The following is a 54829-nucleotide window of genomic DNA, read 5'->3' on the forward strand; positions in this document are numbered from 1 at the left end:
CGCCTTCTCCATCTTCTCCTCGGCTTCGAGGAGGGTCTCGTCGATCACTGCGACTCCCGTGTCATCTGGTCGGCCCTTGCTCTGCTGTCCGGTCGGCGGTCAGCCTTCCGCGGGGCTGACCAGCGTGCCGATCTTCTCACCCCGGACGGCCCGGACGATGTTGCCCTGCCCCAGGAGGTCGAAGACCACGATGGGAAGAGCGTTGTCCATGCAGAGGCTGATGGCCGTGGCGTCCATGACCTTCAGTCCCCGCTGTAGAACTTCACCGTAATCCAAACGGTCGAACTTGACCGCGTCAGGATTCTTGCGGGGATCGGCGTCGTAGACGCCGTCCACCTGAGTCGCCTTCAGGACCGCCTCCGCACCGATCTCCAGCGCGCGCTGGGCGGCGGTCGTGTCGGTGGAGAAGAACGGCTGGCCGAGGCCCGCGCCGAAGATGACGACGCGGCCCTTCTCCAGGTGCCGGATGGCGCGCCGCGGAATGTACGGCTCGGCCACCTGGCTCATGGTGATGGCCGTCTGCACGCGGGTGTCCATACCGAGCTTCTCCAGGAAGTCCTGGAGGGCGAGGCAGTTGATGACGGTGCCGATCATGCCCATGTAGTCGCCGCGGCCGCGGTCCATGCCGCGCTCGGCCAGCGCGGCCCCGCGGAACATGTTGCCGCCGCCGCAGACGACGGCCACCTGGACGCCGTCCCGGACGGTCTCGGCGATGGCCTCCGCCACGTGCTGCACGATCTCCGGATCGATGCCCAGCGGGTCGCGTCCGGCGAAGGCCTCGCCGGACAGCTTCAGCAGCACCCGCTTCCAGCCGGCACGCGGCGCGTGCTGGCCGGGCGCCGGCCCGCTGGACGACGAGGCCGCCGTCGCGCTAGTGGTCGTCTTCTCCGGCACGTCGGCGGCCTCCTCGTTGTCGCGATCTCTGCGGGTCCTCCGGTCGGAGGGTCCTACGCCTGCCCGACCTTGAACCGGGCGAAGCGGACGACCTTGACGCCGGCCTCGTCGAGGACCTTCGTGATCGTCTTCTTGCCGTCCTTGACGAACGCCTGCTCCAGCAGCACGAAGTCGCGGAAGTACGCGTTCACGCGGCCCTCGACGATCTTCGGGATCGCCTGCTCGGGCTTGCCCTCCTCGCGGGTGATCTGCTCGGCGAGCGCCCGCTCCTTCTCGATCGCCTCGGCGGGGATCTCGTCGCGGGTGAGGTACTTCGGCGCCATCGCGGCGATCTGCTGCGCGATGTCCTTGGCGACCTCGGCGTTCTCCTTGTCCAGCTCGACCAGGACGCCGGTGGTCGGCGGCAGGGACGGGTCGGACTTGTGCAGGTAGCTCGCCACGTAGGCCCCCGTGAAGTGGGCGAAGCGGCGCAGCTCCAGCTTCTCGCCGATCTTGGCGCTGTTCTCCTCGATCAGGGCCTGGACGGTCGTGCCCGCCTCGATCTCGGACCCGAGCAGGGCGGCCGCGTCGGTGGCGCCGCTCTCGGCGGCGAACTTGACGAGGCGGTCCGCGAGCTCGATGAAGGAGGCGTTCTTGGCGACGAAGTCGGTCTCGCAGTTGAGCTCCAGGAGCGCGCCGTCACCGGTGCCCTGGAAGTACTCGGCGACGAGGCCGTTCGCGGCGGTGCGCTCGGCGCGCTTGCCGACGTCCTTGGCGCCCTGCAGGCGCAGCAGCTCCGTGGCCTTCTCGAAGTCGCCCTCCGCCTCCGTGAGGGCGTTCTTGCACGCCATCATGCCGGAGCCGGTCAGCTCGCGAAGCCGCTTGACGTCAGCGGCGGTGAAGTCAGCCATCGCTCTCTTCGCTTCTCTCGTCGTTGGTCGGTGGGACCCGCGACGGTCCCGGCGGCGCCCTTTCGGGGCCGCCGGGACCGCGGGATCAGGCCTGCTCGGACTCGCCGTCGGCCGGAGCGGCCTCGGCGGCGGGCTCGGTGGCGGCCTCGGCGGACTGCTCGGTGGCCTCGGCGGGCTGCTCGGCGGCGGCCTCGGCCGGCTGCTCGGCGGGCTCGGCGGGCTGCTCGGCCGGGGCGGCGTCGGCGGCGTCGGCGGGCTTGCCCTCGAGCAGGTCGCGCTCCCACTCGGCCAGCGGCTCGGCGGCACCGGCGGCGCCCTCGGCCGGCTTCTCGTCGCCGCCGCCGGCCGCACCGGCGCGGGCGATGAGGCCGTCGGCCACGGAGTCGGCGACCACGCGGGTCAGCAGGCTGACGCTGCGGATCGCGTCGTCGTTGCCCGGGATCGGGTAGTCGACCTCGTCCGGGTCGCAGTTGGTGTCGAGGATGGCGACGACCGGGATGCCGAGCTTCTTGGCCTCGTTGACCGCGATGTGCTCCTTCTTGGTGTCCACGATCCAGATGGCGGAGGGGACCTTCGCCATGTCGCGGATACCGCCGAGGGTGCGCTCCAGCTTGTCCTTCTCGCGGCGCAGGCCGAGGAGCTCCTTCTTGGTCATCCCGGAGCCGGCCACGTCGTCGTAGTCGATCTCCTCCAGCTCCTTGAGCCGGGTGAGGCGCTTGTGGACGGTGGAGAAGTTGGTGAGCATGCCGCCCAGCCACCGCTGGTTGACGAAGGGCATCCCGACCCGGGTGGCCTGCTCGGCGATGGCCTCCTGGGCCTGCTTCTTGGTGCCGACGAACAGGATCGTGCCGCCGTGCGCGACCGTGGCCTTGACGAACTCGAAGGCGCGGTCGATGTAGGACAGCGACTGCTGCAGGTCGATGATGTAGATGCCGTTGCGGTCCGTGAGGATGAACCGCTTCATCTTCGGGTTCCACCGGCGGGTCTGGTGGCCGAAGTGGACGCCGCTCTCGAGGAGCTGCCGCATGGTGACGACGGGTGCCATAGCCCGTGTTCTCCTTCTCTGGCCCGGTACCGGGCCGCATTTGGTTGTCTGCCTGCGCCCGGGCGCCGCCCCACCGTCACCGGAGGTGACGGACCGAGGGACAGCGCCCCACCATGTCGTTCGGTGGCATGCGGACGCGTGAAATCAGCCGCCGGGGTCCCAGGCGGCTGTGACTCTCCCGCTCGTGGAGCGGCTTCTCACCTCTCCGCGGGCGGATCGGCGACGGCCAGGCCCTGGCCGATGTCCAGACGGACACGGCAACAGATTATCAGGGCGCGGAGGGCGTCCGGGCATCGACGGCCCGGCGGCCGCGAGGGGTTATCCACAGTTGCGGAAGGAGCGGCGCGCCGGCCACCGTCAACGGCAGGCTCACCGGCATGACCCTGCTCACCGTGCTCGTCACCTGCATGATCGCGGCCGGTGCGCCCGGCGCGGACGCCCGGCGCTGGCCCCTCGGCCCACCCGTCCCCCAGGTCGTCCGGGCCTTCTCCCCGCCCGCCGTCCCCTGGGGCCCCGGCCACCGCGGCGTGGACCTCGCCGCGCGGCCGGGCCAGCCCGTCCACGCCGCCGCGCCCGGCCGCGTCGCGTACGCCGGCCGCATCGCGGGCCGGGGCGTCGTCACGATCGCGCACGGTGCCCTCCGCACCACGTACCTGCCCGTCCGCCCCAGCGTCCGCCCCGGGGGCCGGGTCGGAGCGGGCACCCGAATCGGCGCCCTGGAGGGCGGCACTCCGCACTGCCCGACACCCTGCCTGCACTGGGGCCTGCTCCGCGGCGGCACGTACCTGGACCCGCTGCTCCTGGTGCGTCCCCAGGTCCGTCTCCTCCCCCAGTGGCAGCCCATGCCCAAGACCGAATCGCCCCCGAGGCGGGCACCGCGCTCGTCCCATGAGATGGGCCTGCGCGACGCGACCACGGCGACCGGAGGGGCCGTCACCGGCCTGGCCTTGGCGTACACGATGAGCTTCCTGACCCGCCGCTTCCGCTTCCGCTCCCGAAATCGCCCGGACGGGGTCGTGGACCTGGCCCGAGAACGCCAGGTCCGCCGAGTCCGCCGCACCCTCTGAGCCGGGCTCTATGCCACCCGGGCCACGAACCGACCGGGACGCGTCGGCCGCCAGGGCGCGCCGGCCGACGAGCGAGGCCCCACTCGCCGCGCCGGACCGATTGATGGGCGAGGCGGAAGGGTCCCCCTGGCCCGTGTCTCCTATCCGCCCCCTCAGTCGTCGCGGACGCCTCGGGGATGGGCTCGGCGGTGCACATGTCTGAGGCGGTCCACGGACACCTGGGTGTAGAGCTGCGTCGTCTGGAGGGAGGCGTGGCCGAGGATCTCCTGGACACTGCGCAGATCGGCGCCCCCCTCCAGGAGATGGGTGGCGGCGGTGTGGCGCAGCCCGTGCGGGCCGAGGTCCGGCATCCCGCCCGCCTCGGATATCCGCGTGTGGACGATCCGGCGGGCACTGGTGGGGTGAAGCCGTCTCCCGCGCGCGCCCAGGAACATCGCGGGGCCGCTGTCCTCGGTCAGCAGGGCGGGACGTCCTGAGCGCAGCCAGTCCTGCAGGGCGCGCACGGCCGGCTCGCCGACGGGAACGGTCCGTTCACGACCGCCCTTGCCCATGACCCGGATCGTCCGGCGGCCGGTATCGAGGTCGTCCACGTCGAGGCCGCAGAGCTCCCCCACGCGCACGCCCGTTCCGTAGAGGACCTCCAAGACCGCGGCGTCGCGCAGTCCCAGGTGTCCCTCCGCGTCCAGCCCGTCGAGCAGGCGGCTCGCGTCGCCCTGGCTCAGCACGGTGGGGAGCTCCCGCTGCCGCTTCGGCGTGCCCAGCAGCAGCCCGGGATCCTCGGGCAGCAGGCCCCCGCGGTGGAGGTGCCGCGTGAACGCGCGCACGGCGGCCGTCCGGCGGGCGAGCGTGGCGCGGGCCCGGCCGGACGCGTGCTGCCGCGCCAGCCAGGCCCGCAGGAGCGCCACATCCAGGTCGGCGGGCGACGTCACTCCCACCTGAGCGGCGTACGCGCACAGGTCTCCCAGGTCTCCCAAGTAGGCGCGCAGGGTGTGCGGTGACACGTCGCGCTCGGCACGGAGGTGGCGCCCGAAGTCGTCGATGGCCTCTTCCAGAGGGATGCTCACAGCCGCCACGCTGCGCCAACGGCGCCTCCGAGGCAAGCACCGACGCCGGTATCACCCGAATCACCGGAATCGGTCTCCACGGTTATCCACAGTTCACCGTCCCCCTTCCCGCCGGTCACCGAGTGCAGCACGGTGATGACCGGAGGTGAGACCCATGACCACGCACATCGATCTCGGACGGCGCGGCGAGGACGCGGCCGCGGCATATCTGGGCGCACTCGGCTGGAAGATCATCGACCGCAACTGGCGGTGCCCCGAGGGCGAGCTCGACATCGTCGCGCACGACGGCCGCGGGCACGTCGCCTGCGAGGTGAAGACGCGCACCTCGGTCCGGTTCGGGGATCCGCTGGAAGCGATCACCCCCGCGAAGGCGCGGCGGCTGCGGCTGCTCGCCTGGCGGTGGGCTGCCGTGCACGGCGTCGGCGCGACGGGGATGCGGGTGGACGTCCTCGGCCTCCTCACCGAGGGCGGCGGCTTCTCCATCCGGCATCACCGGGAGGTGTGCTAGATGACGCTCGCGAAGACGCGCTCGGTGTCCCTGGTGGGGGTGGACGGCTTCGTCGTCGACGTGGAGGCCGCGATCACCAGCGGGATGCCCGGCCTGCACCTGGTCGGGCTGCCCGACGCGGCGCTGAACGAGGCCCGCGACCGCGTTCGCGCCGCGATCTTCAACTCCGGCGAGGACTGGCCCAACCGGCACGTCACGGTGTCGCTGTTCCCCGCCAGCCTGCCGAAACGCGGATCGACGTTCGATGTCGCCATAGCCATCGCGCTGCTCGCCGCGGCGGAGGCGGTGCCGCCCCGGGCGTGCGAGGGCCTGGTCCTGATCGGCGAACTCGGCCTGGACGGCCGCATCCGCCCCATCCCGGGGGTCCTGCCGGCCGTCCTGGCGGCGGCGAACGCGGGCTGCCGCACGGTCGTCGTCCCCCGCGCGAACGCCGCCGAGGCCGAACTCGTCCCCGGCGTGCAAGTGATCTGCGCGGCCACCCTGCGGGGCCTGCTGTGCCTGCTCCGAGACGAGCCGCCGCCACCGGAAGAGGAGCCGGACGAGACCGCCACCGGCCCCATGGACGGCCTGGCGCTCGGCAACCGGCAGGACACCTCCGGCCTCGACCTCGCCGACGTCCGCGGGCAGGCGGAGGCTCGCCGCGCCCTGGAGATCAGCGCCGCCGGAGGCCATCACCTGTTCTTCGCCGGGCCGCCCGGGTGCGGCAAGACGATGCTGGCGGAGCGGCTGCAGACCCTGCTGCCGCCGCTGGAGGCCGACTCGGCGCTCGAGGTCACCGCGATCCACTCCGTCGCGGGGACGCTCCCGCCGGGACGGCCGCTGATCGTCCAGCCGCCGTTCTACGCACCGCACCACACCGCGACCCGCGCCGCCATGGTGGGCGGCGGCTCGGGCCGCCTCCTGAAACCGGGCGCGGTCTCACTGGCCCACCGAGGGATCCTGTTCCTGGACGAGGCGCCCGAGTTCACCGGCGGAACCCTCGACGCGCTCCGCCAGCCCCTCGAAGAGGGCGAGGTGCGGATCTCCCGCGCCGAGGGCACCGCCCGCTTCCCGGCGCGGTTCACCCTCGTCCTCGCGGCGAACCCGTGCCCCTGCGCGGCGGCCAAGCAGGTCGACTGCTCCTGCGCCCCCGGCATACGCCGCAGATACCTGTCCCGCATCTCCGGCCCGCTCCTCGACCGGATCGACCTCAAGCTCGAACTGAGTCCCGCCAGCCGCGCCGAGCTCCGCTACGACCTGGAGTTCGCCGAGACCAGCGATGTAGTCGCCGAACGGGTCCTGCTCGCCCGGGAACGTACGCTGAAGCGGCTGGTCGACACGCCATGGCGCTCCAACTCCGAGATCCCCGGCCCGGAGCTGCGCCGCCGCTTCACTCCCGGCGCCGAGGCGATGAAGGCGGCCGACGACGCGCTCCAGCGGGGCACGCTCAGCGCCCGGGGCCTCGACCGGGTCCTGCGGGTCGCGTGGACGATCGCGGACCTGGCCGGGCACGAGGAGCCCCACCCGGACGACATCGGCGGCGCCCTCATGCTCTGGAGCGGGAGGCGGCCGTGAACGACGAGCGCATCGCCCGCGCCACCCTCACCGCCGTCGCCGAACCCGGCGACGTCCTCCTCAACCGGATCATCGCGCACGCCGGGGCCGAGGGCGCACTGGACATCATCCGGACGGCGCGTATCCCACATGGACTGCCCGTCACCGGGAAGGAGGCCGAGCGCCTCGACCACTGGCGGATCCGCCTGGCCGGCGCGGAACCCGACCTCGATCGCGAGGTCTGCGACCGGTTCGGCGGACGCCTCGTCTGCCCGGGAGACCCGGAATGGCCGACCACGCTCGATGACCTCGGCGACCGCCGCCCCTACGCCCTATGGCTGCGCGGGCCCGGCGACCTGCGCAACGGCGGCCTGCGGTCGGTCGCCGTCGTCGGGTCCCGCGCCGCCTCGCCCTACGGTTCGCGCGTCGCGTCCGACTTCGCCTGTGACCTCGCCGACAAGGGCTGGACGGTGATCTCCGGCGGCGCCCTCGGCATCGACGCCGCCGCGCACCGCGGCGCTCTGGCCGCCGACGGCCCGACCATCGCCGTCCTCGCCAACGGCGTCGACGTGCCCTACCCGGCGTCCAACGAGGGGTTGTTCGCCGAAATGGCTCGCCGTTGCCTGCTGGTCAGCGAATCCCCGCCGGGGACGCACCCGCACCGGCTCCGCTTCCTCGTGCGCAACCGCGTGATCGCGGCGCTCTCGCGGGGGACCGTCCTCGTGGAGGCGGAGGCTCGCAGCGGCGCGCTCAACACCGCCTCGTGGGCGCGCAAGCTGGGCCGCGTCGTGATGGCCGTCCCGGGCCCGATCACGTCCCGCACATCGGTCGGCTGCCATGCGCTCTTCCGCGAGCAGGCCGCGATCGTGGTCACCCGCTCCGAGGAGATCGTCGAGGCGGTGGGCCGCATCGGCGCCGACCTGGCCCCGCCGCCGCACACCCCGGTGCTCCCCCGCGACCGGCTGGATCCCGGCACCCGCGCGGTCCTGGAGGCGTTCCCGGCCCGGGGCGCGACCGGCCCCGCCCAGCTCGCGGTGAAGGCGGGCGCCGATCTCGTCACCGTCAACGCGAAACTGGGTCTTCTGGCCGCCGGCGGCTTCGTCGAACGCGCGCCGACCGGGTGGCGGCTCACCGAGGCGGCCAAGTCCACCTGACACCACGGCCCCGCGCCCGGCGCCCGATACCGGAGGCGTCTCCTCACACCCAGCGTCCCCCAGCCACACGACAGAAGATCGTGCAGGGCGATCGATAAGGAGCGGGCGCTCACCGCGCCGATCCGCGTGTCAACGCTCGGAAGGGAGTTCGAAGTCGCTCTTGGCGAGTTCCTCGATATTGACGTCCTTGAACGTGACGACACGGACGTTCTTCACAAAACGAGCAGGTCTGTACATATCCCAGACCCAGGCGTCCTGCATGGTGACCTCGAAGAAGGTCTCGCCGTTGTCGGTGCCGCGGACCTGCATGTCGACCGAGTTCGTCAGGTAGAACCTGCGATCGGTCTCGACGACGTAGGTGAACAGCCCGACGACGTCGCGGTACTCCCGATAGAGCTGCAGCTCCATCTCGGTCTCGTACTTCTCGAGATCCTCGGCGCTCACGCTCGTGCCCCCTCCGTACGGCCTTCGCCCGGGACCTCCCCGCCGGTCTCCTGCCCCAAGGCCACCCCTCCATTGTCGCGCAACGCCCTCCCCACATTGACGTAGGAGAACCGATGTTCCGCACACGGCCCGTACGTGTCGAGCGCCGCCCCGTGAGTCTTCGTCACATACCCCTTATGCACGTCGAATCCGTACTCCGGGTACCGCTCGTGCAATTCCGTCATGATCCGGTCTCGGGTGACCTTGGCGACGATGGAGGCGGCCGCGACACACGCCGCGACCTGATCCCCCTTGATCATCGCCAGCCCGGGCACCTCCAACCCCGGTACGGGGAACCCGTCGCTCAGCACGTACGCCGGCCGCTCCGCCAGGGCCGCGAGCGCCCGTCGCATTCCGGTGATGTTGCACCGGTGCAGCCCGATCCGGTCGATGTCGTGGCACGGGACCACGACGACGCTCCACGCCCGCGCCCGCTCGGTGATCTCCGCGTACAGCGCTTCGCGCCGCGCCGGGGTGAGCAGCTTCGAGTCGGTGAGTCCCTCGATCCGCCCGCGTCCACCATGGAGGATCACCGCCCCGATCACCAGCGGCCCCGCGCACGCCCCGCGCCCCGCCTCGTCCACGCCCGCGACGGGCCCGAAACCGGCGTGTTCCAGTGCGCGCTCGTACGCGTAGAGCCCGGCGTCGCGGCGCGGCGTGAACCGGAGTGGACGACCCTTCATGCCCCGCAGCGTACGTCGCGCGACCGCCCCCCGCCTCCCGAACGCCCCCGGTCGCGAAATGTCCCCGATCACCGCCATGGCCACCCCGGCAGCGCCATCCGGCGTCCTTTCACGCGACCGCCCGCCGCCCGCCCCTCGACGGCCTCACCACGCAGTCCCAACCCGATGACGCCGAGGGCAGGCCCCCGACCACCGCACCACCACCGATCACAACCCACCGCAGAGTCCGAAGGAGACACCCCGGCCGTCGGCGCCGGTTCGGCTCTGCGTCGTGGACGTCGCGGCCACATCGGTGCTGCCGTCCACCTCGGTCTCGCGTACGGGACGTTTGTGGTGGCGCTGGGGACGAAAGGCCGCGGGCAGCCGAGCCGGGCTCGGCTGACCCTGGATGCGGCAGGGAACCGAGAAGACCGCTATGGAGGGGAGCCGGGCATGGACTGGCCGACCGCAGTGGTGATCGTGTCCATCGTCTTCGCGCTGACCGCCGTCATCACCACCTACCTCAGCCGGAAGTGACCTTCGGGTGGCAAGGCCGACCGCAGCCGCCAGCGGACCTGGCACCTCGGGGCGCTCACCGCCCCGAGGTGCCAGGGTTCGCGTCAGGGGGCTTGGCTCTGCTGGCCGCGGTTCCTGCGGCGCAGGAGGTAGGCGAGCGGCAGGGTGACGGCGACGCCCAGGGCCGCCGGGGCGGCGGGGGTCGTGGCGGCGGCCGCCTTGAGGGCCGGCTGCTCGAACGTCCCCGGGATCGAGAGCCAGTCGAGGCGGTTCAGCGGCCAGACGATCACGAAGGCGCGGCCGATCACCCGGTCGACGGGGATGGTGCCGCCGCCCGGGTCGCCGCGGTGCGAGCGCGAGTCGTAGGAGAGCTCCCGGTGATCGCCCATCACCCAGAGCTGGCCCGCCTTCACCTTGACGTCGAAGTGGTCGTTGGACGGCTTGTTCTGCTCGTTCGTGACCGGGTCGGTGTAGAGGTACGCGGTCTCGTCGAGCGGGACGCCGTTGACGGTGACCCGGCTCTTGGCGTCGCAGCACTTCACATGGTCGCCGGGGATTCCGATGACGCGCTTGATGTAGTCCTTCTCGTTGGGCGCCACACCGAAGGCTGTGCCGATGGCGCGCATCGCCTTCGCGAGGGGGTTGCCCGGCTCGGACACCTGGGTCTCCGGGTCCCACGAGTCCAGGCCGTTGAAGACGACGATGTCGCCTCGGGCGATGTCGCGGGTGTGGTAGACGAGCTTGTTCACCAGGACCCGGTCGCCCACCTGAAGGGTGTTCTGCATCGACCCGGAGGGGATGTAGAACGCCTGCACCGCGAACGCCTTGATGACGAGGGCCAGCACGACGGCGACGATGATGAGGATGGGCAGTTCCTTCCAGAACGACCCCTGCTTCTTCTTCGCTTCGCCCGCCTCGCCCGTTTCGGCCGGCGAATCGTCGCCCGTGTCCGGATCGGACGTCACGGCCTGGTCGTCTGCGGGCACCGCGCCCTCGGCCTCGGGTCGCACGTCTCTCCGATCGTCCTCGTCATTCATCAGAGCGAAAGCCTAGCGGCGCCCGGGCCCGAGAGCCCCGTCCACACGCGTGTCGGCGACGGCCGTTGCAGCAGGGCCGGTACGAAACGGGCAACGCCCCGGTGACCGCGTACGGTTCCCGGGGCGTTGCGGAGCTCTGGGCTCAGAAGTCGCGCTTCTCCTTGATGCGGGCGGCCTTGCCCCGCAGGTTGCGCAGGTAGTAGAGCTTGGCGCGGCGGACGTCACCGCGGGTGACGACCTCGATCTTCTCGATCGACGGGCTGTTCAGCGGGAAGGTCCGCTCGACGCCGACGCTGTAGCTCACCTTGCGGACGGTGAAGGTCTCGCGGGCGCCGCCGCCCTGCCGCCGGATCACCACGCCCTGGAAGACCTGGATACGGCTCCGGTTGCCTTCCGTGACGCGGACGTGCACCTTGAGCGTGTCACCCGGACGGAAGTCCGGCACGTCGGCGCGCATCGCGGCCTTCTCGATCTCCTGGATCAGGGTGTGCATCGCAGCGGTTCCTCATGGTCGGACGCGTGCGTCGAGAGGCCCCGGAAAAAGCGTGTGGGGGCGTCGCGCCGCGGAAAGTGTGGTCTTCTCTGAGCGCCGCGCGTCCGAGCGCACGGCGACGCTCTAGTCTGCCATACCTTCGCCGTCAACCGGACAACCGGCCTCCCGCAGCACTTCGCGATCATGCTTGTCGAGGGCCTCCGGGTCGAGCCGGCCGAGCAGCTCGGGCCGGTGCCGCGCGGTCCGCAGCAGCGCCTGGTCGCGCCGCCACCGCGCGATCGCGCCGTGGTGCCCCGAGAGCAGGACGTCCGGGACGGCCCGTTCCCGCCACACCGGCGGCTTCGTGTAGACGGGGCCTTCCAGCAGCGATTCCATCGCCCCGGGGGCGAAGGAGTCGTCGGCGACGGAGTCGGCGTTGCCGAGGACGCCCGGCAGGAGCCGTCCGATGGCTTCGACCATGACGAGCACGGCGACCTCGCCGCCGGCGAGCACGAAGTCGCCGAGACTCACCTCGTCGACCGGCATCCGGGTTCGGGCCTCCTCGGCGACCCGCGAGTCGATGCCCTCGTACCGCCCGCAGGCGAACAGCAGCCACGGCTCGGCGGCGTACGCGGCGGCGAGCGCCTGCGTGAACGGCCGCCCGCTCGGGGTCGGCACGATCATGCGGGGCGCGGCCCCGGGCGGGGCGACCGCGTCGAGGGCCTCCCCCCACGGCTCCGGCTTCATCACCATGCCCGGCCCGCCGCCGTACGGGGTGTCGTCGACGGTGCGGTGCCGGTCGTGCGTCCAGTCCCGCAGGTCGTGGACGCGCACGTCCAGCAGCCCGGCCTTGCGCGCCTTGCCGAGCAGCGACACGTCCAGCGGGGCGAAGTACTCAGGGAAGATCGTGATGATGTCGAGTCTCATGGGCCGTCGAGGAGTCCGGGGGGCGGGTCGATCACGAGACGGCCGCCGGTGACGTCGACCTCGGGGACGAGCGCCGCCACGAACGGGACGAGCCGGTCGCCGCCGGGGCCGCGCACGACGAGGAGGTCCTGGCCGTGGTGGAGGATGTCGGCGATCTCACCGACCGCGGTGCCGTCGGTGGTGACCACCGCGAGCCCGATGAGCTCCTGGTCGTGGAAGTCGTCCGGATCAGCGGAGGGGGTGATGTCCGCCGCGTCGACGACGAGCCAGGTGCCCCGCAGCCGCTCCGCCGCCGTGCGGTCGTCGATTCCGGCGAACCGGGCGAGGAGGCGGCCGGAATGCCAGCGGACGCGCTCGATGGTGAGGGGCCCGGCGGTCGCGGGGTCGGTGGCGATGACCGTCCCGGCGGCGAACCGCGCGTCCGGCTCGTCGGTGCGGACGTCGATCGCGATCTCACCCCGGATCCCGTGCGGGCGGCCGACGCGCCCGACCACGAGCTGATCGGTCATCGCGCGGCTCCGGGACCCGCCGCGGGGGCGGAGGCGTGGAGGTGTGAGGGGGTGGAGCTGAGGCCCGCATGACCGGGGGCGGCAGCGGCCGGCCGGCCGGTCATGCGGGTGCGGCCGAGTGGGCCCCGGCATGCGGGATGCCGGAGTCCCACTCAGCGAACCTCGTTGACGTCGAGCAGGTCCACCCGCACGTAGCGGCCCCCGGAGAGGGCGCTGATCACGGTGCGGAGGGCCTTGGCGGTACGACCGCTGCGGCCGATGACCTTGCCGAGGTCCTCGGGGTGCACGCGCACCTCCAGGACCCGGCCGCCCCTGATCCGGCGGGCGCGCACCCGGACGTCGTCCGGGTACTCGACGATCCCGCGGACCAGGTGCTCGAGCGCTTCTTCGAGCACGTCAGTCCTCGCTCTTGGCTTCGGTCTCGGTGGCCTTCGCCTCGGACTTCTTCGGCTCGGCCTTCTTCTTGGCCTTGGTCGCGGCGACGTCGGCCTCGGCGTCGCCCAGCGACTCCTTGACGGCGGCCTCGAAGGCGGCCTTCTTGTCGGCCTTCGGCTCGGCGACCCTGAGGGTGCCCTCGGCACCCGGCTCGCCCTTGAACTTCTGCCAGTCGCCGGTGATCTTCAGCAGGTTGAGGACGGGCTCGGTCGGCTGCGCGCCGACGCCGAGCCAGTACTGCGCGCGCTCGGAGTCGATCTGGATGAGCGACGGCTCCTGCTTGGGCTGGTAGAGCCCGATCTCCTCGATGGCGCGCCCGTCACGCTTGGTGCGGGCGTCCGCGACGACGACCCGGTACTGCGGGTTCCGGATCTTCCCCAGACGCTTGAGCTTGATCTTGACTGCCACGGGTGTGGTGTTCTCCAGACTTCATTACAGGGTGGACGAGCCTGCGCCAGGTGGGGAACACCGGCTCACGGCCGTCCGAGGACTCCGGCCGCACGGGACGTGAGAGGGCGCCTGTGCGGTTCCGGGGTTTCCAGCACGTCATTCTGCCAGACGATCGCGGGAAAAGCGCAATCGCGCGATGACACGCGGCGACTTGCCCGCGTGTCGCCCCGCGATCACTTCTTCTTGCGGTCCTGGAGCTTTCCGAGGTCGGGCATCTGGAAGCCGGGCGGGAGCTGGCCACCGAGCCCGGGGGGCAGGCCGGCGCCGCCGCCGAGGCCGGGCGGGAGGCCCTGCGGGAGCTGCGGCGCGGCGTCCGCGGCCGGCTGCCTGCCCCGCTTGCGGGGGTCGCCGCTGCGCTGCTTGCCCTTCTTGTTCTTGGCTCCCTTGGCCGCCTTCGCGGCCTTGCGGCGGCCGCCGGGCATGCCGGGCAGGCCCATGCCGCCGGCCATCTGCCGCATCATCTTCTGCGCGTCGAAGAACCGGGTGACGAGGCTGTTGACGTCGCCGACGGTGACACCGGAGCCCTTGGCGATGCGGGCCCGCCGCGAGCCGTTGATGATCTTCGGCTGGAGGCGCTCCTGCGGCGTCATCGAGCGGATGATCGCGGCGATGCGGTCGAGGTCCTTGTCGTCGATCTGGCTGATCTGGTCCCTGACCTGGCCCATGCCCGGCATCATGCCGAGCAGGTTGCCGATCGGCCCGAGCTTGCGGATCATCATCATCTGCTCGAGGAAGTCCTCGAGGGTGAAGTCCTCGCCGGAGGCGAACTTCCCGGCCATCTTCTCGGCCTGCTCGGCGTCGAAGGTGGCCTCGGCCTGCTCGATCAGGGTGAGGATGTCGCCCATGTCGAGGATCCGGCCCGCCATGCGGTCGGGGTGGAAGACGCTGAAGTCCTCGAGCTTCTCGCCGGTCGACGCGAACATGATCGGACGGCCGGTGATGTGCCGGACGGACAGGGCCGCGCCGCCGCGAGCGTCGCCGTCCAGCTTGGTGAGGACCACGCCGTCGAAGCCGACGCCGTCCATGAACGCCTGAGCGGTGTTGACGGCGTCCTGGCCGACCATGGCGTCGACGACGAACAGGACGTCGTCGGGCTTGACCGCGTCCCGGATGTCGATGGCCTGCTGCATCATCTCGGCGTCGATGCCGAGGCGCCCGGCGGTGTCGATGAGGACGACGTCGTGCTGGGCGTGCCGGGCCTGCTCGATGGACCGGCGCGCCACGTCGACGGGGTCGCCGACGCCGCTGCCCGGCTCGGGCGCGAACACCGGCACCCCGGCGCGCTCGCCGACGACCTGGAGCTGCTGGACGGCGTTCGGGCGCTGGAGGTCGGCGGCGACCAGCAGCGGCGCGTGCCCCTCGGACTTCAGCCAGCGGGCGAGCTTGCCGGCGAGGGTCGTCTTGCCGGCGCCCTGCAGGCCCGCCAGCATGATCACCGTCGGGGGGGTCTTGGCGAGCCGCAGCCGGCGGGTCTCGCCGCCGAGGATCTCGATGAGCTCCTCGTTGACGATCTTGACGACCTGCTGGGCGGGGTTCAGCGCCTGCGAGACCTCCTCGCCGCGGGCCCGCTCCTTGATCTTCGCGATGAAGTCCTTGACGACGGGCAGCGCGACGTCGGCCTCGAGCAGCGCGACGCGGATCTCCCGGGCCGTCGCGTTGATGTCGGCCTCGGAGAGCCGTCCCTTGCTGCGCAGCGACGAGAAGACCGTCGTCAACCGGTCGGAGAGCGTCTCGAACACGTGTCTTGACCGTCCTTGGAAGGCTTCTGGATCGCCTATCAGGGTATCGGGTCGGCGGCCGCGCCCCGCCCCCGTCGGGAAAGCGGTCCGCTCCGCGGGGACGTCCGCGGCGGGGAGGTCACGCGGCCGGGGTCAGGAAGAGGCGTCCAGGGCCTCTTGGAGGTGCTTGCGAATGCCGGTCAGGGCCTCCGCCTCAGCGACCGGCTCGCCCCTCTCGTCCACGACGTAGAAGACGTCCACGGCCTCGGCGCCCAGGGTGTCCACCCGCGCCGCCCTGATCTGGAGGGCGCGGGAGTCCAGGGCCTGGCCGATGCGGCAGAGGAGACCCGGGCCGTCGTGGGCGCGGACCTCGATGACGGTCGCGGTGGTGGAGGCGTCCGCGACGATCGTGACCCTCGGCGGGGGAACGGGGATCCCCGGGCGGACGCGCCGCGAGCGGCTCCGGCGGTCCAGGCGCGCGGCCACGTCCAGGCGCCCGGCGAGCATCAGGCGGAGGTCGGCCTCGAGGGTGGCGGGGTCGGGCGGGGTGCCGTACTCGGGGACGGCGGTGAAGTCCAGGACGGCGGTGCCGACGTCGGCGGAGAGGGTGCGGGCGCTGCGGACGGCGAGGCGGTGGAGGGCCAGGACGCCCGCCGCCCGCCAGAGCAGCCCGGGGGTGTCCGGCGCGGCGATCGTGATGTGGGACCCGGTGACGCGGACGGCGGCGCCGTCGTGCCGGGCCAGCGACAGATGGCCCGCGCTGGGGACGGGCAGCGGCGGGGGCGTCCCGCCGGTGAGGGCCGCGATGGTGCGGCGGGCCAGTTCGGCGACCAGCTTCGCCTTCCAGGCGCCCCAGGCGGCGGGGCCGGTGGCCAGGCCGTCGGCGACCGCCAGGGCGGCGAGCAGCTCCACCGTCTCCCGTTCGCGGCCCGGGACGGCGGAGACGGCGGCGGTCACGGCCTCGACGGTGACGGGGTCGTGGATGTCGCGGCGGGTCGCGGTGTCCGGAAGGAGGAGGTGGTGCCGGACGACGGTCTCCAGGACGGCGCCGTCCTGGTCGGAGAAGCCGAGGTCGGCGGCGATGGAGCGGGCGAGTCCCGCGCCGGCCGTCGAGTGGTCGCCGGGCAGGCCCTTGCCGATGTCGTGCAGGAGCGCGCCGATGAGCAGCAGGTCGGGGCGGGCGACCTCGCGGGTGAGGGCGGCGGCGTGGGCGGCGGCCTCGACGAGATGGCGGTCCACGGTGAAGCGGTGCACGGGGTTGTGCTGGGGCCGGTTGCGGACGCGCTCCCAGGCGGGCAGGAGCCGGACGATCAGCCCGGCCTGGTCCAGGTCCTCCCAGACGGCGATCGCGGCGGGCCCCGCGCCGAGGAGCGAGACCAGGGCGTCGCGGGCCCGGGCGGGCCAGGGCGCGGACGGGAGGGCGGCGCGGGACGCCAGGTGCGCCACGGTGGCGGGGGCGAGCGGCAGGCCTGCCTGTGCGGCGGCGGCGGCGACCCGGGGGACGATCGCGGGATCGTCGAGGTCGGCGCCGCGGGCGAGGACCACCTCGCCGTCCTGCTCGACGGCGCCGTCTCCCACCGGCCGGCGCGCGGCGGGCCCGGCCGGGGAGCGGCGCAGGACGGCCCGCCAGAGGGTGCCGGACGCGTGGGTGATCGTGCGGGCGGCCTCGGCGAGGGCGCGGAGCAGGGCGTCGGCGTCGGGCAGGCCGAGTGCGCGGGCGACCGCCTCCTGCTCCTGGAGGACGAGGCGGTCGGAGGGGCGTCCGGTCGCCTCGTGGAGGGCGTGCCGGACGTCGAGGAGCACGTCGTGGGCGGCCATGACGGAGGAGTCCGGGGCGGGGACGGCCCAGGACGCCGCGGCCGCCCGCATGACGTGGACGTCGCGTAGCCCGCCGTGGGCCTCCTTGAGGTCGGGTTCGAGGAGGAACGCGGCCTCGCCGTGGGCCTGCCAGCGTTCCCGGCACATCCGCGCCAGGTCCGGCAGGCGGGTGCGGGCGTCGGCGCGCCAGTCGGCCTGGACGGCTGTCCGCAGGGAGGACACGAGGGTCTCGTCGCCCGCGACGCAGCGGGCGGACAGCAGGCCCAGGGCCGCCTTCAGGTCGGTGCGGGCGACCGCGCGGGCCTCGTCGGCGGTGCGGACGGAGTGGTCGAGCCGCAGCCCGGAGTCCCAGACGGGGTACCAGATGCCGTCCGCGACGGCGGAGATGTCGGCCCGGCCGCGGTGCAGGAGCACGAGGTCCAGGTCGCCGCCCGGCGTCAGCTCCCGCCTCGCGTGGCTCCCGACGGCCGCGAGGGCGACCCCGTCCGGCGGGCCGTCCCCCTCCGGCGCGGCGGCGCCGAGGAGGTCGGCGAGCCAGGTGTCGAGTTCCGACGCGCGGGAGGCCCGCGCCGCCGTGAGGGCGGCGCGGGCCTGCGCGACCTGCCGGTCCGCGAGGGGCACTACAGGGCGTCCGGGCCGGTCTCGCCGGTGCGGACGCGGACGACGGCGTCGACGGGGACGGCCCAGACCTTGCCGTCACCGATCTTGTCGGTGCGGGCGGCCTTGACGATGACGTCGATGATGTCGTCGGCGTCCTCGGACTCGACGAGGACCTCGATCCGCAGCTTGGGCACGAGGTCGACCTTGTACTCGGCGCCGCGGTAGACCTCGGTGTGGCCCTTCTGGCGGCCGAAGCCGGACGCCTCGCTGACCGTGAGGCCCTTGACGCCGAAGGTCTCCAGCGCCGCCTTCACCTCGTCCAGCTTGAACGGCTTGATGACCGCCGTGATCAGCTTCATGGGTTAAGCCTCCACCTTCGTCGTGGTCGGTTCCGGAGCGGGGGCCGGGGCGGGGCCGCCGACCCCGGTGCGGACGGCGCCGAAGTCGTAGGCGGTCTCGGCGTGCGCGGTGCTGTCGATGCCGGCCTGCTCGTCCTCCTCGCTGATCCGGAAGCCCATCACGAGATCGATGAGCTTGGCCAGGACCAGCGTGACGATGAACGAGTAGGCGAGGGTGGCGCCGACGGCGACCGCCTGCTTGCCGAGGAGGCCGAAGCCGCCGCCCGCGAGGATCCCGTCGGCCCCGGCGTCGTTCACCGAGGTCGTGGCGAGCACGCCGATCAGGAGGGCGCCGACGATGCCGCCGACCATGTGGACGCCGACCACGTCGAGGGAGTCGTCGTAGCCGAGCTTGTACTTGAGGCCGACGGCGAAGGCGCAGACGGCGCCGGCGACGACGCCGAGCGCGAGGGCGCCGAGCGGGGTCACGTACGCGCAGGCCGGGGTGATGGCGACGAGGCCGGCGACGACGCCGGAGGCGATGCCGAGCGTGGTGGACGAGCCGTCCCGCAGCTTCTCGACGACGATCCAGGCGAACGCGGCGGCGCAGGTCGCGGCGAGGGTGTTGATGAACGCGACGGCGGCGGTGGAGCCGGCCGACAGCGCGGACCCGGCGTTGAAGCCGAACCAGCCGAACCACAGCAGACCGGCGCCGAGCAGGACGAACGGCAGGTTGTGCGGCCGCATCGGGTCGCGCGGCCAACCCTTGCGCTTGCCGAGCACGAGCGCCAGGGCGAGCGCGGCGACACCGGCGTTGATGTGGACGACCGTACCGCCGGCGAAGTCGAGCGCGCCGAGGTCGAACAGCCAGCCCGCCTTGCCGTTCTCCTCGCCGTCGGACCACCAGACCCAGTGCGCGACGGGCAGGTAGACGACCGTCACCCAGAGGGCGCTGAACACGACCCACGCGCCGAACTTGGCACGGTCCGCGACGGCGCCGCTGATGAGCGCCACGGTGATGATGGCGAACGTCGCCTGGAACGCGACGAACACGAGCTGCGGGATCCCCGTGCCGTCGTCGGCGGTCGCGAGCTTCTCCAGGCCCACGAGGCCGGCGTCGCCGAATCCGCCGATGAACGAGCTGAGCCCGCCGCCCTCGCTGAAGGCCAGCGAGTAGCCGTAGCCGACCCAGATCATCCCGGCGACGGCGATGCTCACGAAGCTCATCATCATCATGTTGAGCACGCTCTTGGCCCGGCTCATGCCACCGTAGAAGAACGCCAGGCCCGGTGTCATCAGCAGGACGAGCGCGGTACTCGTCAGCATCCAGGCGGTATTACCGCTATCGATCTTCATTTCGGAGAGCGCCCCTCCTCGGCAGGAACTTCTGAACTGCACAGAAGATTCGAGGGCGGCGGTTTCACCTGGACGGCTCTCGTGTTTCGGCGGTGTGAAACCCAGCCTCGCGATGTTGCGCACGTGTTTCGGAGTCCTCACCGCCTGTCCTCGCGGTGAGCACGGACTCCCTTGCTCGCCGGTCATGCCGCGGTCAGCGGGAATCGCCTGGTGAAATGGCGGACGCCCCGCGCCGAATGGGGCGCGGGGCGTCCGGGAACGGTCTCAGTCGCCGAGGATCGCGTCGACGAACGCCTCCGGCTCGAACGGGGCGAGGTCGTCGGGCCCCTCGCCGAGCCCCACGAGCTTGACGGGAACGCCGAGCTCGCGCTGCACCTGGACGACGATGCCGCCCTTCGCGGTGCCGTCCAGCTTGGTCAGGACGACGCCGGTGACGTTGACGACCTCGGCGAACACACGGGCCTGCTGCATGCCGTTCTGGCCCGTCGTGGCGTCCAGGACGAGGAGGACCTCGTCGACGGCGGCCTGCTTCTCTACGACCCGCTTGACCTTGCCGAGCTCGTCCATGAGGCCGGTCTTGGTGTGCAGCCGGCCGGCGGTGTCGACGATCACGGCGTCGACCTTGGTGTCGATGCCCTGCTTGACGGCGTCGAACGCGACGCTGGCGGGGTCGGCGCCCTCGTCCTTGCGGACGACCTGGGCGCCGACGCGGGTGCCCCACGTCTCCAGCTGGTCGGCGGCGGCGGCGCGGAAGGTGTCGGCGGCGCCGAGCAGGACGGTGCGGCCGTCGCCGACGAGGACGCGGGCGAGCTTGCCGCAGGTGGTGGTCTTGCCGGTTCCGTTGACCCCCACCACCATGAGCACGGCCGGCTTGTTGCCGTGCGGCTCGGTGCGCAGCGTCCGGTCGAGGTCGGCGCCGATCTGCTTGACCAGCTCCTCCTTGAGCAGGGCGCGGACCTCGGCGGCGCCGCGGGTGCCGAGGACCTGCACGCGGGTCCGCAGCGCCTCGGTGATCTGCTGGGCGACGGCGGTGCCGATGTCGGCGGAGATGAGGGTGTCCTCGATCTCCTCCCACGCGTCGTCGTCGAGCGTGTCGCGCGACAGCAGGCCGAGGAGCGTCTTGCCGAAGGTGTTCTGGGAACGGGCGAGGCGGGCCCGGAGCCGGACGAGGCGGCCCGCGCCGGGCGGGGGCTGCTCGATCTCGACGGACGGCGGCGGCGGGACGGCCTCGGTGGGCGGCGGCCGCTCGATCGTGGGGGCCTCGGCGACCGCGGCGGTGGCGCCGCCCCGCAGGTCGGCGGGCCGCTCCCCGGTCGGGACGGGCGGTCGGGGCCGGCGCCGTCCCGGCCGCAGCAGCATCACGCCGCCGAGGACGAGGGCGACGGCGGCGAGCACGGCGATGACGATCAGATATTCCATAGCGCCCCCAGTTTTCCAGACCCGCGCGGTGGCACCGAACACCGTACGCGGATCACGTGCCGGTCATGCCCATGCCCGGCCCGCCCGGGGACATGCGGGCCGTGCGGGCCCGTCAGCCGTCGGCGTCGCGGAGGCGCTGGCTGACGACCTGGGTGACGCCGTCGCCGCGCATGCTGACGCCGTAGAGGGCGTCGGCGCCCTCCATCGTCCGCTTCTGGTGGGTGATGATGATCAGCTGGGACGATTCGCGCAGTTCCTCGAACACGCCGATGAGCCGCTGCGTGTTGGTGTCGTCGAGGGCGGCCTCGACCTCGTCCAGGACGTAGAAGGGCGACGGGCGCGCCTTGAACACGGCGACGAGGAACGCGATCGCGACGAGCGACCGCTCGCCGCCCGACAGCAGCGACAGCCGCTTGACCTTCTTGCCCGGCGGGCGGGCGGCGACCTCGACGCCGGTGCCGAGCATGTCGTCGGGGTCGGTGAGCGAGAGGTTGCCCTCGCCGCCGGGGAACAGCCGCGCGAAGATCCGCTCGAATTCGCGGGCGGTGTCGTCGTAGGCGGCGGCGAACACCTGCTGGACCCGCTCGTCCACCTCCTTGACGAGGCCGAGCAGCTCCCGCTGGGTCTTCTTGAGGTCCTCGAGCTGGGAGGTGAGGAAGGCGTGCCGCTCCTCCAGCGCCGCGTACTCCTCCAGCGCGAGGGGGTTGACCTTGCCGAGCTGGTTGAGCTGCCGCTCGGCGGCCTTGGCGCGCTTCTCCTGGACGGCCCGGACGTACGGCGCGGGCCGCGCGTCCTCGCCCTTCTCGGGGTCGGGCGGGACGGGCTGGTCGGGCCCGTACTCGTTGATGAGCGACTCGACCTCGAGGCCGTACTCCTCCAGGGCGCGCTGCTCCAGCTGCTCCATCCGCAGGCGCTGCTCGGCGCGGGCGACCTCGTTGCCGTGGACGACGTTGACGAGCCGTTCGAGCGTCCCCGACAGCTCCCGGACCTGCGTCCGGACGACCTTCAGCTCGGCCTCCCGCGCGGCGCGTGCGGCCTCGGCGGCCTCCCGCCGCCGCACCGCCGTGGCGAGGGAGACCTCGATGCGGTCCAGCGCGGCCTCCGCGCCGCGCAGGACGGCTCTCGCGACCTCGGCCTGCCGGGCACGGCGGGCGCGGCGCTCGGCGGCGCGGGCGCGCTCCTCGCGCTCGCGGCGGGCGCCGTGTTCGAGGGCGTCGGCGCGCCCGGCGATGGCCTGGACGCGCTCCTCGGCGGTGCGCACCGACAGCCGCGCCTCCATCTCGGCCGAGCGCAGCTCCGCGCAGCGGGCGTTCAGCTCGTCGCGGGCGCCGGTGTCGTCGCCGGCCTCGTCGGCGATCTCGGCGGCCTCCGCCGCCTCGGCCAGCCGCTCCGCGAGCTCCTCGGCGGCCTCGGTGTCGTGGTCGAGGGACTCGGTGGCGGCGTCCAGCGCCTTGGTGAGCCGTTCGGCCTCGCCGCGCGCGGCCCGCACGCCGGCCTCCAGGCGGGCGGCGCGCTTGGCCTCCTGCGCCGCCTGCGCGTCGAACTCCCGGACCCGGGCCCGGACCCGGTCGAGGTCGCCCTGCGCCTGGTTGACGCCCGCCTGGGCCTGGTTCGCGGCGGCCTGCGCGTCGTCCAGCGCGGCCTGGGCGGCCTGCTCCGCCTCCGCGGCCGCGGTGAGGTCCTCGGCGGCGGTGGCCGCCGCGGCGGTGGCGGCGTCCAGGTCCCCGGCGGCCTGGTCGAGGGACGCGCGGATCTGCAGCACGCCCTGCGCGCCGCCCGCCGCTCCGCCCTGCACCCAGTGCGCGCCGACGAGCTCCCCGCCGCGCGTCACGGCCCGCAGCGACGGCTCCCGCCGGACGAGCGCGACCGCCGCGGCGACGTCGCCGACCACGACCACGTCCCGCAGCAGATGCTCCATCGCCGGACGCACCGTCTCCGGCACCGTCACGGCGTCGATCGCGTAGTCGGCCCCCGCGATCCGGCCGGATCCCGGGGCGGCCCCGCCCCCGACGAGGAGGCCGGCGCGTCCGGTGTCGCGGGCGCGCAGCAGCGCGAGGGCGGCCTGCGCGGTGTCGAGCGACCCGACGGCGACGGCCTCGGCGGCGTTCCCGAGCGCGGCGGCGATCGCCGTCTCATACCCCGGACGGACGGCCAGCAGCGACGCCACCGTGCCGAGCACCCCGTCCAGGGACCCGTCGGCCCCCGCCGCGAGGAGGACCTCTCCCCCGTCGGCGGCCCCGGCCAGGGTCAGGTTCAGGGCCTCGATCCGGGCCTGCAGCGCGGTGACCCGCTTCTGCGCGGCCTGGTCGGCGGACCGGGCGGAGGCGACGGCGGCCCGCGCGTCCCTGAGCGCCTGCCGGGGGCCGTCGACGGCGGCGCGGGCGGCCTCCGCCGCCTCCTTCGCCGTCGCGAGGGCCTCCTGCGCCGACTCGTGCTCGGCGGCGAGCGCCGGATCCTGCTCGACCTCCGCCTCGAACGCCTCGAACTCCGCCTGCGCCGCCTCGGCGCGCGCCAGGGCCTCGGCCCGCGCGTCGCCGAGCCGGCCGATCTCCGCCCGGCCCGCCTGCGCCCTGCTGCGCAGCGCCTCGACCCGGCCGCGCAGCCGGGCGAGCTCCTCGCGCCGGTCGGCGGCGGCGCGCGCGGCCGACTGCAGGCGGCGCTCCTCGGCGGCGAGGGCGGCCTCGGCGCCGGACCGCTCCTGGACGGCCCGCGACAGCCCGTCCTGCGCCTCGTCCAGCGCGGCCTGGAGGGTCTCCTCCCGGGCGCGGATCTCGGCGGCCTCGCGCTCCATGTCCTCCGGGTCGCGGCCGCGCCGCTCCTCCGCGCGCTCCTCGGCCGCGTTCCGGTGCCGCTCGGCGGCGAGGTCGGCGACGCCGCGCAGCCGCTCCCGCAGCGCCGACAGCCGGAACCAGGTGTCCTGCACCCGGGCCAGCCGCGGCGCCTCCTCGGCCTCCTCGGCCTCCAGGACGGTCTCCCGCTCCTGCGCCTGCGCGAGGGCCCGCTCGGTCTCGGCGCGCCGCTCCCGGACGGCGGCCTCGTCCGCCGCCTCCTGCTCCAGCCGCGTGCGGAGGGTCACGAGGTCGTCGGCCAGCAGCCGCAGCCGGGCGTCGCGCAGGTCGGCCTGGATCACGGCGGCGCGCCGCGCGATCTCGGCCTGCCGGCCGAGCGGCTTCAGCTGGCGCCGCAGCTCGCCGGTGAGGTCCTGGACGCGCGTCAGGTTGCCCTGCATCGCGTCCAGCTTCCGCAGCGCCTTCTCCTTGCGCTTGCGGTGCTTGAGGACGCCCGCGGCCTCCTCGATCACCGCGCGCCGGCCCTCGGGACCGGAGTGCAGGACGCGGTCCAGCTGCCCCTGCCCGATGATGACGTGCATCTCGCGGCCGATGCCGGAGTCCGACAGGAGCTCCTGGATGTCGAGCAGCCGGCAGGAGTCGCCGTTGATGGCGTACTCGCTCGACCCCGACCGGAACATCAGCCGGCTGATCGTGACCTCGGAGTAGTCGATCGGCAGCGCCCCGTCGGCGTTGTCGATCGTCAGGACGACCTCCGCGCGGCCCAGCGGCGCCCGGTTCGCCGTCCCGGCGAAGATGACGTCCTCCATCTTGCCGCCGCGCAGCGACTTGGCGCCCTGCTCCCCCATCACCCAGGCGAGCGCGTCGACGACGTTCGACTTGCCGGACCCGTTGGGGCCGACCACTGCGGTGATCCCCGGCTCGAACTTCAGGGTGGTGGACGACGCGAAGGACTTGAAGCCGCGCAGCGTCAGGGTCTTCAGGTACACGCGCTCGCCGTCCTCCAGGTGTGCGACATCCGGGAGCCCGTCGAACGATACCCCCGTTCCCGCAGAAAGACCGGCACCTCGGCCGGGGACCCGGGATCGGAGGGGAAAGCGTAAGGGACGCCTCGCGGCGTCCCTGTGCTGTGAGTTCGGGCGCCGTGCTAGGTCAGCGCCGGTTCGCGGTCCTTCGCCGCCAGCGACATCACATCGTCGTCCGCGGCCGTCGCGAGCGCGTCGTTCTCCGCCTGAAGCCGTACGAGCTCGGCCTCCAGATCACGTACGCGCTGCTGCAGGCGCCGCACCTCCGCGACCATACGGGGGTCGGGACCGCCGACGTGGCCGAGTAGAGCCTTCGCCATGACTAAGGGTCCTCCACGCTGAGTAACCAGCAGGGATCGCGCACAAGAAGCAACGTGAGTCGGTGCGCGTATCGTCTAGAGTCGCACCGGCCGGTGTCCTGGTCAAGATGGACATCACAGGCCGGTAACAACCTTCCTCCCCTAGTTTAGCAGGTGTGAACCGGCGTTCCCTACCCGGTCACCTTTCGTGGAAACCGGAGCCGGTTCCGCGCGCCTCCGACCACCGCTCCACGACGCCGGTCACCCGCCCCGGACGCGGCGGGATCCCCTCGCGCGCGGCGTCGCCCCAGGCCACGTCGTCGGCGAGCAGGTCGAGCAGCAGGCGGCACCGCCCGCGCGGCCCCTCCGCCACGACCTCCACGCGGCCGTCCCGCAGGTTGGCGGCGGTGCCGGTGAGACCGAGCTCCAGTGCGCGCGACCGCACCCACCAGCGGAAGCCGACGCCCTGCACGTGCCCGCGCACCCAGGCGGTGAGCCGGACCGGTGCCGCGTCGTCGCCCTCTTCCATGATCTCCCCTGTTCGGCAGTCCGATCGGACACGCTCAGTAACGTGCCCGCCGGGGGCGGGGCTGGCACCCCGGGCAGCTGTAGGACGACCGGTTCATGAACACGTCGCGGCGGATCGGGGTCCCGCAACGCCGGCACGGCTCGTCCCGGCGGCCGTAGGCGTCCAGCGACCGCTCGAAGTAGCCGCTCTCCCCGTTCACGTCGACGTAGAGGCTGTCGAAGGACGTCCCGCCCACCGCCAGCGCGGCCGACATGACCTCCCTGGCGGCCTCCAGGACCCGTTCGGCCTGGGCCCGGGTCATCGTCTCGGTCGGACGCGCCCAGTGCAGCCCGGCCCGCCACAGCGCCTCGTCGGCGTAGATGTTGCCGACCCCGCTGATCAGCGTCTGGTCGAGGAGGGCGCGCTTGATGCCGGTCCTGCGGCGGCGCAGGGCACGGAAGAACGCCTCCGCGTCGAACGCGTCCTCCAGGGGATCGGCGGCGATGTGCGCGACCGGTTCGGGAACGGCTCCGCCGAAGCGGTCGGGCACGAGATCGGCGACCATGAGGTGGCCGAAGGTCCGCTGGTCGACGAAGCGGAGGTCGCGGCCGCCGTCGGCGAACCGGATCCGGACCCGCAGGTGCTTTTCGGGCTCCCGGTCCGGCTCCGCGACGAGGAGCTGGCCGCTCATCCCCAGATGGGCCAGCAGCGCCTCCCCCGGCCCGTCCGCGTCGTCCAGCGGCAGCCACAGGTACTTGCCGCGCCGCCGGGGAGTGCCGATCGCGCGGCCCGCGAGCCGGCCGGCGAAATCGGCGGCGCCCGCCGCGTGCCGCCGCACGGCGCGGGCGTGCAGAACCTCCGCCGACGCGATCGCGCGCCCGGCCGTCCAGCGCTCCAGCCCGCGCCGGACGACCTCGACCTCGGGGAGCTCAGGCACCGGTGCGCCCGGCCGGGGCGGCGGGCGTCCCGGGCGCCGGGGGGACCGGCCGCGACCCCGGCGGTACCGTCTCGGACGCCGACTCGGCCGCCTCCCGGGCCGCGACGACCTCGCGTATGGCGGTCCAGGCGGCCTCGGCGGCGTGCTGCTCCGCCTCCTTCTTGCTGCGGCCCTCACCCGATCCGTAGGTCGTCCCGCCCACGCGGACGGACGCCCGGAACGTCTTCTGGTGGTCGGGGCCGCTCTCGGCGACGTTGTACTCGGGGACGCCGAGTTCCTCCACGGCGGTGAGCTCCTGGAGGGAGGTCTTCCAGTCGAGGCCCGCGCCGAGGCCCGCCGAGCGGGCGATGAGCCCGTCGAACAGCCGGTGCACCAGGGCCGACGCCTCGTCCAGGCCCCGGTCGAAGTACACGGCGCCGATCAGCGCCTCGAGGGTGTCGGCGAGGATCGACGCCTTGTCGCGCCCGCCGGTGCCCTCCTCGCCGCGGCCGAGCCTGATGTGGGCGCCGACACCGAGGTCGCGGGCCACCCCGGCGAGCGCCCGCATGTTGACGACGGCCGCGCGCAGCTTGGCGAGCTGCCCCTCGGGCAGGTCCGGGTGCCCGCGGAACAGGGTGTCGGTGACCACGAGGCCGAGGACGGAGTCGCCGAGGAACTCCAGCCGCTCGTTGGTCGGCAGGCCGCCGTTCTCGTAGGCGTACGAGCGGTGCGTCAGCGCCCGCTCGAGCAGGTCGTCGTCGATCGCGACGCCCAGCGCACGGCTGAGCTCGGCGCGGTCGGGGGCGGGGTCGTTCTTCTTCGCGCTCACAGGCCCTCCTCGCAGGCCGGGCGACCGCACGGGGGCGCGGCCGCCGTCGTGGCGCGCGGGCCGGGGGCCGGTACGGCGGGGACGCCCGGCGCCGGGCGGGGCCGCGGCCGCCGGATCCCGCCGGTATGCGGGGACGCCGGGACGGCGGACGTCCGGGAGAGAGCGCTCCGCGAAGACGAGGTGCGCGCCGGTCGTTCGGCCCGGCGTGCACCACGGCTCCGGGCGCGGGTCTCCGCGCCGGTCACCACGCCGACGTCGCGCGCCGGGTGGTCGGTTTTCGGGGTGGGATCCCCCCGCACCGTGAGGGGCGGCCGCGCCGCGCGCGGTGCCGCCCCCCAGGATGCGAGAAGTGTCAGGCCGACGGGCTGGTGACCTGCCGCCGGTCGTAGGTGCCGCACGTCGCGCAGGCGGTGTGCGGGAGCTTCTTGTCGCGGCAGGTCGGGCACTCGACCAGGTTCGGCGCCGCGGCCTTCCACTGCGAACGCCGGTGCCGCGTGTTGCTCCGCGACTTCTTCCGCTTCGGGACGGCCATGTCAGCCCTCCTGCTTTCCTTCTCGTCGGTCGGTTGTTCCGCGGGAGCCGGGGCTCCCGCTCCCCCCGGTCGGGGACGCCGGCATGTCGCCGGCGAGGCCCTGCAGCGCCGCCCACCGGGGGTCGGCGACGTCATGGTGGTGCTCCGGGCCGGCGTCCGCCAGCCGCGCACCGCACTCCGGGCACAGGCCCGGACAGTCGTCCCGGCACAGCGGCGACAGCGGCAGTGCGAGCACCACCGCGTCGCGGAGCACCGGTTCGAGGTCGATCAGATCGTCCTCGAGGCGGAGCTCGTCGTCGTCCGCGTTCCCGCCGGAGCGGGTGTCAGGATAGACGAAGAGCTCCTGGAAGTCCGCCTCGAACGTCGAGGCGATCGGGTCGAGGCAACGCGCGCACTCCCCCTGCAGGGGCAGCGTCGCGGTGCCCGTGACCAGGACCCCTTCGAGCACCGCCTCGAGCCTGAGATCGAGCTCGATGGGCGCGCCCGCGGGGGCTCCGATCATCTCGATGCCGAAGTTCTCCGGGGCCGGCGCGGTCACGTGCTCCTCCCGCGACGACCCGGGCTGCCGGCCAAGAGCTCGGGTGTCGAGCACGAGAGGGGCGTGGGGATCGAGGCGAGACAGAGTGGATTCCTGCTTCCGTGCGGCATGCGAAGGACTGCGGCCGAGATGGCCGACGTCCAAGGGTATCGGACGGCCGGACTCTGTCCCAACTCGCGGCCCACCGACCTGCGGATCAGGGACGGGGCGGGGTCAGCCCTCCTGCCGGAGGCGCTCCACGAGCCGGTCGTGGACGGAGTCGGGGACGAGCCCGGAGATGTCCCCGCCGAACTTCACGACCTCCTTCATGAGGCTGGACGACAGGAACGCGTACTCGGGGTTCGTCGCCATGAACAGCGTCTCGACGCCGGAGATGCGGTGGTTCATCTGCGCCATCTGCAGCTCGTACTCGTAGTCGCTGACGGCCCGCAGACCCCGGACGATCACCGGGATGTCCTGTTCCTTGCAGTAGTCGACGGTCAGCCCGTAGAAGGTGTCGACCTTGACGTTGCCGTACTCCCTGACCACGTCGGCGATCATCGCGGCGCGCTCGTCGACGGTGAACAGGCTCTTCTTGTTCTTGTTGATCAGCACGGCGACGACGACCTCGTCGTAGAGCCGGGAGGCGCGGCTGATGATGTCGAGGTGCCCGTTGGTGACGGGGTCGAACGATCCCGGACAGACGACACGACGCACGAGATGAACCCCTTCGGTCCCGAATTCTGACCTGCGGCGCGACCGTACCAAATCCGGTTCGGTGCGTTTTCATCCGGGACCTCCCGATGCGCCGGCCCCCGCTCAGCCCCGCAGCGCGTCGATGATCTCGGCGACGATCGGCCCCGACTCGATCCCGTACCCCGGCGCCTCCGTCATGACCGCGACCGCGTACCTCGGGTCCTCCCGGGGGCCGAAGCCGATGAACCAGCGGTCGTTGTAACCGGCCCCCTCGATGTCGGCGGTCCCCGTCTTCCCGCCGCGGACGGACGTCCCGCGCAGCCGCGTCGCGGTGCCCTTCGCCACGACCGCCTCCATCATCCGCTGCATGTCCGCCGCCTGCCCGGACGTCATCGCCCGGCCGAGGCGGCGCGGTCGCGTGCGTCCGATCTCGGTGCCGTCGGCGGCGGTGAACCGCTGGACGAGATGGGGCACCATGACCTCCCCGTCGTTGATCGCGGCGGACGCGACCATGGCCATCTGCAGGGGCGTCGCGACCGTGCTCCCCTGCCCGATCGACGCGAGGGCGCTGAGCGCGGGCTCGCCGGTCCGGGGGAACGAGGCGGCGGCGCTCCGCAGCCCGTTCGCGATCTCGATCCGCGTCCCGAACCCGTACTCGCCCGCCTTCGCGTGGACGGCCTCGTTCCCGGGCTCCTCCGCCCCCATGAAGGCGAACGTGGTGTTGCACGACTGCGCGTACGCGGTCAGCAGCGGGATGGACGGCCGGTCGCAGTCGCCGCCGATGTCGCTCTCGTCGTTGTTGATCGCCTGTCCGGCGCCGGGCGCCCGGTAGCGGCGGCCGGCCCTGACCCCCGTCCCGGCGTCGGCGCCGGCGGCGAGCGCGGCCGACGCGACGACGGTCTTGAACGTGGACCCGGGCGGGAAGAGCTCGCCGGTCGCCTTGTCCAGCAGCGGCTTGAGCGGCTGGGCGCCGAGCCGCGCGAACGCCCGCTGCGCCTTCTCCCCGTCCAGCACGGACACCTCGCCGGGGTCGTAGGACGGGGTCGAGGCGAGCACCAGGATCGCGCCGGTCTCCGCGTCCAGGGCGACGGCCGCGGCGCGGCGGGCCCCGCTCGCCTTCAGCGCGCGGTAGGCGGCGCGCTGCGCGTCCGGGTCGACGGTCGCGTGCACGGTGCCGCCCGGGATCCGCTCGCCGAGGAGGCGGTCGACGAGGCTCGTGGTGGCGAAGCGCGGGTCGGTGCCGTCCAGGATGTGGTTCCCGGCGCTCTCCAGGCGGGTCTCCGAGAACGGCGAGAAGTAGCCGGTGACCGGGGCGAAGACGGGGCCGTTCCTGTAGCGGCGCAGGTAGCGCTGCCCGTCGCCGGCCGGCTGCGACCAGGCGAGCCGCTCCCCGCCCGCCACGATCGGCCCGCGCTCGATCCGGTGCCGGTCGGCGAGCCGCCGCGCGTTCTGCGGGTCGTCGCGCAGATCCTGCGCCTGGAACCCCTGGACGTAGGTGACGTTCACCATCAAACCGACGGTCATGACCGCCGTGACGACCCAAGCGCGCCCCAACGCGCGGTCGATCCCCGGTCTCATGGCACCGCCCCTACCCGGCCGACTCCGCCTCCTCCGAGGGCCGTCCGTACCAGAACACGGCCTCGCCGTAGCGCCGGTCCCGTTCGGCCTCGTACCCGTCGGGCCACCGTAGCGCGGGGCCGCGCGCCGCGCGCTCAACGACGACCAGCGCGTCGGGCGCCGTCCAGCGCTGATCGCGCAGGTCGGCCAGGAGCGCCTCGACGGACGCGTCGGGCAGCGCGTACGGCGGGTCGATGAAGACCAGGTCGTAGGGTTCCGCCGGCGGCGTCCGGACGAGCCGCTCCACCTTGTCGGCGCACGGCACCGCGCCGGGCAGCCCCAGCGCGTCCGCGTTCTGCCGGATGACCCTCATCGCGCGTGGGTGCGACTCGACGAGCAGCGCGTGCGCGGCGCCTCTCGACAGGGCCTCCAGCCCGACGGCGCCCGAACCCGCGTACAGGTCGGCGACGCGGAGGCCGTCGAGGGGCCCGAGGAGGGCGAGGACGGTGGAGAACAGGCCCTCCCGGGCCCTGTCGCTGGTCGGCCTGGTGTCCCGTCCGGGCGGAACGGCCAGCCGCCGTCCGCCCGCACTGCCCGCGATGACCCTGGTCATCCCCTCAGTATCCCGGCGGGCGGAGGCGGGCGGGACGCCCCCACCCCGAGCGCGTCCCGCCCTCCGCGCGCCCCGGCCGTGCCTCCGGGGCCCATGACGAGATCGTGCCCCCGACGCGGCGAAATGTCAACAATTCCGGTAGGAAATCATCCCTTTTCTAGGAAGTCGGCCCGCTCCTCGTCCAGCAGCGACGACAGCACCGTCGCCAGCCCCGGATGCCGGGCCAGCTCCGGGTCGTCCCCGACGAGGGCGGTCGCCTCCTCGCGGGCGTCGAGGATCACGTCCTCGTCCCTCTGCAGGGTCAGCAGCCGCAGGCTGGACGCGCGGCCCGCCTGCGCCGCGCCCAGCACGTCGCCCTCCCGGCGCTGCTCCAGGTCGAGGCGCGACAACGCGAACCCGTCGGTGGTCGACGCGACCGCGTCCAGGCGCTCCCTCGCCTTGCTCCCGGGCTCGGCGTCCGTCACCAGCAGGCACAGCCCGTGCAGCGAGCCCCGCCCGACCCGGCCGCGGAGCTGGTGGAGCTGCGACACCCCGAACCGGTCCGCGTCCATGATGACCATGACGGTCGCGTTCGCGACGTCCACGCCGACCTCGATCACCGTGGTGGCGAGCAGGACGTCCAGCCCGCCCGCCGCGAACCGGCGCATCACCGCGTCCTTCTCGTCGGGGTGCAGCTTCCCGTGCAGGACCCCGACGCGCAGGCCCGCGAGGATCTCCTCCAGCTTCGGCAGCAGCTCCATGATCCCCAGCGGGGACCGGCGGCCCTCCTCCGGCGCGGTCACGTCCCCCTCGTCGCCCTCCTGCTCACCGATGCGGGGGCAGACGATGTAGATCTGGCGGCCCTGCGCGGCCTCCTCCCGGATGCGCTCCCAAACCCGGGCCAGGAAGGCCGGCCGCTCCGGCGGCACCACGTGCGTCCTGATCTCCGACCGCCCGGCCGGAAGCTGCCCGAGCACGGACGTCTCCAGGTCGCCGAACACGGTCATCGCGACCGTCCGGGGGATGGGCGTCGCCGTCATCACCAGCACGTGCGGGCGGCCCCCGGCGACCTTCTCCCGCAGCGCGTCCCGCTGCTCCACGCCGAACCGGTGCTGCTCGTCCACGACGACGAGCCCGAGATCGGCGAACTGGACGCTCTCCTGGAGCAGCGCGTGCGTGCCCACCACGATCCCGGCCGCCCCGGACGCCGCGTCCAGCAGCGCCGCCTTGCGCGCCTTCGCGCCCTGCGAGCCGGTCAGCAGCGCGACCCGCGTCGCGTTCTCGGCACCGCCGATCTGCCCGGCCCGCGCCAGATCGCCGAGCAGCGCCGTGATCGACCGGTGGTGCTGCTGCGCGAGCACCTCCGTCGGCGCGAGCAGCGCCGCCTGCCCGCCCCCGTCGACCACCTGGAGCATCGCCCGCAGCGCGACCACCGTCTTGCCGCTGCCGACGTCGCCCTGCAGGAGGCGGTGCATGGGGTGCTCGCGGGCCAGGTCGGCGGCGATCTCGTCGCCGACCTCGCGCTGGCCTTCCGTCAGCTCGAACGGCAGGCGCGCGTCGAACTCGGCGAGGATGCCGCCGAAGGACGGCGGGCGCGGGGTCGCGGGCAGCGCGGCGGCGGCGCGGCGGCGCTGCGCCAGGGCGATCTGGACGACGAACGCCTCGTCCCATTTCAGGCGCTTCTTCGCCCGGCCCAGCTCGTCCCACGTCCGGGGCCGGTGGATGCCCTCGTACGCCTCCCGCAGGCCGATCAGGCCGCGGCGGCGCAGCAGCTCCGCCGGCATCGGGTCGTCGGGCAGGTCGAGCCGGTCGAGGACGATCCCGACCGCCTTGCCGATCGCCTCGATGTCGAGGCCCTTCGTCGACGGATGGACCGGGATGATCTCGTCCGCCCACTCCTGCGCCGCCCGCTCGGCGGACTTCTCCTCGACGACCTTGTACTGCGGGTGGGTGAGCTGGCGCTGCTCCCCGCCCGAGCGCGGCCGGTAGGTGCTGATCTTGCCGGCGAACAGGCCGCGGGTGCCGGGTGAGAGGTCCCGTTCGGGGATGTAGGAGCCCTTCCGGCCGAAGAAGCTGAGCTTGAGGGTGCCCGTGCCGTCCGTGACGGTGATCTCCAGGACGTAGCCGGGGCTGCGGGTGAGGGTGCGGCCCTGGACCTTCACGACCTCCGCCATGACCGTGACGTGCTCGCCGTCCTGCAGGCCGCTCAGGGGCGTCAGCTCGCCCCGGTGCGCGTAGCGGCGCGGGTAGTGGTGCAGCAGGTCGCCGACCGTGCGCAGGTCGAGGCCCTTGTCGAGCACCTTCGCCGTCTTGTCGCCGAGGACCTTGCGCAACGGCTCGTCGAGTTTCGCCACGGTCCTTTTCTAGCCGATGGATACGACGCGTTCACTCGACACCGATGAGCAGCGGAAACCTCTCCTGGCCGCCCGCGTAGACGCCGACCTCCACGTCCGGGCGCCGTTCCCGCACCCGGGCCTCCAGGTCCTCGGCGAGGCCCGGCGCGGCGTGCACGCCCGCGATCAGGGTGACGAGCTCGCCGCCGCCCGACAGCATGCGGTACAGGACGTGCCGCGCGACGCCCGCGAGGTCCTTGCCGATCATCGCGACGTCCCCCTCGATCAGGCCGAGGACGTCGCCGGGCTGGCACAGGCCGACGGTCGTGACGGCCTCCTCCGCCGCGATCTCCAGATGCCCGAAGCGGGTCGCGCCCGCCGCGCGGGTCATCTCGATGACGTCGTCGTCGAAGCGGCGCACCGGATCGTGCACCGCGAGCGCCGCCATGCCCTGCACCGCCGCCTTCGTCGGCACGACCGCGATCCGCGCCCCGCCGTCGCGCGCCCGCTCCGCCGCCGCCTCCGCGAGCGCGAGGACCTCCGGCTCGTTCGGCAGGACGGCCACCTCGTCGCCCGCGGCGAGGATCGCCTCCGCCAGCACGGCGAGCGGCGGGACCTCCCCCGGCCCGCGCCGGACGACCCGCGCGCCGCACTCCTCGAACAGCGCCGCGAGCCCGTCGGCGGCGGTCACCGCCACCACGGCGCGGCCCCGGTGCGGGACGGGCCGGCCGTGCGCCTCCGCGTGCAGGTACGTCACCCGGACGCGGTGCGGGCGGCCGGCGGCCATGCCCGCCTCGATGGCGGCTCCCGCGTCGTCCACGTGCACGTGGACGTTCCACAGGCCGTCCCCGCCCACGACGACGAGCGAGTCGCCGAGGCGGTCGAGAACCTCGCGCAGCGGCGGGACGGCGCCGTCCGGGGCGTCCAGCAGGTACATGACCTCATACCCCGGTCCCGGCGGCTCCGGCCGCTGCTCCGCCCGCTGCCCGGCCGCCCTGGCCGGGATCTCGTACCGCTCCGGGTACTCCCCGGTGATCACCGCGGCGAGGGCGTCCAGGACCACGCACAGGCCGGCCGCGCCCGCGTCGACGACCCCGCTGCGCTCCAGCACCTCCAGCTGCGCGGTGGTGCGGCGCAGCGCCCGCCGCGCCCCGTCGGCGGCGGCGCGCGCGGCGCCCGGCAGGCCGGTTCCGGACGCGTCCCCCGCCGCGCCCGCCGCCGCGTCGAGGACGCTCAGCATCGTGCCCTCGACGGGGTGCTCCACGGCGGCCCTGGCCAGCCGGGACGCGTGCTCGAGGGCCGCCGCGAACGCCGTCCCGTCCGGGGTCGCCTCCAGCGGTCCGAGGACCTCCGACAGGCCGCGCAGCACCTGGCTCAAGATCACGCCCGAGTTGCCCCGCGCCCCGAGCAGCGCGCCCTGCCGCAGCGCCCGCCACGTCTCCGCCGTCCCGGCCCCGGCCGGCAGGCTCCCGGCGGCGTCCCGTGCCGCGAGGACCGTCAGGTGCAGGTTGGTGCCGGTGTCCCCGTCGGGGACGGGGAACACGTTGAGGGCGTCGATCTCCGTCCGGGTGCGCCCGAGCGCCTCCCCGGCCAGCCCGCACCACTCCCGGACCGCGGCCTCGTCCAGACCGGCGCTCATCGCACCGCCTTCCGCGACACCGGTCCCCGCCTCGCCCCAACCCGGCTTCGCACGCGATCGCAGCAGATGCTCATGCTCCTTCTGTACCGTCCGGTATCGGTCCAAGGGAACCTGGGCCCGCGCCTGTGGTCACAGCCGATTCGCCTACCCGGCGGACGGTCGGCTACTCTGATCCATGCGCCTCGTCCCGAGGCGCTCCCCAGTGAGCGCAATCGATGTCCGTCTCGCCCGACAGCGGCGGCGGGCGGCGCTCCGGTTCAGAGCATCGACACCACTTGGAGTTTCCCGTGGCTTCCGTCTGCGACGTCTGCGGCAAGGGACCCGGTTTCGGCATGCGCGTCTCCCACTCGCACCGCCGCACCCCGCGCCGCTGGAACCCCAACATCCAGCGCGTGCGCGCCGTCGTGAACGGCAGCACCAAGCGGATCAACGCCTGCACGTCCTGCATCAAGGCCGGCAAGGTCGTCAAGCCGACCGTCTGACCCCGGTCGCACCACACGCTTCAGTCGGCTCACCGCCTCGGTGAGCCGACTTTTGCGTGCCCGGGGTCGTTCCGGAACGTCCGGCGGCCGGATTCAGCGGCGGATGCGCCACCCGTGGTCGACCGGGCCGATCCCGGCGCCCAGCGGGAAGCCCGCGGCGATGGCGCCGGTCACGTACTCCTTGGCCTTCGCGACGGCGGACGGGACGTCGTCGCCCATCGCGAGACGCGACGCGATCGCGGACGCCAGCGTGCAGCCGGTGCCGTGGGTGTGCCGGTTGTCGTGCCGGGGGGCGGTGAACCGGTACTCGTGCTCGCCGTCGAAGAGCAGGTCGGCGGGCTCGCCGGGGAGATGACCGCCCTTGATCAGGACCCAGCGCGGGCCGAGCGCCTTGACCGCCTCGGCGGCCTCGCGCAGGCCGCGCTCGTCCACCACCTTGACGCCGGTGAGCTGCTCGACCTCGTACAGGTTCGGCGTGACGACCGTGGCGGCGGGCAGCAGGAGGGAGCGGACCGCGTCGACAGCCTCGGGGGCCAGCAGCGAATCGCCGTGCTTGGAGACGCCGACGGGGTCGACGACGGCGGGCGCGTCCGACGCGGCGAGGGCCTCGGCGACGACCTCGACGAGCGCGCTGGACGCCAGCATCCCCGTCTTGATCGCGTCCACGCCGATGTCGGACACGACCGAGTCGATCTGCGCCCGGACGGCCTCGGGCGGGAGTTCCCAGTCCCCCTGGACTCCCACGGAGTTCTGCGCGGTGACGGCCGCGATGACGCTCATGCCGTGGACTCCGAGGGCGAGCATCGTCTTCAGGTCCGCCTGGACGCCGGCGCCGCCGCCCGAGTCGGAACCGGCGATGGTGAGGACGAGGGGCGGTGCCTGGGGGGTCTGCTGCATGCCTCCACCCTACGGCGACGGGGCGGGCGACGCCGTCAGGCGAAGGTGCAGGCCAGCCCGTTCAGGACACAGCTTCCGGGCCTGCGCGGGGCGCCGGTCGCGGTGTAGACGATCCGCACCGAGCCGCCGGGAGCCAGCGTGGCGCCGGGACGGCTGCGCAGGAAGGGCACCGCGCCGCGCCGCTGGACGGTCGCGCCGGCGACCTCGCGGACCCGCACGCCGTCGATCGCGAAGGCGAGCGCCCAGCGGGCGACGGGCCGCTCGCCCCGGTTCGCGATCGTGACGGTGCCCTTGAAGCCGGACGCCGACCGGGACGCGACGCGGAACGCGACGACGATGCCGTCGGGGCGGGCGTCGCCGCCCGGCCCGCGCTGCGACACCTGCCCGTCCCTGGCCGGGTCGCGGGGCGGGCCGCCCGCGAAGTTGAGGGAGATCTGCTGCGTGCTGAACGTGTAGGAGACGACGCCGACCGCGACGACGAGCGAGACGAGCGGCAGCAGCGGGACGGGGAGCGCCGACACGAGCCGGGCGACGCGGCGCGCGGACCCCGCCGGAGGGGCGGGAGCGGGCGGCGCCGGGACGACGCGCGACGGGTCCCTGGGCGGCGGGACCCGTGACGGGTCGGGCGCCCCGGAGGCGACCCGCGACGGGTCGCGCGGCGCGGAGCCGGGCCGCGACGGGTCGCGCGGCGCGGAGCCGGGCCGCGTCCGCGCGGACGGGCCCTGCTCGTACGGCTCGCGGGAGGCGCGGGGGTCGTAGGGCGAGAGGACGACCTGGTCGTCGGCCGGACCGGAAAAGGCCTCGTAGGACGGCTCGGGGGTGCCCGGAAACGCTCTCCCGGGGACGCGGCGGGCGTCCGGCAGGGGATCGTCGTCCGGCGGTTCGAGCCTGGTGTGTCGTCCCATCCCATTCCTCTTCGATCACAGGATGTATACCAAAGCCGTACCGATCATGCCTACCGAACAGACAATCCGGCACGTTCTATTACATCTGGCCCGCATGCGTTCACATGCGGAAATGGTCCCAGCCGCCGGGTCCGGGGGGCCGGCCCGCCACCGTGACCCCGGTTCCGGCCGAGACCCTCCCGACCGGTGTCCAGGATGGTGGCAGCGCGGCCGTGGCGGGGAAGGTTCCGGCGAACGCGTGGTCCTCCCCGCCGGTGAGGACGTGGTGCCGCCCGTCCCGCCCCAGAATGTCGGGAACGGGGAGCGCGGCCGGGTCGAGGTCGATCGCGACACCGGAGGCGGCCGCGATGTGCCCGAGGTCCTGGACGAGCCCGTCGCTGACGTCGAGCAGCGCGGTCGCGCCGAGGGAGCGCGCCTCCGCGCCCGCCGCGTACGGCGGTTCCGGGCGCCGGTGCGCCTCGATGAGCTCGGCGGGCGCGTCGCGTCCGGCGAGCAGGAGGGCGAGCCCGGCGGCGGCGAACCCGAGCCGCCCCCGCACCGCCACGACATCGCCCGGACGGGCGCCGGACCTGGTCAGCGGCGCGGCGCCGCCGAGGTCGCCGAGCGCGGTGACGGCGAGCGTGATCTCCGGCGCGGCGACGACGTCCCCGCCCGCGACGGACGCCCCGGCGGCGCGGCACTCGTCGGCGAACCCGTCGTAGAGCCGTTCGGCCCATGCGACGGGCGTCTCGGCCGGGGCGGCGAACCCGATGAGCAGCGCGGTGGGGCGGGCGCCCATGGCGACGACGTCGGCGAGGTTCTGCGCGGCGGCCTTGCGGCCGATGTCGTAGGGGCCGGACCAGTCGCGGCGGAAGTGCCGTCCCTCCACGAGGAGGTCGGTGGTGGCGACGACCCGGCCGTCCGGCGCCGCGATCACCGCCGCGTCGTCGCCCGGCCCGAGGCGGACGGCCGGGCCCTGCGGCAGCCGCGCCGTCAGCCGCCCGATCAGCCGGAACTCCCCCAATTCCCCGATCGTTCCCATTCGTTCCCGTTCGTCCCCGTTCCGCATTCACGGATCCCCGCGGGACCCCGGCCGCCCACCGCGGCGCGTAACACGATACGGTGAATCGTCCGACCGCAATTTTCCCGCGCGCGGGGAGGACGTGATGGTGCAGGCCTACATCCTCATCCAGACCGAAGTCGGCAAGGCGGCAGAGGTGGCCGGCGAGATCTCCGGCATACCCGGCGTCACCCTCGCGGAGGACGTCACCGGACCCTACGACGTGATCGTCCGGGCGGAGGCGCGGAACGTGGACGAGCTCGGCAAGCTCGTCGTCGCGCAGATTCAGGCCGTCGAGGGCATCACCCGTACGCTGACCTGCCCGATCGTCCATATCTGAGCAGGAAGAGCACTGGGCACGATCATGCGCCGAGGGGTGTCGCCGGTCCTGGTCGGGCTCGCACTGCTGACGTCGGGATGCGCCGGCGGGGCCGTCCGGGTCCCGGTGCCGGAGCCGGACGGCGCGACCGCGCGGCTGTGCGCGGGCCTGCGGCTGCCCGAGAAGGTGCACGGGCGGGAGCGGCGCGACACCTCGCCCGATTCGCCGCTGACGGCCGCGTGGGGGTCGCCCGCGATCGCGCTGCGCTGCGGCGTGCCGCGTCCGGCCGGCCTGCGCCCCGAGTCGCGGCTGGTCGACATCAACGGGATCTCCTGGTTCGGCCATCCCGTCGACCGGCCGGTGACCTGGACGGCCATGGCGCGGCAGGCCTACGTGGAGGTGACCGTCCCCGGCGAGTACGAGCCCGCCGGGGACGTCCTCATCGAGCTCGGGCCGGCGATCACGGCGACGATCCCGCCGAAGCCGGAGGGGCGGATCTAGCCGCGGGCGCCCGTCACCACAGCGGCACGGGGCTTTCGCCCCGCGCGTAGTAGCCGGGGATCTTCGCGCCCGACGCGGCCCGCTCCAGCCGCCGCTTCATCCCGTCCGACAGCACGTCCGCCTTCATCATCTCGATGAAGATCGCGGTGACGTTGCCGAGGTCGAACCAGTCGCGCTGCCACGACCACTGCCGGTCGCCGGCGTAGCGGAACCAGCTGCCGCCGATGCCGAGCACCTCGTAGGGGGTGCCGTCGGGGCGCTCGGCGTCCGCGACCTGCTTCCAGAAGCCGACGACCTCGCCCTTCCGCTCGTCGACGAGGATGCTCTGGTACGGGTACGTCCAGCCGTCCAGGCCGCCCATCTCGGAGCCGAGGGCGATGTCGCGGATCTCCGCGCGCCCGACGGCCATGAAGTCCTGCTTCGGACCGATGTTCCAGCCGTAGGTGGCGTCCTCGGTGTAGCAGTCGGCGAGCGGGCGCCAGTCGCCGAGCTCCTCGCACCGGCGGTTCTCCGCCAGCCAGTGCTCCACCATCGCGTCGAGTTCTTCTCGGGGGAAGGACGGCATCACGTCTCCAGCAGTCTGAGGGCCTGGGTGGGGCAGTAGCGGACGGCCGCGGCGACCTCCGCGCGCAGCCCGTCGGGGGGTTCGGGGTCGAGGACGCGGACCTTGCCCTTCTTCGGGACCTCGAAGACGTCGGGGGCCTCCAGCTCGCACATGGCGTGGCCCTGGCAGATGTCGAGGTCGGCCTCGATCCGCATCAGCGCCGCCTCCGCCGGTACCGGACGGCGCACGGCTGCGCGAGCTGGACGACCATCTTCGAGTGGTCGTTGCGGTAGGTCTCGGGCGGCTGGGCGGGCTCGAACTCCCAGTCCCGCAGCAGCACCGAGAAGATCGCCTTGAGCTGGATCATCGCGAAGTTCGCGCCGACGCAGCGGTGCCGGCCGGCGCCGAACGGCACCCATGTCCAGCGGTTGAGGAGGTCCTCCTCGCGGGGGGCGATGTAGCGCTCGGGGCGGAACTCGTCCGGCTCGGGGAAGTCGGACTCGATGCGGTTGGAGACGGCGAGGGAGCAGCCGACCATCGTGCCCTTCGGGATGCGGTGGCCGCAGACCTCCTGGTCGGACTGGGCGACGCGCAGGAGCAGGATCAGCGGCGGGTGCAGCCGCAGCGCCTCCTTGATCGCCGACTCCAGCCTCGGGATCGTGCGGAGCGCCTGGAACGAGACCTCGCTGCCGTCGGCGTACAGGTCGTCGAGCTCCTGGACGACACCCGCCAGCACGTCCGGGTGGCGGAGCAGCTCGATCAGCGACCAGGCGGCCGTCCCGGACGTGGTGTGGTGCCCGGCGAACATCATCGAGATGAACATGCCGGTGACCTGATCGGCGGTGAACTTCGGCGTGCCGTCCGGCTCCTTGATGGACATGAGGACGTCGAGGAGGTCGCGGTCCTCGCGGGGCGGCCTCGGCGGCCGGCCGTCCATGATCCCCTGGACGAGCTCGACCAGCGCGGCGCGCGCGGTGTCGCGCCGCCGGAACGACTCGATGTCGGCGTACGGGTCGACGTAGGCGATCGCGTCGGTGCCGCGTTCGAGATCGTGGTACAGCTCGGCGAACCGGCGGTCGAGCTGCTCGCGGAACTTCTTGCCGATCAGGCACGCGGACGAGGTGTAGATGGTCAGCTCGGCGAAGAAGTCGAGCAGGTCGATCACGCCCTCGTCGCCCCAGCCCGCGACCGCCCGGTCGACCTCGGCGGCGATCGTCGCGGCGTGCCCCTTGAGGAACGATCCCTTGAGCGCCTGGTTGTGCAGGGCCTCGCGGCGCTGCTCGGGGGTGGCGTCGAACACGACGCCCTCGCCGAAGATCGGGGTCATGAACGGGTACGCCTCGGCCTGGTCGAGCTCCTCGTCGGGGGACCGGAAGAAGTACTCGTTGGCCTCGGCGCCGGTCAGCAGGACGACGCGGCGCCCGGCGAGCCGGAACTCCCCCACGTCGCCGCATTCCTCCCGGACGCGCTTCATCAGCGCGATCGGGTCGGAGCGCAGCTCCTCCAGATGGTCGGGGCCGCCCGACACGACGCGGGGGTCCACCAGGGCGGTCATGACTCCTCCAGGGGGGCTTCGGGCTGGACTTCGATGAGCCGCAGATGGGCGCCGCGCGGGGTCGCGACGATCGCGGTGACGGCGGCGGCGACGTCGGACGGGCGCAGGAAGTAGGGGTGGCGGGCGTGTCCCCATCGGGCCCAGTCCTCCAGGACGGCGCCGGTCGTCTCCGCGTCCCAGCCCATGCCCATGCCGGTCGCGGTGGGGCCGGGCCGGACGATCGACGCCCTCACGCCGGTGCCCTCCAGCTCCATCTGCATGGTGCGGGCCATGCCCTCCACCCCGTTCTTCGCCGCGACGTAGGCGCCCGTCCAGGAGCGCGGCGCGGGCACGGTGTCGGACGAGATGAACACGATGTCGCCCCGCCGCCGCGCCACCATCTGCGGGACGAACGCCGACACCAGCCGGTGCGCGCCCACGAGATGGACCTGCACCTGGGCCAGGAACGCGTCGGAGTCGAGTTCGTGGAGGCGTCCGGCGGACAGGTCGCCGGCGCTGGACACCACGACCTCGATCGGCCCGAGCGCGTCGCCGGCGGCCGCCGCGAACGCCTTGACCGAATCGGCGTCGGAGACGTCCAGGGGCAGCGCGACGGCCTCTCCCCCGCCGGCCCGGATCGCCGCGGCCAGCTCCTCGCACTTGTCCGCGCGCCGGGCGCCGAGCGCGACGGGGTGCCCCGCCGCGGCGAACGCGCTGGCGGTCGCGGCGCCGATGCCGGACGAGGCGCCCGCGACGACGGCGGGCCGCCGCTCCGGATGCGGATCGAACCTGGGCATCAGCGGACCTCCACCCGCACCGGCAGGGCCGCGAAGCCCCGCACGTTCACCGAGTGCACGCGCTCCGCCCCGGCGAAGTCGATCTCGAAGGACGACACGTGCCGCACCAGCTCGGTCAGCGCGATGCGGGCCTCCAGCCGGGCGAGGTTGGCGCCGAGGCAGAAGTGCCGGCCGCCGCCGAAGCTGACGAGCTGGGAGGTGTCGCGGTCCAGGTCGTACTCGTCCGGACGGTCGAACACGCGGGGGTCGCGGTTGGCGGACCCGACCAGCAGCAGCATCCGCTCGCCCTTGGGGATGTCCCGTCCGTGGAGGGTGACGTCCTGCGCGACGGTCCGGGCCAGCATCTGGCTGGAGGTGTCGTAGCGGAGCGTCTCCTCGACCCAGTCGTCGACGCGTCCGGGGTCGGCGAACGGCTTCGCGCCCTGCTCCGGGTTGCGCCCCGCCCAGTACAGGGCGTTCGCGAGGAGCTTCGTCGTGGTCTCGTTGCCGGCGACGACCATCAGGAACAGGAAGGCGATGACCTCCCGCTCGTCCAGCCGGTCGCCGTCGATCTCGGCGTCCAGCAGCGCGGACGTGAGGTCGCCCGTCGGCCTGCGGCGCCGCTCGGCGACCATGTCCTCGTAGTAGCCGACGAGGGTGAGGGCGGCCTCCATCCCGGCGGGTGGGACGTCGTTGAGTCCCTCCTCGCGGTGGACGACCGTGTCGGCGAGCCGCCGCACCTCGACCCGGTCGGCCTCCGGGACGCCCATCATCTCGGAGATGACGTCCATCGGCAGGAGCCCGGCGAAGTCGGCGACGAAGTCGAACTCGCGCTTCTCCAGCGCCGGTTCCAGGTGCCTGCGGGTCAGCTCCAGGATGCCGTCCGCCATCTCCTTCACCCGCCTGGGCGTGAACCCCTTGGAGACGAGCGCCCGCATCCGGGTGTGCCGGGGCGGGTCGAGCGCGAGGAACGACATCGTCCGGGGCGCGTGCGGGCCCCACGCGCTCGGCTCCAGCGAGACGCCGTTGGCGTTGGAGAACGTGGCGTGGTCGCGGAACGCGGCGGACACGTCGGCGTGCCGGGACAGCGCCCAGAACCCGATGTCGTCGTTGCGGTAGAGCGGCGCCTCCTCGCGGAGGCGCGCGTAGAACGGGTAGGGGTCCTCATGGACGGCGTAGTCGAACGGGCTGTAGGAGACCTGCGAACCTGGGTCCACAGCCGTCACCTCACTCGTGGTCGGGGAGGATGAGCTCGGCCATCTCGGCGAGCCGGTCGGCCATGCGGGCATAGGACGTGTAGCCCATGCCCGCGTGCACGAGCGCTCCGGAGTAGGCCAGCTCCAGCGCGCCCACGATCTTCTCGTCCGCGCGCTCCCTGAGGGCGGCCTGCAGCCGTCCCCGGATCGCGACGCCGATCCGCAGCCGCAGCTCCCGGACGTCCGGATCGGTCCCGAGCATCGCGGTCGTGCAGGCCGCGGCCAGCTCGGGCTCGTCCGACACCAGAAGGGCGATCTCCCGGAGGACGGCCACCACCCGCTCGCGCGCCGGCCCGCGCGCGTCCACCTCGGGCAGCGCGGAGAGCCGCCGCCAGAACACCTCGGTGATGAGATGGTTCTTGGAGGCGAAGTAGGTGTAGGCGGTGGCGGGTGCCACGCCTGCGCGGCGGGCCACGTTGCGGACGGTCAGTCCCTCGTAGCCGGCCTCGCGGAGCTCCTCCACGGCGGCTTCGGTCAGCCTCCGCACGGTGTCGGCCTGCCGCTCGGTCAGGCGGCGACGGGTGGGCTCGGTCGTTGACAGCTGTTCACCGGACACGTGTCCAGACATTAGTTCAGAAACATCCCGTTGGCAACAACCGCCCCGCCGCGCGAAGCCGTGGACCGGCCCGCCGCGCGCTAGGGAACCCGGTGGGGCGGGTGGGATTCGAACCCACTCAGCGAAGCACCTGATTTACAGTCAGGCCCGACTCTCCGACGTCGGCGCCGCCCCTCAGTACCTCCGGAGGGATTCGAACCCCCAGCACACAGCACCTCATGCTGCCGCCTCTACCGATAGGGCCACGGAGGCTTGCGTGCGGCTCCCGGGATTCGAACCCGGAGCGTCCACTTCCTGAGAGTGGCCCCTCTGCCGGTTGGGGTAGAGCCGCGTGATCGCGAGGTGGCGTCACTCGCCGCGGCTCGGCCGGAGGGTGTTACGAGACGGGATACCGGCCGGGGCGGGCGTGCGACGCCCTGGGAAGTCGATACAGAAGTCGCTGACGTGCCATGACCGGTCCTCCTCTCGGGCGCTCGCGGCGGCCTGACGTCCCTTACGGTGCCAGGTCCCGCGGGAGGGCCGCAACGCGTTTACAGGTCGAGCGCCAGCCTGCCGTCCGCCGCGCGGGACACGCAGATGAGCATGGCGCCGTCATCGCCGTCGGACGGGGAGCGCCGCTCCACCTCGCCCTCCAGGACCCGCGTGCGGCACGTGCCGCAGAAGCCCTGCCGGCACGAGTACGCGACGGCGGGCAGTTCGTCCTTGATGACGTCCAGGGCCGACCGGTCGGCGGGAACCTCCAGCACGCGTCCCGAGCGCCGCAGCTCGATCCGGAACGGGCGGCCGTCCGCGACGGGCGCGGGGGCGAAGCGCTCGTAGTGCAGGGTCGCGTCCGCCCGGCTCCCGAACGCCGCCCGGACGCCGTCGATCATCGGCGCGGGCCCGCAGCAGTAGACGGCGGTGCCCGGTTCCGGGTCGCCCAGCAGGTCCCCGCAGTCGGGCACGCCGTGCTCGTCGTCGGTCCGGATCCGGACGCGTTCGCCCGCGAGCTCGTCCAGGAAGGGCATCGAGTCCCGGCCGCGGCCGCAGTAGATGAGCCGCCAGTCGGCGCGCAGCCGTTCGGCGGCCGTCACCATCGGCAGGATCGGGGTGATGCCGATGCCGCCCGCGATGAACAGGTACCGGTCGCCGCGCAGGAACGGGAACGCGTTCCGCGGCCCCCGCACGCGGATCACGTCCCCCTCGCACAGGGCGTGCATCTCCGCCGACAGGCCGTGCAGCCGCCGGACGGCGATCCGGTAGGCGCGCCGGTCGGCGGGGTCGCCGCAGAGGGAGTACTGGCGCGTCCCGGCCGGGAGCAGGACGTCCAGGTGGCATCCCGGCTGCCAGGACGGCAGGACCCGCCCGTCCGGGGCGCCGAGGCGGAGCGAGACGACGCCGTCGGCCCGCGGCCGGACCTCCAGCACGACGAGGTCCATCGTCCGGTCGACGGGGCGGATCTCGCGGACGGCGGGCGGGCGCAGGTACCGCACCCGCTGCCGGGCGCCGAACAGCGCGCTGACGGCCACCCAGAACGGGTCGCGGCGACGCCGGCCGTAGAGGTCGGGAGGGATCACCGCCGGGCCGCCCGCGCCGCCGGAGAGGCCGCCAGGTACGCGAGGGCCTGGCTCGTCGAGCCCTCGCCCAGCGGGCTGTAGGACCGCTTCAGGTACCGGACGATCGACGCGCCGACCATGCGGCGGTCGGGGGTGAGCCCGGCCGGGCCGGTGCGCCGCAGATGGTGCAGACCGCCCCTGACCCGCCCGTTCAGCAGGGGGTCGCGGGCCATCAGGAAGCGGTGCCCCCGGCTCCACAGCAGCGTCAGCATCGTGATCGTCTGCGCCATGGCGCGCAGGCGCGCCGCGTAGGAGCCGTCCAGGTGCATGAACAGGTCGTGCGCCACGTGCCGGTGCTCGACCTCTTCGGCGCCGTGCCAGCGCAGCAGGTCGAGCATCGTCGGGTCGGCGCCCGCCGCGTCCAGGGCGTCCGCGTTGAGGATCCAGTCGCCCAGCACGCCGGTGAAGTGCTCGATGGCGGCGATGATGGAGATCCGCTCGACCAGCCACGCGCGGGCCCGGTCGCCGGTCGCGCCGCGGTCGCCGAGGAGGTCCTCGAAGACGAACTCGACCTGCCGGAGGAACGGCCGCACGTCGAGCCCCTGCTCCTGGAAGTGGTCGAGGACCCCGTCGTGCGACGACGCGTGCACCGCCTCCTGCCCGATGAACCCGAGCACGTCCTCGCGGAGCCGCTCGTCCCGGATGCGGGGCAGGGCCTCCTTGAACACCCGGACGAACCACTCCTCCCCGGCCGGCAGGAGCATGTGCAGCACGTTGATCAGATGGGTGGCCACGGGGTCGCCGGGGATCCAGTGCAGCGGCACGTCCGCCCAGTCGAACCGCACGTCACGGGCCTGCAGGACGAGATGCTCCGGCTCGAGCCGAACGGTCATGCGGCCTCCGTCGCACCTATTGACGAACTGTCCAAAAACCTACCGCCGCCGTCCCCGCCCGACAACACTCCGGCCCGGGTGACCCTCCTCACGGCGCGGCCCCCCGAGCGGGACCGGGCCCGAACCGGACGGAATCGCCCCTTGCGCCGGGGTGCGGGCTGAACGGTAGTCTGGACATGTGTCCAGAACAACCGATCGCTTGCTTCTGTTGGACGGGCGGCTCACCCGCGGTACGGGCGGCGCCTTCGAGACGATCAACCCCGCGACCGAGGAGGTGCTCGGCACCGCCGCCGACGCCACGGCCGCCGACATGGACGCGGCCATCGGGGCGGCCCGGCGCGCGTTCGACGAGACGTCCTGGGCGACCGACCTCGCCTTCCGGGTACGGTGCCTGCGCCAGCTGCGCGAGGGCCTGCGGCGCCGCGGCGACGAGCTCCGGGAGCTCACGATCCAGGAGGTCGGGGCGCCCCGGTTCCTGACGTTCGGGGCGCAGCTGGACGCCCCCGTCGAGGACATCGGCTGGTTCGCCGACCTCGCCGAGTCCTACGCGTGGGAGCAGGACCTCGGGCGGGCCGAGCCGATGGGGATGCCGACCCGGCGGCGCGTCGTCCGGGAGGCGACCGGGGTGGTCGGCGCGATCACGCCCTGGAACTTCCCGCACCAGATCAACCTGGCGAAGGTCGGTCCCGCGCTGGCGGCGGGCAACACCGTCGTGCTGAAGCCGGCGCCCGACACGCCCTGGTGCGCCGCCGTCCTCGGCGAGGTCATCGCCGAGGAGACCGACATCCCGCCGGGCGTCGTGAACGTGATCACGTCGTCCGACCACGCCCTGGGCGCGCAGCTCGCGTCCGACCCCCGCGTCGACCTGGTGTCGTTCACCGGGTCCACCGCGACGGGCCGCGCCGTCATGGCGGCCGGCGCCGCGACCCTCAAGCGCGTGTTCCTGGAGCTCGGCGGCAAGTCGGCGTTCATCGTCCTCGACGACGCCGACCTCAAGGCCGCGTGCGGGTACGCGGCGTTCTCGAGCGTCGCGCACGCGGGGCAGGGGTGCGCGCTCACGACGCGGATCCTCGTCCCGCGCGACCGGTACGACGAGGCCGCCGGCATCATCGCGGGCACGCTGCGCGGGCTCGGCGCGGGCGACCCGCAGGACGCCGGCACGATGTGCGGCCCGGTCATCTCCGCCCGCCAGCGCGACCGCATCGAGGGGTACCTCGCGCTCGCGAAGGAGGAGGGCGGGTCGTTCGCCGCGGGCGGCGGCCGGCCCGAGGGGCGCGACAGGGGCTTCTGGATCGAGCCGACGCTGATCACCGGGCTGACGAACGACAGCCGGGTGGCCCGCGAGGAGATCTTCGGGCCGGTGCTGGCGCTGCTGCCGCACGACGGCGACGACGACGCCGTGCGGATCGCCAACGACTCGCCCTACGGCCTGTCGGGCGCCGTGCACGGAGGCGACCTGGAGCGGGCGCGCGGCATCGCGGCGCGACTGCGCACCGGCACGGTCAGCGTGAACAGCGGCGTCTGGTACGGCGCGGACGTCCCGTTCGGCGGCTACAAGCAGTCGGGCATCGGCCGGGAGATGGGCACGGCGGGATTCGAGGAGTACCTCGAGACCAAGGCGATCGCGGAGGGGCTATGAGGTTCGTGAACAAGGTCGCCATCGTCACCGGCGGCGCGCAGGGGATCGGCGCCGCGTACGTGCGGGGCCTCGCGGCGGAGGGCGCGGCGGTCGTCGTCGCGGACGTGGACGCCGAGCGCGGGCAGGCCGTGGCCGACGAGGTGAAGGGCCTGTTCGTCCGGACGGACGTGTCCGACCCCGCGTCGGTGCGGGCGATGGCGGACGCGGCCGTGGAGCGGTTCGGCGGCATCGACCACCTGGTGAACAACGCCGCGATCTTCGGGACGATGAAGCTCGACTTCCTGTTCACCGTGGACTGGGACTACTACAAGCGGTTCATGGCCGTGAACATGGACGGGGCGCTGTTGTGCGCGCGGGCCTGCTACCCCCACATGCAGGTGCGGGGCGGCGGGTCGATCGTGAACCAGTCGTCCACGGCGGCGTGGCAGTACTCCGGCTTCTACGGGCTCGCGAAGGTCGGGGTGAACGGCCTGACGCAGCAGCTCGCGCACGAGCTCGGCGGCATGGGCATCCGGGTGAACGCGATCGCGCCCGGCCCGATCGACACGGAGGCGAACCGGAAGGTCGTGCCCGGCGGCATGTCGCAGAAGATCGTCCAGGACAAGATGGCGCTGAAGCGCATGGGGACGCCCGAGGACCTCGTCGGAGCGTGCCTGTTCCTGCTGTCGGACGACGCGGCCTGGGTCACCGGTCAGATCGTCAACGTGGACGGCGGCGAGGTGTTCCGCGCATGACCCCCGGGTTCATCGGCCTCGGCCAGATGGGCGCGCCGATGGCCGGGCATCTCGCCGGCCGCGGCCTCATCGTGTACGACACGCGCCCGGAGGCGGTGGCGCCGCTGGTGAAGGCGGGCGCGCGGGCCGCGAGGAGCGTCGCGGAGGTGGCGGCGCACGCGGACGTGGTGTCCGTCATGGTCCGGGATGACGAGCAGGTGCGGGAGGTCGGCGCGGAGATCCTCGCCAGCGCCCGCCGCGGCACCGTCCTCGCGATCCACTCGACGATCGCGGCGCGCACCGCCGTGGAGCTGGCCGAAGAGGGCGGCAGGTACGGCATCGACGTCGTGGACGCGCCGGTCAGCGGCGGGTTCATGGGCGCGAGCGCCGGGACCCTGGCCGTGATGGTCGGCGGCACCGGGGAGGCGTTCGAGCGGTGCCGCGAGCCGTTCGGGACGTGGGCGGAGCTCGTCCTGCACATGGGTCCGGTGGGCGCGGGGACCCGCACGAAGCTCGCGCGCAACCTGCTGCACTTCGTGGCGTTCAGCGCGGCGGCGGAGGCACAGCGGCTCGCGGAGGCGTCCGGGGTGTCGCTGCGGAAGCTGGGCCGGATCGTCCGGCACACCGACGCGATCACCGGCGGTCCCGGCTCGATCATGCTGCGCCCGACGACGGCGCCGCTGGCCGAGGACGACGCCTTGTACGACATCCTGCGGCACGTGCGCGCCCTGGGCGAGAAGGACCTGTCGCTCGCTCTGGATCTCGCCGGGGAACTCGGGGTGGACGCCCCGTTCGCGGAACTCGCGCTCCAGCGGTTCGCCGCCGGGCTCGGACTGGAGGACGGCGATGGATGAGCCGATGACCGAGCGCCGCAGGCGCGGCCTCGAGATGATGGGGAAGGTCTACGGCTGGGAGATGTCGGACGGCGAGGGCGACTTCTTCGCCCTGACCGCCGACCACCTGTTCGCCGAGATCTGGACGCGTCCCGGGCTGAGCGTGCGGGACCGACGGCTGCTGCTCATCGGCATGCTCGCCGGGCAGGGCCTGAACGACGTCCTCGACATCCAGCTCCCGGCGGCACTGGGCAACGAGGAGCTGACACCGGACGAGCTGCGAGAGATCGGCGTCTTCCTGCTGCACTACGTCGGCTGGCCGCTCGGCTCCAAGCTGTGCGTGCAGATCGAGGGCGTCATCGCGAAGCGGGAGAAACAGGAGAAACGCCGGGAAAGCTAGGAACCGGGGGGCGGGCCGCCGCGTCCGACGTCCATGCGCGCCCCTACCCTCGCCGTGCTCGCCGCGGCCGTCACCCTGGCGGCGGCCGGATGCTCCGGCGCGCCGGCAGGCGCCCCCGCCCCGGACGCCCCGCCGATGCGGCTGGTCGCCTACGACGGCTGCGGCCCGCTGCTGGACGGGCTGCGCCGCGCGGCGCTCGAACGGGTCGGCCCGTACGGGCTGGACGGCGGCCCGGCCGAGTTCCGCGCCATGCCCAAGGGCGCCGTCCCCGAGGCCGCGGCCCGCGCGCCCGCCCCCGAGCATTCGACGACGAACACCCACGAGCCGGGCGCGGACGAGCCGGACCTCGTGAAGACCGACGGGCGCCGCATCGTCACCCTGTCCGGCGGTCGCCTCCAGGTCGTCGACCCGGCGTCCCGCCGGCTCCTGCACAGCCTGCCGCTGCCCGGACACGCGCACGGCGAGCGGCTGCTGCTGAGCGGCGACCGGGTGCTGGTCCTGTCCGGCGGCCTCACGATGGCGGCGCGGCCCGCGCCGGGGTCCGCTCCAGGGTTCGCTCCCGGCGCGGAGCGGTCCCGGCTCACGCTGGTCGACCTCTCCGGCACCCCGGAGATCGTCGGGGAGATGGCGTCCGAGGCCGAGTACGTGGACGCGCGGCAGAGCGGCCACGTCGTGCGGGTCGTCATGCGCTCCGTTCCCCGGATCCGCTTCCCGTACACGCCGCGCGTCTCGCCGGAGAAGGCCGTGGAGCGCAACAGGGAGGCGATCCGGAAGGCGCCCCTGGACGCCTGGATCCCCGGCTTCGACATCGGAGGCCGCACCTACAGGACGCCCTGCGACCAGGTCAGCCGCCCTGCCGGGCAGCCGGGGACGAGCATGCTGACCGTCCTGACGCTCGACCTCGCGCGCGGTCTCGGCGACCCGTCGCCGGTCAGCGTCGCCGCCGACGGCGCCACCGTCTACGGCAACGGCGCGAGCCTCTACGTCACGGGCTCGCCGTGGGGTGCCGAGGAGCAGCGCACACATGTGCACCGGTTCGACGTCGGCGGCGCCGGGCGTCCGGTCTACGTCGCGTCCGGGTCGGTGCCGGGCGGCGTCCTCAACCAGTACTCCATGTCGGAGCACGACGGGAACCTGCGCATCGCGACGACGACGCAGAACGCGCGGTCGTCCGAGTCCGCCGTCCATGTGCTGGCGCGGCGCGGCCTCCGGCTCACCGAGATCGGGCGGCTCGGCGGCCTCGGGAAGGGCGAGCGGATCCACTCCGTCAGGTTCCTCGGCGCGACCGCGTACGTCGTCACGTTCCGGCAGGTCGACCCGCTCTACGTGGTCGACCTGAAGGACCCGCGCCGCCCCCGCCTCACCGGCGAGCTCAAGATCCCCGGCTATTCCGCCTACCTGCACCCCCTGGCGGACGGACGGCTCCTCGGCGTCGGCCAGGACGCCGACCCCGCCACCGGCCGCACCCGCGGAACGCAGGTGTCGCTCTTCGACGTGTCCGGCGAACCCCGGCGGATCGCCTCCTACCGGCTGCCCGGCGCCCATTCCGAGGCCGAGTTCGAACCGCACGCGTTCCTGTACCGGCCCGCGTCCGGCCTCACCGTCATCCCGGTCACCCGGCCGGGCCGGGGCGGGAGCGAGGCCCTCGCCCTCACGGTCGCCGGCGGGACGATCCGCCGGCTCGGCACCGTGGGAACGTTCGGCGACTCCGTCCGCCGGTCCCTCGTCGTCGGCCCCGCCCTGTGGACGATCTCCGACCAGGGCGCCCGCGCCGTCGACGCCGCCACCCTGGAGGACCTCGGCCGCGTCCGCTTCGAGGGGCGCTAGCGCAGCCCGATCGGCCGCCGCAGCGCCGTCTGGATCAGGCGGTCGACCAGGTCTCCGTAGCTCAAGCCGCTCGCCGCCCACATCTGGGGGAAGGCCGACGCCGGGGTGAACCCGGGCATCGTGTTGATCTCGTTGAGGATCCAGCGGCCGTCGGTGGTGTAGAAGAAGTCGACCCGGGCGAGGCCCTCGCAGTCGAGCGACTCGAACGCCTTGACCGCGAGGCGCCGCGCCTCCTCGATCGCCGCGGACGGCAGGCTCGGGGGGATCGCCATGCTGGTCGAGCCGTCGAGGTACTTGGTCTCGAAGTCGTAGAAGGCGTGCTCGCCCGCGATCAGCACCTCGGCGGGCAGGCTCGCCTCGGGCGCCTCGTCCCCGACGCCCTGCAGCACACCGCACTCGATCTCGCGGCCGTCGATCCCCGCCTCGACGATCACCTTCGGGTCGTGCTCGCGCGCCGCGTCCACCGCGGCCTCCAGCGCCGACTCCTCGGTGACCCGGGAGATGCCCATGCTCGACCCGGCGCGGGCGGGCTTCACGAACACGGCGCGGCCGTCCCCGAGGCCCAGCTCCTTCACCTCGTCGATCTTGCGCTTGCGCTCCCGGCGCCACTCCCGGTCGCCGATCAGCACGTACGGGCCGACGGGCAGGCCGCACGCCTGCCACACCAGCTTCATGAAGCCCTTGTCCATGCCGACCGCGCTGGCCAGCACCCCCGCGCCCACGTACCGGACGCCCGCCAGGTCGAGCATCCCCTGGATCGTGCCGTCCTCCCCGTACGGGCCGTGCAGCAGCGGCAGGACGACGTCGACCTCACCGAGCGTGGCCGGGACCGCGCCCGGCTCGATCGCGAGGAGGCCGCGCGCGTCCGGGTCGAACGGCAGCGCGAGCGCGGCCCCCGAACCGGACACCTCGGGCAGCCGGCCGTCCACGATCGCGAGCCGCTGGTCCTCGGGGGCGAGCACCCAGCGGCCGTCGCGGGCGATGCCGATCGGCACGACGTCGTAGCGGTCCCGGTCGATCGCGGCCATGACGGCGCCGGCGGTGACGCACGAGATCGCGTGCTCGGAACTGCGTCCGCCGAACACCACGGCCACGCGAAGTTTGGGAGAAACCTGGGACATGATGCCCGACCTTACCGGTCACCGGCCGAAGTCGGCCACGGGCGCGATCCGTCCCCGGCGGTCACAATCCGTAGCGCTCCGGCTTGGGCGAGCGGGAGATCAGCGCGATCGCCGCGTCCTTGATGGGCGTCCCGTGGTACAGCACCGACACGACCGCCTCGGTGATCGGCATCTCCACGTTGTGCTTGCCGGCGAGCTCCAGCACGGCCTCCGACGACTTCACGCCCTCGGCGGTCTGCTTGGTCACCGCGATCACCTCGTCCAGGCTCATGCCCCGGCCGAGGTTCTCGCCGAACGTCCGGTTCCGCGCCAGCGGCGAGACGCAGGACGCCACGAGGTCGCCCATGCCGGCGAGCCCCGCGAAGGTGTGCTCGTCGGCGCCGAGCGCGGCGCCGAGCCGGGCGATCTCCGCGAGCCCGCGGGTCATCAGCACCGCCTGGGTGTTGGACCCGAAGCCGAGCCCCACCGACATCCCGACGCACAGCGCCACGACGTTCTTGATCGCCCCGCCCAGCTCGCAGCCGATCACGTCGGTGGAGGTGTAGACGCGGAAGTACTGGGTCATGGTCGCGGCCTGGAGCCGGACGGCGGCGTCCTCGTCGGCGCACGCGGCGACGGCGGCGCTCGGCTCCCCGGTCGCGATCTCGCGCGCCAGGTTCGGCCCGCTGAACACCGCGACCCGGTCCTCCGGGACGTCCGCGACCTCGCGGATCACCTCCGACATCCGCCGGGTCGTGCCGAGCTCGACGCCCTTCATGAGGCTGACCAGGACGGACTCGGGCGGCAGCAGCGGCACCCAGGCGGACAGGTTGGTCCGCAGCGTCTGCGCCGGGACGGCGAGCGCCACGAAGTCGGCTCCGGCGAGGGCCTCGGCCGGGTCGAGCGTCGCGCGGAGCCCCTCGGGCAGCGGGACGCCCGGCAGGTAGTCGGCGTTCTCGTGCCGCTCGTTGATCGCTTCGACGAGGTCCGGGCGGCGGCCCCACACGGTGACCTCGCCCCCCGCGTCGTGCAGCATCTTGGCGAACGTCGTCCCCCAGGACCCGGCGCCCATGACGGCGGTGCGGTAGCTCACGATCCGGCCGCCTTCTCCTCGCGGTTCGGGCCCCGCCCGGCCGTTCCGCGCCGCTCCTCCAGGACCCGGTGATGATCGTAGCGCTCCGCCGGCGGCGCCTCGCCGCGCAGCTCGCCGAGCAGGGCGGCGATGGCGGACATGACGTCGTCCGTCGCGGCCCGGAGCGTCTCCTTCGAGAGGGGCTCCCCCGCGTATCCGGACAGGTCGACCGGTGGCCCGGCCATCACCCGCATCGTCTTGCGGGGGAACGGGTGGAAGCCCCTCTTCAGGCTGCCCGCGAGGCCCGTCTGCTCGCCCTTCTTGTAGGGCAGCAGCTCGTGCGGCCCCCAGGTGGCGAGCGGGACGACCGGGGCGCCGGTCCGCAGCGCCAGCCGCGCCACACCGGTCTGGCCCGTCATGGGCCACAGGTCGGGGTCGCGGGTGCAGCTGCCCTCCGGGTAGATGCAGACGCACGCGCCCTCCCGGAGCGCCTCCTCGGCGTCGCGGAGGGCGAGGGACGCGTCGGCGCGGTCGCGGTACACGGGGATCTGCCCCGTGCCGCGCAGCACCCGCCGGACGAACGGCACCTCGAACAGCGGCGCCTTGGCGAGGAACTGCGGGAACCGGCCCGACTCGTAGACGAAGTGGGCGAAGGCGAAGGGGTCGGCGCCGGACAGGTGGTTCGCGGCGATGATCACGCCGCCGGTCCGGGGCACGTTCCCGCGGCCCCGCCAGTCCCTCTTCAGCAGGGCGGACAGCAGGGGGCGCAGGATCACGACCGCGAACCTCCGCCAGCCCGGGGACGCGCCGTGGCTCATGCCCTTGCCTCCTCGATCCGTCCCCGGCGTGAACGCGGGGTGTCCTCAAGTGTCGCGGTTGCG

General features: G+C 73.4%; 57 protein-coding genes and 3 tRNA genes (1 of these 60 cut by a window edge). 13 read left to right on the forward strand and 47 right to left on the reverse strand.

The window, feature by feature from the left end:
• The 4 genes from frr to rpsB all read right to left on the reverse strand — a co-directional run.
• Positions 1-48 carry the 5' end (the start) of a ribosome recycling factor gene (frr, locus tag IE99_RS0105050; protein ID WP_030164299.1) on the reverse strand. Its footprint begins 510 nt before the window's first position, so 48 of the gene's 558 nt are visible here — the first part of the coding sequence; the start codon lies at positions 46-48; its stop codon lies off the left edge, out of view.
• A 51-nt stretch (positions 49-99) separates the two neighbouring features.
• On the reverse strand, positions 100-894 hold the full coding sequence (gene pyrH, locus IE99_RS0105055; protein ID WP_030164302.1) for a UMP kinase: 795 nt from the start codon (positions 892-894) through the stop codon (positions 100-102).
• A gap of 53 nt (positions 895-947) precedes the next feature.
• Positions 948-1784, reverse strand: a complete 837-nt coding sequence (gene tsf / locus IE99_RS0105060; RefSeq protein WP_030164304.1) for a translation elongation factor Ts — start codon at positions 1782-1784, stop codon at positions 948-950.
• 85 nt (positions 1785-1869) lie between these two features.
• The gene (gene rpsB / locus IE99_RS0105065) at positions 1870-2829 is read right to left on the reverse strand and encodes a 30S ribosomal protein S2 (RefSeq protein WP_030164307.1); all 960 of its coding nucleotides are present in this window, start codon (positions 2827-2829) and stop codon (positions 1870-1872) included.
• Between the two features lie 377 nt (positions 2830-3206).
• Between rpsB and IE99_RS0105070 the strand changes: the two genes are divergently transcribed.
• Positions 3207-3896, forward strand: a complete 690-nt coding sequence (locus tag IE99_RS0105070) for a murein hydrolase activator EnvC family protein (protein ID WP_084219298.1) — start codon at positions 3207-3209, stop codon at positions 3894-3896.
• Positions 3897-4048: 152 nt separating this feature from the next.
• On the opposite strand, the gene IE99_RS0105075 is transcribed toward IE99_RS0105070, so the two are convergent.
• Entirely contained in the window at positions 4049-4960 is a 912-nt protein-coding gene (locus IE99_RS0105075) for a tyrosine recombinase XerC (protein WP_342666181.1), read from the reverse strand.
• A gap of 154 nt (positions 4961-5114) precedes the next feature.
• Between IE99_RS0105075 and IE99_RS0105080 the strand changes: the two genes are divergently transcribed.
• From IE99_RS0105080 to dprA, 3 genes are read left to right on the forward strand one after another with little or no spacing between them, the layout of a single operon-like run.
• On the forward strand, positions 5115-5468 hold the full coding sequence (locus tag IE99_RS0105080; protein WP_030164317.1) for a YraN family protein: 354 nt from the start codon (positions 5115-5117) through the stop codon (positions 5466-5468).
• A complete protein-coding gene (locus IE99_RS0105085; RefSeq protein ID WP_030164319.1) occupies positions 5469-7022 on the forward strand; it encodes a YifB family Mg chelatase-like AAA ATPase in 1554 nt (517 codons plus the stop codon).
• A complete protein-coding gene (gene dprA / locus IE99_RS0105090; protein WP_030164322.1) occupies positions 7019-8155 on the forward strand; it encodes a DNA-processing protein DprA in 1137 nt (378 codons plus the stop codon). Before IE99_RS0105085 ends, dprA begins: the two co-directional genes overlap by 4 nt.
• Positions 8156-8284: 129 nt before the next feature.
• Here dprA and IE99_RS0105095 read toward each other — a convergent pair whose 3' ends face one another.
• Together IE99_RS0105095 and IE99_RS0105100 are read right to left on the reverse strand one after the other, a co-directional pair.
• Positions 8285-8599 carry a DUF2469 domain-containing protein gene (locus IE99_RS0105095; RefSeq protein ID WP_030164325.1) on the reverse strand — a complete coding sequence of 105 codons (315 nt, stop codon included), beginning with the start codon at positions 8597-8599 and terminating at the stop codon, positions 8285-8287.
• Positions 8596-9321: a ribonuclease HII gene (locus tag IE99_RS0105100; protein WP_030164328.1), complete on the reverse strand. Its 726-nt coding sequence runs from the start codon at positions 9319-9321 to the stop codon at positions 8596-8598. The genes IE99_RS0105095 and IE99_RS0105100 overlap by 4 nt, the downstream gene beginning before the upstream one ends.
• Before the next feature lie 333 nt (positions 9322-9654).
• On the opposite strand from IE99_RS0105100, the gene IE99_RS31690 reads away from it, so the two are divergent.
• Positions 9655-9837 carry a hypothetical protein gene (locus IE99_RS31690; RefSeq protein WP_157610065.1) on the forward strand — a complete coding sequence of 61 codons (183 nt, stop codon included), beginning with the start codon at positions 9655-9657 and terminating at the stop codon, positions 9835-9837.
• A gap of 83 nt (positions 9838-9920) precedes the next feature.
• Here IE99_RS31690 and lepB read toward each other — a convergent pair whose 3' ends face one another.
• From lepB to IE99_RS0105220, 23 genes are all read right to left on the reverse strand, one after another.
• A complete protein-coding gene (lepB, locus tag IE99_RS0105110) occupies positions 9921-10826 on the reverse strand; it encodes a signal peptidase I (protein ID WP_030164330.1) in 906 nt (301 codons plus the stop codon).
• Between the two features lie 169 nt (positions 10827-10995).
• Positions 10996-11346, reverse strand: coding sequence for a 50S ribosomal protein L19 (gene rplS / locus IE99_RS0105115; protein WP_030164333.1), 351 nt, complete (start codon positions 11344-11346; stop codon positions 10996-10998).
• A gap of 123 nt (positions 11347-11469) precedes the next feature.
• A complete protein-coding gene (gene trmD / locus IE99_RS0105120) occupies positions 11470-12252 on the reverse strand; it encodes a tRNA (guanosine(37)-N1)-methyltransferase TrmD (protein ID WP_030164335.1) in 783 nt (260 codons plus the stop codon).
• Positions 12249-12761 carry a ribosome maturation factor RimM gene (gene rimM, locus IE99_RS0105125; RefSeq protein ID WP_030164338.1) on the reverse strand — a complete coding sequence of 171 codons (513 nt, stop codon included), beginning with the start codon at positions 12759-12761 and terminating at the stop codon, positions 12249-12251. Before rimM ends, trmD begins: the two co-directional genes overlap by 4 nt.
• A gap of 152 nt (positions 12762-12913) precedes the next feature.
• Complete coding sequence (locus IE99_RS0105130) at positions 12914-13156, reverse strand: RNA-binding protein (RefSeq protein WP_030164341.1); 243 nt, start codon at positions 13154-13156, stop codon at positions 12914-12916.
• Between the two features lies 1 nt (position 13157).
• A complete protein-coding gene (gene rpsP / locus IE99_RS0105135) occupies positions 13158-13604 on the reverse strand; it encodes a 30S ribosomal protein S16 (protein WP_030164343.1) in 447 nt (148 codons plus the stop codon).
• Between the two features lie 215 nt (positions 13605-13819).
• Entirely contained in the window at positions 13820-15385 is a 1566-nt protein-coding gene (ffh, locus tag IE99_RS0105140) for a signal recognition particle protein (protein WP_030164345.1), read from the reverse strand.
• Positions 15386-15517: 132 nt separating this feature from the next.
• Entirely contained in the window at positions 15518-17803 is a 2286-nt protein-coding gene (locus tag IE99_RS0105145) for a [protein-PII] uridylyltransferase (protein WP_030164346.1), read from the reverse strand.
• Positions 17803-18141 (reverse strand): P-II family nitrogen regulator, encoded by a 339-nt coding sequence (locus tag IE99_RS0105150; protein WP_030164349.1) that lies wholly within the window; start codon positions 18139-18141, stop codon positions 17803-17805. The genes IE99_RS0105145 and IE99_RS0105150 overlap by 1 nt, the downstream gene beginning before the upstream one ends.
• Before the next feature lie 3 nt (positions 18142-18144).
• A complete protein-coding gene (locus tag IE99_RS0105155) occupies positions 18145-19476 on the reverse strand; it encodes an ammonium transporter (RefSeq protein WP_030164351.1) in 1332 nt (443 codons plus the stop codon).
• Between the two features lie 264 nt (positions 19477-19740).
• Complete coding sequence (gene ftsY / locus IE99_RS0105160) at positions 19741-20895, reverse strand: signal recognition particle-docking protein FtsY (RefSeq protein ID WP_030164354.1); 1155 nt, start codon at positions 20893-20895, stop codon at positions 19741-19743.
• 112 nt (positions 20896-21007) lie between these two features.
• On the reverse strand, positions 21008-24673 hold the full coding sequence (gene smc, locus IE99_RS0105165) for a chromosome segregation protein SMC (protein ID WP_030164356.1): 3666 nt from the start codon (positions 24671-24673) through the stop codon (positions 21008-21010).
• Between the two features lie 158 nt (positions 24674-24831).
• Complete coding sequence (locus tag IE99_RS0105170; RefSeq protein ID WP_030164359.1) at positions 24832-25029, reverse strand: hypothetical protein; 198 nt, start codon at positions 25027-25029, stop codon at positions 24832-24834.
• Positions 25030-25207: 178 nt separating this feature from the next.
• Positions 25208-25537 carry an acylphosphatase gene (locus IE99_RS0105175; RefSeq protein ID WP_030164362.1) on the reverse strand — a complete coding sequence of 110 codons (330 nt, stop codon included), beginning with the start codon at positions 25535-25537 and terminating at the stop codon, positions 25208-25210.
• Positions 25538-25571: 34 nt separating this feature from the next.
• Complete coding sequence (gene mutM, locus IE99_RS0105180) at positions 25572-26453, reverse strand: bifunctional DNA-formamidopyrimidine glycosylase/DNA-(apurinic or apyrimidinic site) lyase (RefSeq protein ID WP_030164365.1); 882 nt, start codon at positions 26451-26453, stop codon at positions 25572-25574.
• Positions 26446-27261 (reverse strand): ribonuclease III, encoded by an 816-nt coding sequence (gene rnc, locus IE99_RS0105185; protein WP_084219300.1) that lies wholly within the window; start codon positions 27259-27261, stop codon positions 26446-26448. The genes mutM and rnc overlap by 8 nt, the downstream gene beginning before the upstream one ends.
• A gap of 352 nt (positions 27262-27613) precedes the next feature.
• The gene (gene rpmF, locus IE99_RS0105190) at positions 27614-27793 is read right to left on the reverse strand and encodes a 50S ribosomal protein L32 (protein WP_030164370.1); all 180 of its coding nucleotides are present in this window, start codon (positions 27791-27793) and stop codon (positions 27614-27616) included.
• Between the two features lies 1 nt (position 27794).
• On the reverse strand, positions 27795-28385 hold the full coding sequence (locus IE99_RS0105195; protein ID WP_030164373.1) for a YceD family protein: 591 nt from the start codon (positions 28383-28385) through the stop codon (positions 27795-27797).
• A gap of 159 nt (positions 28386-28544) precedes the next feature.
• The gene (gene coaD / locus IE99_RS0105200; protein WP_030164375.1) at positions 28545-29027 is read right to left on the reverse strand and encodes a pantetheine-phosphate adenylyltransferase; all 483 of its coding nucleotides are present in this window, start codon (positions 29025-29027) and stop codon (positions 28545-28547) included.
• Positions 29028-29129: 102 nt separating this feature from the next.
• Positions 29130-30515 carry a penicillin-binding transpeptidase domain-containing protein gene (locus IE99_RS0105205; protein WP_245623067.1) on the reverse strand — a complete coding sequence of 462 codons (1386 nt, stop codon included), beginning with the start codon at positions 30513-30515 and terminating at the stop codon, positions 29130-29132.
• A 79-nt stretch (positions 30516-30594) separates the two neighbouring features.
• Positions 30595-31176, reverse strand: a complete 582-nt coding sequence (gene rsmD / locus IE99_RS0105210; RefSeq protein ID WP_030164382.1) for a 16S rRNA (guanine(966)-N(2))-methyltransferase RsmD — start codon at positions 31174-31176, stop codon at positions 30595-30597.
• Positions 31177-31322: 146 nt separating this feature from the next.
• A complete protein-coding gene (gene recG / locus IE99_RS0105215) occupies positions 31323-33509 on the reverse strand; it encodes an ATP-dependent DNA helicase RecG (protein WP_030164385.1) in 2187 nt (728 codons plus the stop codon).
• A gap of 31 nt (positions 33510-33540) precedes the next feature.
• Positions 33541-35127 (reverse strand): DAK2 domain-containing protein, encoded by a 1587-nt coding sequence (locus IE99_RS0105220; protein WP_030164388.1) that lies wholly within the window; start codon positions 35125-35127, stop codon positions 33541-33543.
• 287 nt (positions 35128-35414) lie between these two features.
• Between IE99_RS0105220 and rpmB the strand changes: the two genes are divergently transcribed.
• Positions 35415-35609, forward strand: coding sequence for a 50S ribosomal protein L28 (rpmB, locus tag IE99_RS0105225; RefSeq protein ID WP_030164391.1), 195 nt, complete (start codon positions 35415-35417; stop codon positions 35607-35609).
• A gap of 93 nt (positions 35610-35702) precedes the next feature.
• On the opposite strand, the gene thiD is transcribed toward rpmB, so the two are convergent.
• The 3 genes from thiD to IE99_RS0105240 all read right to left on the reverse strand — a co-directional run bounded on the left by thiD (position 35703) and on the right by IE99_RS0105240 (position 38432).
• Positions 35703-36506, reverse strand: a complete 804-nt coding sequence (gene thiD / locus IE99_RS0105230; RefSeq protein ID WP_030164394.1) for a bifunctional hydroxymethylpyrimidine kinase/phosphomethylpyrimidine kinase — start codon at positions 36504-36506, stop codon at positions 35703-35705.
• 35 nt (positions 36507-36541) lie between these two features.
• Complete coding sequence (locus tag IE99_RS30040; protein ID WP_051712056.1) at positions 36542-37411, reverse strand: cellulose binding domain-containing protein; 870 nt, start codon at positions 37409-37411, stop codon at positions 36542-36544.
• Between the two features lie 100 nt (positions 37412-37511).
• Positions 37512-38432 (reverse strand): thiamine-phosphate kinase, encoded by a 921-nt coding sequence (locus tag IE99_RS0105240; RefSeq protein WP_030164400.1) that lies wholly within the window; start codon positions 38430-38432, stop codon positions 37512-37514.
• Positions 38433-38556: 124 nt separating this feature from the next.
• Here IE99_RS0105240 and IE99_RS0105245 point away from each other — a divergent pair, with 124 nt between their 5' ends.
• Positions 38557-38790, forward strand: coding sequence for an Lrp/AsnC family transcriptional regulator (locus tag IE99_RS0105245; RefSeq protein ID WP_030164403.1), 234 nt, complete (start codon positions 38557-38559; stop codon positions 38788-38790).
• Positions 38791-38826: 36 nt separating this feature from the next.
• Entirely contained in the window at positions 38827-39270 is a 444-nt protein-coding gene (locus IE99_RS0105250) for a DUF3515 domain-containing protein (RefSeq protein ID WP_245623068.1), read from the forward strand.
• A 13-nt stretch (positions 39271-39283) separates the two neighbouring features.
• Here IE99_RS0105250 and IE99_RS0105255 read toward each other — a convergent pair whose 3' ends face one another.
• The 11 genes from IE99_RS0105255 to IE99_RS0105305 form a co-directional block, all read right to left on the reverse strand.
• Positions 39284-39835, reverse strand: a complete 552-nt coding sequence (locus IE99_RS0105255) for a nuclear transport factor 2 family protein (protein WP_030164408.1) — start codon at positions 39833-39835, stop codon at positions 39284-39286.
• Complete coding sequence (locus IE99_RS0105260) at positions 39835-40029, reverse strand: ferredoxin (protein ID WP_030164411.1); 195 nt, start codon at positions 40027-40029, stop codon at positions 39835-39837. The genes IE99_RS0105255 and IE99_RS0105260 overlap by 1 nt, the downstream gene beginning before the upstream one ends.
• Complete coding sequence (locus IE99_RS0105265; RefSeq protein ID WP_030164414.1) at positions 40029-41369, reverse strand: cytochrome P450; 1341 nt, start codon at positions 41367-41369, stop codon at positions 40029-40031. Before IE99_RS0105265 ends, IE99_RS0105260 begins: the two co-directional genes overlap by 1 nt.
• Positions 41366-42145 carry an SDR family oxidoreductase gene (locus IE99_RS0105270; RefSeq protein WP_030164417.1) on the reverse strand — a complete coding sequence of 260 codons (780 nt, stop codon included), beginning with the start codon at positions 42143-42145 and terminating at the stop codon, positions 41366-41368. The genes IE99_RS0105265 and IE99_RS0105270 overlap by 4 nt, the downstream gene beginning before the upstream one ends.
• The gene (locus IE99_RS0105275; protein ID WP_245623069.1) at positions 42145-43341 is read right to left on the reverse strand and encodes a cytochrome P450; all 1197 of its coding nucleotides are present in this window, start codon (positions 43339-43341) and stop codon (positions 42145-42147) included. Before IE99_RS0105275 ends, IE99_RS0105270 begins: the two co-directional genes overlap by 1 nt.
• A gap of 10 nt (positions 43342-43351) precedes the next feature.
• Positions 43352-43936, reverse strand: coding sequence for a TetR/AcrR family transcriptional regulator (locus IE99_RS0105280; RefSeq protein ID WP_245623070.1), 585 nt, complete (start codon positions 43934-43936; stop codon positions 43352-43354).
• A 93-nt stretch (positions 43937-44029) separates the two neighbouring features.
• Positions 44030-44110 (reverse strand) — tRNA-Tyr (locus tag IE99_RS0105285).
• A gap of 4 nt (positions 44111-44114) precedes the next feature.
• A tRNA-Leu gene (locus IE99_RS0105290) sits at positions 44115-44188 on the reverse strand.
• Positions 44189-44193: 5 nt separating this feature from the next.
• Positions 44194-44267: transfer RNA gene (locus IE99_RS0105295), tRNA-Leu, on the reverse strand.
• 199 nt (positions 44268-44466) lie between these two features.
• Entirely contained in the window at positions 44467-45492 is a 1026-nt protein-coding gene (locus tag IE99_RS0105300) for a PDR/VanB family oxidoreductase (protein WP_030164426.1), read from the reverse strand.
• Positions 45489-46364, reverse strand: a complete 876-nt coding sequence (locus tag IE99_RS0105305; RefSeq protein ID WP_030164428.1) for a metal-dependent hydrolase — start codon at positions 46362-46364, stop codon at positions 45489-45491. The genes IE99_RS0105300 and IE99_RS0105305 overlap by 4 nt, the downstream gene beginning before the upstream one ends.
• A 199-nt stretch (positions 46365-46563) precedes the next feature.
• Between IE99_RS0105305 and IE99_RS0105310 the strand changes: the two genes are divergently transcribed.
• The 5 genes from IE99_RS0105310 to IE99_RS0105330 are packed head-to-tail and all read left to right on the forward strand — an operon-like array spanning position 46564 to position 51776.
• Positions 46564-48003, forward strand: coding sequence for an aldehyde dehydrogenase (locus IE99_RS0105310; protein ID WP_245623071.1), 1440 nt, complete (start codon positions 46564-46566; stop codon positions 48001-48003).
• Positions 48000-48737, forward strand: a complete 738-nt coding sequence (locus IE99_RS0105315) for an SDR family oxidoreductase (protein ID WP_030164433.1) — start codon at positions 48000-48002, stop codon at positions 48735-48737. The genes IE99_RS0105310 and IE99_RS0105315 overlap by 4 nt, the downstream gene beginning before the upstream one ends.
• The gene (locus tag IE99_RS0105320; protein ID WP_030164437.1) at positions 48734-49570 is read left to right on the forward strand and encodes an NAD(P)-dependent oxidoreductase; all 837 of its coding nucleotides are present in this window, start codon (positions 48734-48736) and stop codon (positions 49568-49570) included. The genes IE99_RS0105315 and IE99_RS0105320 overlap by 4 nt, the downstream gene beginning before the upstream one ends.
• Entirely contained in the window at positions 49563-49949 is a 387-nt protein-coding gene (locus IE99_RS0105325) for a carboxymuconolactone decarboxylase family protein (RefSeq protein ID WP_211258733.1), read from the forward strand. Before IE99_RS0105320 ends, IE99_RS0105325 begins: the two co-directional genes overlap by 8 nt.
• A 33-nt stretch (positions 49950-49982) precedes the next feature.
• Positions 49983-51776, forward strand: a complete 1794-nt coding sequence (locus tag IE99_RS0105330) for a beta-propeller domain-containing protein (protein ID WP_030164443.1) — start codon at positions 49983-49985, stop codon at positions 51774-51776.
• On the opposite strand, the gene IE99_RS0105335 is transcribed toward IE99_RS0105330, so the two are convergent.
• From IE99_RS0105335 to IE99_RS0105345, 3 genes are all read right to left on the reverse strand, one after another.
• The gene (locus tag IE99_RS0105335) at positions 51773-52897 is read right to left on the reverse strand and encodes a D-alanine--D-alanine ligase family protein (protein ID WP_030164447.1); all 1125 of its coding nucleotides are present in this window, start codon (positions 52895-52897) and stop codon (positions 51773-51775) included. The two genes, IE99_RS0105330 and IE99_RS0105335, sit on opposite strands and share 4 nt — an antisense overlap.
• 61 nt (positions 52898-52958) lie before the next feature.
• The gene (locus tag IE99_RS0105340) at positions 52959-53948 is read right to left on the reverse strand and encodes an NAD(P)H-dependent glycerol-3-phosphate dehydrogenase (protein WP_030164450.1); all 990 of its coding nucleotides are present in this window, start codon (positions 53946-53948) and stop codon (positions 52959-52961) included.
• A 17-nt stretch (positions 53949-53965) separates the two neighbouring features.
• A complete protein-coding gene (locus tag IE99_RS0105345) occupies positions 53966-54766 on the reverse strand; it encodes a lysophospholipid acyltransferase family protein (RefSeq protein ID WP_030164453.1) in 801 nt (266 codons plus the stop codon).
• Between the last annotated feature and the right edge of the window lie 63 nt (positions 54767-54829).

It is taken from the genome of Spirillospora albida, assembly GCF_000718255.1.
GTDB classification, from domain to species: domain Bacteria; phylum Actinomycetota; class Actinomycetes; order Streptosporangiales; family Streptosporangiaceae; genus Spirillospora; species Spirillospora albida.

Bases quoted from the DNA above. Each gene is read 5' to 3' on its own strand.
- tsf (WP_030164304.1), bottom strand. From the start codon at position 1,784: ATGGCTGACTTCACCGCCGCTGACGTCAAGCGGCTTCGCGAGCTGACC.
- rpsB (WP_030164307.1), bottom strand. From the start codon at position 2,829: ATGGCACCCGTCGTCACCATGCGGCAGCTCCTCGAGAGCGGCGTCCAC.
- IE99_RS0105070 (WP_084219298.1), top strand. From the start codon at position 3,207: ATGACCCTGCTCACCGTGCTCGTCACCTGCATGATCGCGGCCGGTGCG.
- IE99_RS0105080 (WP_030164317.1), top strand. From the start codon at position 5,115: ATGACCACGCACATCGATCTCGGACGGCGCGGCGAGGACGCGGCCGCG.
- IE99_RS0105085 (WP_030164319.1), top strand. From the start codon at position 5,469: ATGACGCTCGCGAAGACGCGCTCGGTGTCCCTGGTGGGGGTGGACGGC.
- IE99_RS0105100 (WP_030164328.1), bottom strand. From the start codon at position 9,321: ATGAAGGGTCGTCCACTCCGGTTCACGCCGCGCCGCGACGCCGGGCTC.
- rplS (WP_030164333.1), bottom strand. From the start codon at position 11,346: ATGCACACCCTGATCCAGGAGATCGAGAAGGCCGCGATGCGCGCCGAC.
- trmD (WP_030164335.1), bottom strand. From the start codon at position 12,252: ATGAGACTCGACATCATCACGATCTTCCCTGAGTACTTCGCCCCGCTG.
- rimM (WP_030164338.1), bottom strand. From the start codon at position 12,761: ATGACCGATCAGCTCGTGGTCGGGCGCGTCGGCCGCCCGCACGGGATC.
- IE99_RS0105150 (WP_030164349.1), bottom strand. From the start codon at position 18,141: ATGAAGCTGATCACGGCGGTCATCAAGCCGTTCAAGCTGGACGAGGTG.
- IE99_RS0105155 (WP_030164351.1), bottom strand. From the start codon at position 19,476: ATGAAGATCGATAGCGGTAATACCGCCTGGATGCTGACGAGTACCGCG.
- ftsY (WP_030164354.1), bottom strand. From the start codon at position 20,895: ATGGAATATCTGATCGTCATCGCCGTGCTCGCCGCCGTCGCCCTCGTC.
- IE99_RS0105170 (WP_030164359.1), bottom strand. From the start codon at position 25,029: ATGGCGAAGGCTCTACTCGGCCACGTCGGCGGTCCCGACCCCCGTATG.
- IE99_RS0105175 (WP_030164362.1), bottom strand. From the start codon at position 25,537: ATGGAAGAGGGCGACGACGCGGCACCGGTCCGGCTCACCGCCTGGGTG.
- rpmF (WP_030164370.1), bottom strand. From the start codon at position 27,793: ATGGCCGTCCCGAAGCGGAAGAAGTCGCGGAGCAACACGCGGCACCGG.
- IE99_RS0105205 (WP_245623067.1), bottom strand. From the start codon at position 30,515: ATGGTGAACGTCACCTACGTCCAGGGGTTCCAGGCGCAGGATCTGCGC.
- rsmD (WP_030164382.1), bottom strand. From the start codon at position 31,176: ATGACCAGGGTCATCGCGGGCAGTGCGGGCGGACGGCGGCTGGCCGTT.
- IE99_RS0105220 (WP_030164388.1), bottom strand. From the start codon at position 35,127: ATGAGCGCCGGTCTGGACGAGGCCGCGGTCCGGGAGTGGTGCGGGCTG.
- thiD (WP_030164394.1), bottom strand. From the start codon at position 36,506: ATGCAGCAGACCCCCCAGGCACCGCCCCTCGTCCTCACCATCGCCGGT.
- IE99_RS30040 (WP_051712056.1), bottom strand. From the start codon at position 37,411: ATGGGACGACACACCAGGCTCGAACCGCCGGACGACGATCCCCTGCCG.
- IE99_RS0105240 (WP_030164400.1), bottom strand. From the start codon at position 38,432: ATGGGAACGATCGGGGAATTGGGGGAGTTCCGGCTGATCGGGCGGCTG.
- IE99_RS0105245 (WP_030164403.1), top strand. From the start codon at position 38,557: ATGGTGCAGGCCTACATCCTCATCCAGACCGAAGTCGGCAAGGCGGCA.
- IE99_RS0105255 (WP_030164408.1), bottom strand. From the start codon at position 39,835: ATGCCGTCCTTCCCCCGAGAAGAACTCGACGCGATGGTGGAGCACTGG.
- IE99_RS0105260 (WP_030164411.1), bottom strand. From the start codon at position 40,029: ATGCGGATCGAGGCCGACCTCGACATCTGCCAGGGCCACGCCATGTGC.
- IE99_RS0105265 (WP_030164414.1), bottom strand. From the start codon at position 41,369: ATGACCGCCCTGGTGGACCCCCGCGTCGTGTCGGGCGGCCCCGACCAT.
- IE99_RS0105270 (WP_030164417.1), bottom strand. From the start codon at position 42,145: ATGCCCAGGTTCGATCCGCATCCGGAGCGGCGGCCCGCCGTCGTCGCG.
- IE99_RS0105305 (WP_030164428.1), bottom strand. From the start codon at position 46,364: ATGACCGTTCGGCTCGAGCCGGAGCATCTCGTCCTGCAGGCCCGTGAC.
- IE99_RS0105315 (WP_030164433.1), top strand. From the start codon at position 48,000: ATGAGGTTCGTGAACAAGGTCGCCATCGTCACCGGCGGCGCGCAGGGG.
- IE99_RS0105320 (WP_030164437.1), top strand. From the start codon at position 48,734: ATGACCCCCGGGTTCATCGGCCTCGGCCAGATGGGCGCGCCGATGGCC.
- IE99_RS0105325 (WP_211258733.1), top strand. From the start codon at position 49,563: ATGGATGAGCCGATGACCGAGCGCCGCAGGCGCGGCCTCGAGATGATG.
- IE99_RS0105330 (WP_030164443.1), top strand. From the start codon at position 49,983: ATGCGCGCCCCTACCCTCGCCGTGCTCGCCGCGGCCGTCACCCTGGCG.
- IE99_RS0105335 (WP_030164447.1), bottom strand. From the start codon at position 52,897: ATGTCCCAGGTTTCTCCCAAACTTCGCGTGGCCGTGGTGTTCGGCGGA.
- IE99_RS0105340 (WP_030164450.1), bottom strand. From the start codon at position 53,948: ATGGGCGCCGGGTCCTGGGGGACGACGTTCGCCAAGATGCTGCACGAC.
- IE99_RS0105345 (WP_030164453.1), bottom strand. From the start codon at position 54,766: ATGAGCCACGGCGCGTCCCCGGGCTGGCGGAGGTTCGCGGTCGTGATC.